At 70.4% G+C, this 56715-nt stretch carries 51 protein-coding genes, 2 tRNA genes and 1 pseudogene (1 of these 54 only partly in view); 34 read left to right on the top strand and 20 right to left on the bottom strand.

Annotation, left to right across the window (positions count from 1 at the left end; all coding sequences use genetic code 11):
• The 7 genes from Q392_RS17325 to Q392_RS17295 form a co-directional block, all read right to left on the bottom strand.
• Positions 1-192 carry the beginning of a PDR/VanB family oxidoreductase gene (locus Q392_RS17325; protein ID WP_038210437.1) on the bottom strand. 774 nt of this gene lie to the left of the window's left edge, so only the first 192 of its 966 coding nucleotides appear in the window; it begins with the start codon at positions 190-192; its stop codon lies off the left edge, out of view.
• Positions 193-219: 27 nt separating this feature from the next.
• A complete protein-coding gene (locus Q392_RS17320; protein WP_038210436.1) occupies positions 220-1233 on the bottom strand; it encodes an ABC transporter substrate-binding protein in 1014 nt (337 codons plus the stop codon).
• 36 nt (positions 1234-1269) lie between these two features.
• Positions 1270-2688 carry an FAD-binding oxidoreductase gene (locus Q392_RS17315; protein WP_084217151.1) on the bottom strand — a complete coding sequence of 473 codons (1419 nt, stop codon included), beginning with the start codon at positions 2686-2688 and terminating at the stop codon, positions 1270-1272.
• Positions 2689-2702: 14 nt separating this feature from the next.
• On the bottom strand, positions 2703-3473 hold the full coding sequence (locus Q392_RS17310; RefSeq protein ID WP_084217149.1) for an ABC transporter permease: 771 nt from the start codon (positions 3471-3473) through the stop codon (positions 2703-2705).
• A gap of 72 nt (positions 3474-3545) precedes the next feature.
• A complete protein-coding gene (locus Q392_RS17305; protein ID WP_038210432.1) occupies positions 3546-4358 on the bottom strand; it encodes an ABC transporter ATP-binding protein in 813 nt (270 codons plus the stop codon).
• A gap of 41 nt (positions 4359-4399) precedes the next feature.
• Complete coding sequence (locus Q392_RS17300) at positions 4400-5971, bottom strand: carboxylesterase family protein (RefSeq protein ID WP_211260249.1); 1572 nt, start codon at positions 5969-5971, stop codon at positions 4400-4402.
• 17 nt (positions 5972-5988) lie between these two features.
• Positions 5989-7002: an ABC transporter substrate-binding protein gene (locus Q392_RS17295; RefSeq protein WP_038210430.1), complete on the bottom strand. Its 1014-nt coding sequence runs from the start codon at positions 7000-7002 to the stop codon at positions 5989-5991.
• A 233-nt stretch (positions 7003-7235) separates the two neighbouring features.
• Between Q392_RS17295 and Q392_RS17290 the strand changes: the two genes are divergently transcribed.
• Positions 7236-8429 carry a Rieske 2Fe-2S domain-containing protein gene (locus Q392_RS17290; protein WP_245610740.1) on the top strand — a complete coding sequence of 398 codons (1194 nt, stop codon included), beginning with the start codon at positions 7236-7238 and terminating at the stop codon, positions 8427-8429.
• Positions 8430-8451: 22 nt separating this feature from the next.
• On the opposite strand, the gene serB is transcribed toward Q392_RS17290, so the two are convergent.
• Genes serB through mfd form a run of 3 tightly spaced genes read right to left on the bottom strand, consistent with a single transcriptional unit; the run spans position 8452 to position 13405 of the window.
• On the bottom strand, positions 8452-9183 hold the full coding sequence (gene serB / locus Q392_RS17285) for a phosphoserine phosphatase SerB (RefSeq protein WP_038210427.1): 732 nt from the start codon (positions 9181-9183) through the stop codon (positions 8452-8454).
• A gap of 35 nt (positions 9184-9218) precedes the next feature.
• A complete protein-coding gene (locus Q392_RS17280) occupies positions 9219-9836 on the bottom strand; it encodes a hypothetical protein (protein ID WP_038210419.1) in 618 nt (205 codons plus the stop codon).
• A 17-nt stretch (positions 9837-9853) separates the two neighbouring features.
• Positions 9854-13405, bottom strand: a complete 3552-nt coding sequence (gene mfd / locus Q392_RS17275; RefSeq protein ID WP_038210417.1) for a transcription-repair coupling factor — start codon at positions 13403-13405, stop codon at positions 9854-9856.
• 121 nt (positions 13406-13526) lie between these two features.
• Between mfd and ispD the strand changes: the two genes are divergently transcribed.
• Together ispD and ispF are read left to right on the top strand one after the other, a co-directional pair.
• Positions 13527-14255 carry a 2-C-methyl-D-erythritol 4-phosphate cytidylyltransferase gene (gene ispD, locus Q392_RS17270; protein ID WP_038210415.1) on the top strand — a complete coding sequence of 243 codons (729 nt, stop codon included), beginning with the start codon at positions 13527-13529 and terminating at the stop codon, positions 14253-14255.
• Positions 14252-14755 (top strand): 2-C-methyl-D-erythritol 2,4-cyclodiphosphate synthase, encoded by a 504-nt coding sequence (gene ispF / locus Q392_RS17265; protein WP_038210413.1) that lies wholly within the window; start codon positions 14252-14254, stop codon positions 14753-14755. The genes ispD and ispF overlap by 4 nt, the downstream gene beginning before the upstream one ends.
• Before the next feature lie 3 nt (positions 14756-14758).
• Here ispF and Q392_RS17260 read toward each other — a convergent pair whose 3' ends face one another.
• Positions 14759-16129: a sensor histidine kinase gene (locus tag Q392_RS17260; protein ID WP_051953624.1), complete on the bottom strand. Its 1371-nt coding sequence runs from the start codon at positions 16127-16129 to the stop codon at positions 14759-14761.
• Positions 16130-16204: 75 nt separating this feature from the next.
• Positions 16205-16936, bottom strand: coding sequence for an osmolarity response regulator transcription factor OmpR (ompR, locus tag Q392_RS17255; RefSeq protein ID WP_038210410.1), 732 nt, complete (start codon positions 16934-16936; stop codon positions 16205-16207).
• Between the two features lie 186 nt (positions 16937-17122).
• Here ompR and Q392_RS17250 point away from each other — a divergent pair, with 186 nt between their 5' ends.
• Entirely contained in the window at positions 17123-17482 is a 360-nt protein-coding gene (locus Q392_RS17250; RefSeq protein ID WP_051953610.1) for a hypothetical protein, read from the top strand.
• 89 nt (positions 17483-17571) lie between these two features.
• Positions 17572-18267 carry an SIMPL domain-containing protein gene (locus Q392_RS17245; RefSeq protein WP_038210408.1) on the top strand — a complete coding sequence of 232 codons (696 nt, stop codon included), beginning with the start codon at positions 17572-17574 and terminating at the stop codon, positions 18265-18267.
• A 21-nt stretch (positions 18268-18288) separates the two neighbouring features.
• Here Q392_RS17245 and Q392_RS17240 read toward each other — a convergent pair whose 3' ends face one another.
• Entirely contained in the window at positions 18289-19059 is a 771-nt protein-coding gene (locus tag Q392_RS17240; protein WP_038210407.1) for a 3-hydroxybutyrate dehydrogenase, read from the bottom strand.
• Positions 19060-19125: 66 nt separating this feature from the next.
• Between Q392_RS17240 and Q392_RS17235 the strand changes: the two genes are divergently transcribed.
• The 6 genes from Q392_RS17235 to rimO all read left to right on the top strand — a co-directional run bounded on the left by Q392_RS17235 (position 19126) and on the right by rimO (position 25087).
• Complete coding sequence (locus Q392_RS17235; RefSeq protein WP_038210402.1) at positions 19126-20094, top strand: alpha/beta fold hydrolase; 969 nt, start codon at positions 19126-19128, stop codon at positions 20092-20094.
• A 16-nt stretch (positions 20095-20110) separates the two neighbouring features.
• Positions 20111-22321 carry a RelA/SpoT family protein gene (locus tag Q392_RS17230; RefSeq protein ID WP_038210401.1) on the top strand — a complete coding sequence of 737 codons (2211 nt, stop codon included), beginning with the start codon at positions 20111-20113 and terminating at the stop codon, positions 22319-22321.
• A gap of 78 nt (positions 22322-22399) precedes the next feature.
• Positions 22400-22476, top strand: a tRNA-Val gene (locus Q392_RS17225).
• A 93-nt stretch (positions 22477-22569) separates the two neighbouring features.
• On the top strand, positions 22570-22989 hold the full coding sequence (locus tag Q392_RS17220) for a hypothetical protein (protein WP_245610739.1): 420 nt from the start codon (positions 22570-22572) through the stop codon (positions 22987-22989).
• A gap of 102 nt (positions 22990-23091) precedes the next feature.
• On the top strand, positions 23092-23625 hold the full coding sequence (phaR, locus tag Q392_RS17215) for a polyhydroxyalkanoate synthesis repressor PhaR (RefSeq protein WP_038210399.1): 534 nt from the start codon (positions 23092-23094) through the stop codon (positions 23623-23625).
• 61 nt (positions 23626-23686) lie between these two features.
• On the top strand, positions 23687-25087 hold the full coding sequence (gene rimO / locus Q392_RS17210) for a 30S ribosomal protein S12 methylthiotransferase RimO (protein ID WP_038210398.1): 1401 nt from the start codon (positions 23687-23689) through the stop codon (positions 25085-25087).
• Between the two features lie 82 nt (positions 25088-25169).
• On the opposite strand, the gene Q392_RS17205 is transcribed toward rimO, so the two are convergent.
• Positions 25170-25254 (bottom strand) — tRNA-Leu (locus tag Q392_RS17205).
• Between the two features lie 81 nt (positions 25255-25335).
• Here Q392_RS17205 and rnr point away from each other — a divergent pair.
• Positions 25336-27588, top strand: coding sequence for a ribonuclease R (gene rnr / locus Q392_RS17200; protein ID WP_245610742.1), 2253 nt, complete (start codon positions 25336-25338; stop codon positions 27586-27588).
• 33 nt (positions 27589-27621) lie between these two features.
• Positions 27622-28380: an SDR family oxidoreductase gene (locus Q392_RS17195; protein WP_038210396.1), complete on the top strand. Its 759-nt coding sequence runs from the start codon at positions 27622-27624 to the stop codon at positions 28378-28380.
• Positions 28381-28468: 88 nt separating this feature from the next.
• Here Q392_RS17195 and Q392_RS17190 read toward each other — a convergent pair whose 3' ends face one another.
• From Q392_RS17190 to Q392_RS17170, 5 genes are all read right to left on the bottom strand, one after another.
• Positions 28469-29926 (bottom strand): bifunctional ADP-dependent NAD(P)H-hydrate dehydratase/NAD(P)H-hydrate epimerase, encoded by a 1458-nt coding sequence (locus Q392_RS17190; protein ID WP_038210394.1) that lies wholly within the window; start codon positions 29924-29926, stop codon positions 28469-28471.
• Positions 29927-29954: 28 nt separating this feature from the next.
• Positions 29955-31217, bottom strand: coding sequence for a D-amino acid dehydrogenase (locus tag Q392_RS17185; protein ID WP_038210393.1), 1263 nt, complete (start codon positions 31215-31217; stop codon positions 29955-29957).
• Between the two features lie 91 nt (positions 31218-31308).
• The gene (locus Q392_RS17180) at positions 31309-32847 is read right to left on the bottom strand and encodes an MFS transporter (protein ID WP_038210392.1); all 1539 of its coding nucleotides are present in this window, start codon (positions 32845-32847) and stop codon (positions 31309-31311) included.
• Complete coding sequence (locus tag Q392_RS17175) at positions 32844-33332, bottom strand: MarR family winged helix-turn-helix transcriptional regulator (protein WP_038210391.1); 489 nt, start codon at positions 33330-33332, stop codon at positions 32844-32846. Before Q392_RS17175 ends, Q392_RS17180 begins: the two co-directional genes overlap by 4 nt.
• A gap of 93 nt (positions 33333-33425) precedes the next feature.
• A complete protein-coding gene (locus Q392_RS17170) occupies positions 33426-34760 on the bottom strand; it encodes an amidase (RefSeq protein ID WP_038210390.1) in 1335 nt (444 codons plus the stop codon).
• A gap of 237 nt (positions 34761-34997) precedes the next feature.
• Between Q392_RS17170 and rpsB the strand changes: the two genes are divergently transcribed.
• The 21 genes and pseudogenes from rpsB to Q392_RS17065 form a co-directional block, all read left to right on the top strand.
• On the top strand, positions 34998-35753 hold the full coding sequence (gene rpsB / locus Q392_RS17165) for a 30S ribosomal protein S2 (RefSeq protein ID WP_038210387.1): 756 nt from the start codon (positions 34998-35000) through the stop codon (positions 35751-35753).
• Between the two features lie 87 nt (positions 35754-35840).
• Positions 35841-36764: a translation elongation factor Ts gene (gene tsf, locus Q392_RS17160; protein WP_038210385.1), complete on the top strand. Its 924-nt coding sequence runs from the start codon at positions 35841-35843 to the stop codon at positions 36762-36764.
• 95 nt (positions 36765-36859) lie between these two features.
• Positions 36860-37597, top strand: coding sequence for a UMP kinase (gene pyrH, locus Q392_RS17155; protein ID WP_038210383.1), 738 nt, complete (start codon positions 36860-36862; stop codon positions 37595-37597).
• A gap of 1 nt (position 37598) precedes the next feature.
• A complete protein-coding gene (frr, locus tag Q392_RS17150; RefSeq protein WP_038210381.1) occupies positions 37599-38159 on the top strand; it encodes a ribosome recycling factor in 561 nt (186 codons plus the stop codon).
• 58 nt (positions 38160-38217) lie between these two features.
• Positions 38218-38955, top strand: coding sequence for a polyprenyl diphosphate synthase (gene uppS / locus Q392_RS17145; protein WP_038210379.1), 738 nt, complete (start codon positions 38218-38220; stop codon positions 38953-38955).
• Between the two features lie 6 nt (positions 38956-38961).
• A complete protein-coding gene (locus Q392_RS17140; protein WP_038210378.1) occupies positions 38962-39807 on the top strand; it encodes a phosphatidate cytidylyltransferase in 846 nt (281 codons plus the stop codon).
• Complete coding sequence (gene ispC, locus Q392_RS17135) at positions 39807-41003, top strand: 1-deoxy-D-xylulose-5-phosphate reductoisomerase (RefSeq protein WP_038210377.1); 1197 nt, start codon at positions 39807-39809, stop codon at positions 41001-41003. Before Q392_RS17140 ends, ispC begins: the two co-directional genes overlap by 1 nt.
• 24 nt (positions 41004-41027) lie before the next feature.
• Positions 41028-42398, top strand: coding sequence for an RIP metalloprotease RseP (gene rseP / locus Q392_RS17130; RefSeq protein WP_038210376.1), 1371 nt, complete (start codon positions 41028-41030; stop codon positions 42396-42398).
• 40 nt (positions 42399-42438) lie between these two features.
• Positions 42439-44937, top strand: a complete 2499-nt coding sequence (gene bamA, locus Q392_RS17125; RefSeq protein ID WP_038210375.1) for an outer membrane protein assembly factor BamA — start codon at positions 42439-42441, stop codon at positions 44935-44937.
• Positions 44937-45476: an OmpH/Skp family outer membrane protein gene (locus Q392_RS17120; RefSeq protein ID WP_038210374.1), complete on the top strand. Its 540-nt coding sequence runs from the start codon at positions 44937-44939 to the stop codon at positions 45474-45476. The genes bamA and Q392_RS17120 overlap by 1 nt, the downstream gene beginning before the upstream one ends.
• Positions 45477-45488: 12 nt before the next feature.
• Positions 45489-46478, top strand: coding sequence for a UDP-3-O-(3-hydroxymyristoyl)glucosamine N-acyltransferase (gene lpxD, locus Q392_RS17115; protein ID WP_038210373.1), 990 nt, complete (start codon positions 45489-45491; stop codon positions 46476-46478).
• Positions 46475-46933 (top strand): 3-hydroxyacyl-ACP dehydratase FabZ, encoded by a 459-nt coding sequence (gene fabZ / locus Q392_RS17110; RefSeq protein WP_038210372.1) that lies wholly within the window; start codon positions 46475-46477, stop codon positions 46931-46933. Before lpxD ends, fabZ begins: the two co-directional genes overlap by 4 nt.
• 10 nt (positions 46934-46943) lie before the next feature.
• The gene (lpxA, locus tag Q392_RS17105) at positions 46944-47732 is read left to right on the top strand and encodes an acyl-ACP--UDP-N-acetylglucosamine O-acyltransferase (protein ID WP_038210371.1); all 789 of its coding nucleotides are present in this window, start codon (positions 46944-46946) and stop codon (positions 47730-47732) included.
• Entirely contained in the window at positions 47732-48880 is a 1149-nt protein-coding gene (gene lpxB / locus Q392_RS17100; RefSeq protein WP_084217137.1) for a lipid-A-disaccharide synthase, read from the top strand. Before lpxA ends, lpxB begins: the two co-directional genes overlap by 1 nt.
• Positions 48852-49550 (top strand): ribonuclease HII, encoded by a 699-nt coding sequence (gene rnhB, locus Q392_RS17095; RefSeq protein ID WP_038210370.1) that lies wholly within the window; start codon positions 48852-48854, stop codon positions 49548-49550. Before lpxB ends, rnhB begins: the two co-directional genes overlap by 29 nt.
• Positions 49547-50335 (top strand): TrmH family RNA methyltransferase, encoded by a 789-nt coding sequence (locus tag Q392_RS17090; protein ID WP_038210369.1) that lies wholly within the window; start codon positions 49547-49549, stop codon positions 50333-50335. The genes rnhB and Q392_RS17090 overlap by 4 nt, the downstream gene beginning before the upstream one ends.
• Positions 50336-50496: 161 nt before the next feature.
• Positions 50497-51699: a glutamine-hydrolyzing carbamoyl-phosphate synthase small subunit gene (gene carA, locus Q392_RS17085; protein ID WP_038210368.1), complete on the top strand. Its 1203-nt coding sequence runs from the start codon at positions 50497-50499 to the stop codon at positions 51697-51699.
• Positions 51692-54916 (top strand): carbamoyl-phosphate synthase large subunit, encoded by a 3225-nt coding sequence (gene carB, locus Q392_RS17080; RefSeq protein WP_038210367.1) that lies wholly within the window; start codon positions 51692-51694, stop codon positions 54914-54916. The genes carA and carB overlap by 8 nt, the downstream gene beginning before the upstream one ends.
• Positions 54917-55075: 159 nt before the next feature.
• Positions 55076-55555 carry a transcription elongation factor GreA gene (gene greA / locus Q392_RS17075; protein ID WP_038210366.1) on the top strand — a complete coding sequence of 160 codons (480 nt, stop codon included), beginning with the start codon at positions 55076-55078 and terminating at the stop codon, positions 55553-55555.
• A complete protein-coding gene (locus Q392_RS17070; protein ID WP_038210365.1) occupies positions 55552-55962 on the top strand; it encodes a DUF4149 domain-containing protein in 411 nt (136 codons plus the stop codon). The genes greA and Q392_RS17070 overlap by 4 nt, the downstream gene beginning before the upstream one ends.
• A 2-nt stretch (positions 55963-55964) precedes the next feature.
• A pseudogene (locus Q392_RS17065) lies at positions 55965-56402 on the top strand (Kdo hydroxylase family protein); the annotation flags it as partial.
• A gap of 54 nt (positions 56403-56456) precedes the next feature.
• On the opposite strand, the gene Q392_RS17060 reads toward Q392_RS17065, so the two are convergent.
• On the bottom strand, positions 56457-56715 hold a 259-nt coding region (locus Q392_RS17060; protein WP_038210364.1), incomplete at its 5' end, for a transposase domain-containing protein.

Below are 56715 nucleotides of genomic sequence, written 5' to 3'. Positions count from 1 at the left end.
CGCCACGTGCGGCGCCTGCGCCAGCGAGTACTGGCGCGAGAAGCCGCCGGGCATGTGCACGTCGATGTGGGCGCCGGCCTCGTAGGCGGGGAGTTCCCGGCCCCACGGATGCGCCAGCTCGAAGCCGAGGATCTCGGGCGTCTGGCGCGTGATGCGCGCCACCCGCAGGGTGAGGATGCGCGTCTGGCTCATGCTTGGCTCACTTCTCGTTCTTCTTCATCACTTGCCGCCGGTCAGCTGCCTGCGCACGTCCAGGCCGGTGCCCTTGTTCACGAACTGGGTGGTGTAGGAGGCCTCGGGGTCGATCTGGCCCGCGGTGAACAGGCCGGCCTCCACGGTCTTGGCGTGGAAGTCCTTGATGCGCTGCGGGTCGATCGCGCCGATGCCCTTGGCGAGCGCGTCGCCGCTGTCGATGTGCTCGCGCAGGATCGGGATGGACTTGGCCGTGTACTCGGGCGTGATGTCGGGGTTGGATTCGCGGATCAGCTTGTCGGCTGCCGTGCGGTCGCCGTAGAGGTAGTTGTACCAGCCGATGTTGCTGGCCTCGACGAAGCGCCTGACCAGGTCGGGCTCCTTCCCGACCAGATCCCTGCGCGTCTCGATGACCATGCCGTAGGTGGACCAGCCCGCGTCGGCCAGCGAGAAGGCCAGCGGCTTGAAGCCGGCCTGCGCCTCCACCGAGATGGGCTCGGAGGTGGCGTAGCCCTGCTGCACCGCCTTCTTGTCGGCCAGGAACTGCGACAGGCTGAAGTTGTACGGTCGCACCTGCTCGTCGCGGAAGCCGTAGGCCTTCTTCATCCACTGGAAGTAGCTGATCTGGCCGTCCTTGGCCATGAGGATGGTGGGTGCGCGGGTCAGGTCGGTGAACTTCTCGTAGCCCTGGCCCGGGTGCGCGATGAGGATCTGCGGATCCTTCTGGAAGTAGGCCGCCACCACCACGGTGGGCACGCCGGCCTTGAGGTTGTCGAAGGGCAGCAGCATGTTGCCGGACATGAGGAAGTCCACGCGGCCCGCCGGCAGCATGGGCCGGTTGTTCACCTGCGGCCCGCCCTGCTGGATGGTCACGTCCAGGCCGAACTTCCTGTAGGTGCCGTCGGCCAGCGCCTGGTAGAAGCCGCCGTGCCCGGGCTGGGCCCGCCAGTTGGTGGCGAGGGTCACTTTGTCCTGCGCCGCGGCGAGGTGGGCGAGCAGGGACATCCCAAGGCCGAGGCCGAGAAAGAGCTTCTTGCGCATGCTGTGCTACTCCGGTTGACGAATGAGGTGTTGGGTTCAGGCCGGGCGGGCCATCTCCGGCCGCCAGCCGCGCGTCTTGCCGGGATTCATCAGGCCCATCGGGTCGCCGTGTCTCTTGAAATCGATCTGCTGGTCGTCGATCGCCTTCATGCCGCCTTCCTCGATGGTGACCACGTGAGGATTGAAGATCTGGCAGCCGCCCTGCGATTCGATTTCGCGGATCACTTCGTACTGGTGCTCGATGCCCTTCCAGCGGACCAGGATGATGCCAAAGGTCCCGAACTCGCCGCCGGCGCGCGCGAAGTCCTGGTGCTGCAGCACGTCGTCGCCGAAGACGTCGAGATGCCGCTGCACCACGGCCGGGTCGAAGGGCTGGGCGTAGGCCACCTGCAGGTAGGTCCAGCTGCGGTCCACCTTCAGCGCCTGCAGCGTGGTGTGGTTGTAGGCGCACTCGTAGGCCGGCGGCAGGCCGGCGTCCAGCAGCTCCTGCTCGGTGCCGCAGACCGAGATCTCGCCGCCCATGCGCCGCGCCAGCGCGCGCACCTCGCCGATGGAGTCGGGCGAGACCATGGTGAAGACCGCATGCCGGTCGGCCGGGAACCTGTCGCCCATGCTGGTGTAGTAGGGCGAGAAGCGCGCTTCCACGGTGGAGAGCAGGAACAGGTCCAGCGCGGGCGTGCTGGCGGCGCAGGCGAAGTCCAGCGCGCCGCGGTAGGTCGGGAACAGCACCGTCGTGTGCAGCCATTCCACGTGCGGGTCCAGCGCCACCTCCACGTCGAGGATCACGCCGTTGGTGCCGAAGGCATGCTGCACCTTCTGGATATCGTCGCCCGCCAGCTCGATGATGCGCGGCTCCTGCTCGACCGTCATCACGCGCGCGCGCAGCATGTTGCCGGGATCGCGCAGGATGCCGTTGCGCATCGAGCCGATGCCGCCGAAGCCGCCCGAGATGAAGCCGCCGATGGAGGCCACGTGCCAGGTCGAGGGCCACATGCGCAGGCCCTGGCCGGTCTCGCGCGCGGCCATCTCGATGTCGTACATGCGCGCGCCGGCCTGGGCGCGGACGCGGCCGGGCTGGATGTCGAGCACGCGCGCCAGGCCGCTCACGTCCATCACGATGCCGCCGTTGAGCGGCACGCACTGGCCGTAGTTGCCGGTGCCGCCGGCGCGCACCGTCAGCGGCACCCGATGCCGCGCGGCCACCTGCGCCACCTGGCGCACGTCCTCCTCGGTGCCCACGCGCACCACGACGTCGGCCACGCAGTCGGCGAGCAGGTCGACCAGCACGGGGCTGTACCAGAAGAAGTCCTTGGACAGCTGCCGCCGCTGCGGCAGCCGCGTGATCACGTCCAGGCCCTGCAAGTCGGCCTGCACCTGTTGCCAGTCCACGCGGGACAGGTCGTAGGCGAAGCCCGCGTGGCCGGTGGGCGGCGCGGCGGGAATGGAGATCGGCATGTCGGTCATCTTTGCTATTGCTCCCGGCGCATCTCGCTCTCGTGCCAGTGCCCCAGCACCATCTTCGAGAGGACGGCGAAGACCAGGAAGATCACCACGCCCAGCGCGGAGACCAGGAACAGCGCGGCGAACATCATCGGGATCTCGGTGCGGAAGCTCGACTCCAGGATGCGCGAGGCCAGGCCCGTCTCGCGGCCCGCCGTGCCGGCAGTGAACTCGGCCACCACCGCGCCGATCAGCGCCAGGCCGCCGGCGATCTTCAGGCCCGCCATGAAGTAGGGCAGGGCGCTGGGCACCAGCAGGTAGCGGAAGCGCTGCCAGGGCGTGGCCTTGTAGAGCTGGAACAGGTCGCGCAGGTTGCTGTCGGCGCTCTTGAGCCCGATCACCGTGTTCGACAGGATGGGGAAGAAGGCGACGATCCAGGCGCACAGCAGCAGCGCCGCCGTGGTGTTGGACACGTAGATCAGGATCAGCGGCGCGATGGCGATGATCGGCGTGACCTGCAGCACCACGGCGATGGGGAAGAAGCCGATCTCCACCCAGCGGAACAGGGCGAAGGCGATGGCCAGCAGCACGCCGCCGACCACGGCCGCCAGCAGGGCCAACAGGGTCAGCTTGACGGTGAACCACAGGGCCGGCCACAGCGTGGCCCAGTTGTCGAGCAGCGTGCGCCAGATCAGCGACGGCGCGGGAATGATGTAGTGCGGGATCTCGTTGACGCGCACCATCATTTCCCAGCCGACGAGGATGGCAAGGATGATGACGGCCGGGACCGCGACGCGCATGACGGCCTCGCGGCGCTGCGCCTTGCGCTGGTGTGCGTCCAGGTGGGGCTTGCTCACGTTCGCCTCGCTCTCTCAGTGGTCGATGTCCTGGCCGCCCAGCGCGCCGTGCAGCGAGCGCTGCACCGCCATGCAATGCTGGTTGTAGCGGCTGGAGGTGCGGAACTCCTCGCCGCGCGGGTAGGGCTCCTCGATGCCGAAGGTCTCGACCACGCGGCCCGGCCGGGCGGCCATCACGACGATGCGGCTGGACAGGTACACCGACTCGTAGACGCTGTGCGTGACGAAGACGACCGAGAAGCGGTGCTCGCGCCAGATGGCCAGCAGGTCGTTGTTGAGCTTGATGCGCGTCATCTCGTCGAGCGCGGCGAAGGGCTCGTCCATCAGCAGCAGGCGCGGCTGCGTGACCAGCGCGCGGGCGATGGACACGCGCATCTTCATGCCGCCCGACAGCTCGCGCGGGTACACGTCGGCGAAGCGCGACAGGCCCACCATCTCCAGCACCTGCCGGATCACGGGCGCCGCCGCGTCGCGCTTCACGCCGGCCAGCTTGAGCGGCAGCCAGACGTTGTCGAAGACCTTGGCCCAGGGCATGAGCGTGGGCTCCTGGAACACGAAGCCCAGTTCGCGCTGGCCGTCCGCCGGCGCCGGGCGCTCGGGCCATTCCAGGGCGCCTTCGCTGATGCGCGTGAGGCCCGCGATCAGGCGCAGCGCGGTGCTCTTGCCGCAGCCCGAGGGGCCGAGGAAGCTGATGAACTCGTGGTCGCCGCATTCCAGCGACATGCCCTGCAGGGCGAGGGTGCCGTTCGGGAAGCGCTTGCCGACGTCGCGCATGCTGAACAGCGGCGGCGGCGAGGCGGCGGCGGAGGGCGGCTGGAGGCTTGGCATGGGGATGGGCTGGGCCGTGTGGGTTCGGGGGGGCGGGAATCTCAGCGCAGGAGGGCGTGCCATCTCGCGCACTGCCCCGATGCGTCCTCGAAGCGGTGCGGCGCCGCCGCGGCGGGCTCGGACCAGACGGGCGCGATGCGGGACGAGGCGGTGAGCGGCGGCCATGGGCCGTGGCCTTCGCCCTGGACGGGGACGCCGCTGCGGGCGAAGGCGCCCCAGGCCTGCATCATGCGATGCGAGAGCGCGCGGTCGTCCGGGTCCAGCGGATAGCCGGGCGGATAGACCGGCGCGGCGAAGAGCAGGTCCAGTTCGTCGCCGTGCGTCGCGCCCAGGTAGGCCTTGGGATGGTTCCGGCTCACGTGCGCGAACCAGTAGGCGTAGGCCGGGCGCCGGCCGTGCCGGGCCAGTGCGGCGGCGGCCGTGTAGCTGCCGCAGTTCAGGTAGAAGTCGCCCAGCAGCCGGCTCAGCGCGTGCCAGTTGCCCTGCGTGGCGCGCTGCGGGGCGTACCACGAGAGGATGTCCTCCACCTGGCCGGCCGGGTAGAAGGGCGAGAGCGCATCGCGTGCGGCCTTCAGGTAGGCGGCGTCGTGCACCGGCTGGTCGGGCCGCTTCCAGCCCGTGCGGGACATGGCCATGAAGTTCCCTTCCTCGGCATTCAGGCCGACGAGGACGGGCACCTGCCGCTGGAAGCGGCCTTGCTCCAGCAGGGCCAGCGGCTGCGCCTTCAGCCGTACGCCATCGACGGTGGGCTGGAAGGCATGGCTGTCGGCCAGGGGCGGGAGCAGCTTCTCCGCCGGTACGCGTTTCAGGCACGCGACCATCGCGGCGGCGTCGTCCGTCGTGCAGCCCAGGCGCCGCGCCAGCGCGTGGGTGCCGGCCGTGGCCTGCGCCAGCGTGGGCAGCCGCCACTGCCAGGTGGATTGCAGCATCGCGCGCTGGAACAGGCCCGCGGCGGCAGGGTCCAGCAACTGCGCCAACACGCTGCCGGCGCCGGCGCTTTCGCCGAAGAGCATCACGCGCCGCGGGTCGCCGCCGAACGCGTGCACATGGCGCGCCAGCCAGCGCAGCGCGAGCTGCTGGTCCTGCAGGCCGAGGTTGGCGTCGCCGGCGCGGGCGCGGGCCGGGTCCGCCAGGAAGCCGAAGGCGTTGAGGCGGTAGGCCACGGTCACGACGACGGCGCCGCTGCGCGCCGCCAGCTTCTCGACCTTGTTCTCGGAGGCGCGGCCCGTCCAGTAGCGCCCGCCGTGCAGGAAGACCATCACCGGCCGGGGGCCCGCATCGGATGCGGCCTGCGGCGCATAGACGTTCAGGTACAGGCAGTCCTCGGACATGCCGACGTCCGCCGGCACCTGGCCCTGCTGCATGCAGGCGGGCTTGAAGCGCGTGGCCTGCAGGGGCTGCGGCCCCCAGGGGCTGGCCGGTCGCGCCTTCTCGAAGCGCAGGTCTGCGACGGGCGGCTGGGCGAAAGGAATGCCCAGGTAGGCCGCCACGCGGCCTTCTTCCATCCAGTTGCCCTGCACCGGGCCCAGCGCCGTGCGGACGATGGGCGCCTGGGGTGCCGGCGAAGCGGCCGCAGCGCCGATCGGCAGGAGCCCCCAGGCAAGGGCGAGCACGGCCGCGGCGCCGCGCATCACTTGGCGGCCTTGACGCCCACGCCCTTGTTGACGAAGCGGTCGGTCACCGCCAGGTCGGCGTCGACCTCGCCGGGCTTGTAGATGCCGGCCTTGACCATGCGGGCCGCGAAGTCGCGCACGCGGGGCATGTCGATCGCGCCGATGCCCTTGGTCTTGGCGTCGCCCGAGTCGACGAGGTCCAGCCGGATCATCTGCTCGCGCTCGGCGGCCAGCTTGGCGTCGTTGACGTCGGGGTTGAACTTCTTGATGAGATCGAGGCCGGGCTTCGGGTCGCCGTAGAGGAAGTTGTTCCAGCCGATGGTCGAGGCGTCCACGAAGCGCTGCACCAGGTCGGGCTTGTTCTTCACCAGCTCGGTACGCGTCTCGATCAGGTTGCCGTAGGTGTTGTAGCCCTGGTCGGCCAGGAGGAACACGTCCACCTCGGCGCCCTGGTCGCGCGCATAGAGCACCTCGGAGGTGGCGAAGGCCTGCTGCACGGACTTCTTGTCGACCATGAAGGGGCCGATGTTGAAGGTGTAGGGCTTGAACTGCTCGTCGCTGAAGCCGTGCTCGGCCTTGAGCCACTGCCAGAAGCCGAACTGGTTGCTCTTGGCGATGAAGACGCTCTTGGCGTTCTTCAACTCGGCGAAGTTCTTGTACTCGCCCTTGTGGGCGATCAGCGCGGTGGGGTCCTTCTGGAAGTAGGCCGCCACGATCACCGTGGGCACCTTGTTGCGCGTGTTCTCCAGCGCCGTCAGCAGGCCGCCGGTCATCAGGAAGTCGATGCGCCCGGCCGGCAGCATGGCGCGGTTGTTCACCTGCGGGCCGCCCTGCTGGATCTCCACCTCCAGGCCGTACTTCCTGTAGGTGCCGTCGGCCACGGCCTGGAAGAAGCCGCCGTGGGTGGCCTGCGCGCGCCAGTTGGTGGCGAAGGTCACCTTGTCCTGTGCCAGCACCGCGGTCGCGCTGCCGAGGATCAGCGCGCAGGTGGCGAACGACCGGACGCAGCGGGAGAGGCGCGGCAGATTCATCGTGGGCATTCCTTGTCGGGCGTCATGGACGAACGCCCAGAAGAGTTGTGGGGAGGCGGGTCGCGATTCTGGGGAGGTTTGACCATTCGGTCAAATTATCGCTTTCCCCGAGATCCGGGCTTGCCCAGGGCATTGCGCTGTGGCATGGCGTGTTCGTATGATCTTATTTGACCGTTTGGACAAATTCAGATGCGGACCCACGACGCCGATCGGCGGGCACCTGGAGAAAGAACTTGAGCGCCTACGAGAAACCCGACCTGACCGGCGTGGCCTACGGCCGCCCGGCCGGCCAGCACGACGCCCTGCTCACCGAGGTGGGGCCGGGCACGCCCTGCGGCGAATTCATGCGCCGCTACTGGCACCCCGTCACCCTGTCGGAGCGCGTGACCACCACGCCGGCGCGCATCCGCATCCTGGGCGAGGACCTGATCGTCTTCCGCGACCGCAGCGGCCGCGCCGGCCTGCTGCACAACCGCTGCGCGCACCGCGGCACCGACCTGTTCTACGGCCGCGTGGAGCCCGAGGGCATCCGCTGCTGCTACCACGGCTGGCTGTTCAGCGTCGAAGGCCGCTGCCTGGACCAGCCCTGCGAGAAGGGCGGCGGCGCGAACCGCGAGCGCATCCGCCAGCCCTGGTACCCGGTGCAGGAGCGCTACGGCATCCTCTGGGCCTACATGGGCCCGCCCGATCGCATGCCGCTGCTGCCGCGCTGGGACATCCTCGAGACCATCGAGCCCGGCATGAAGCTGCACGTCTCGCACTCCAGCCTCTACGCCGGCGGCGACGACGACGTGGAGATCGTGCCCTGCAACTGGCTGCAGGAGTGGGAGAACGTGATGGACCCCTTCCACATCCCGGTGCTGCACACCACCTTCAGCGGCGTGCAGTTCGTGCTGGAGATGGGCGTGATGCCCGAGGTGGAATGGGAGTACACCGACGACGGCATCCGCTACACCGCCTACCGCAAGCTCGACGACGGGCGAGAAATGGACCGCATCACGGCGGCGAGCTTCCCCTACGTGCGCATGGTGCCCAACGTGCAGTTGCGCCACGGCGCCGCCGGCGGCATCGGCTTCGTGGTGCCGGTGGACGACACCCACTTCCGCCTGTGCTTCGCGATGAAGATCCCCGAGGACCAGAACGCGCTGCCGCGCAGCCCCAACCTGCGCCCGTGGTCGAAGATGACCGAGGAGGAGCGGCAGCGCTACCCCGGCGACTGGGAGGCGCAGGTGGGCCAGGGGCCGATCACCTTCCACAACGAGGAGCACCTGGCCACCAGCGACAAGGGCGTGGGCATGCTGCGCCGCGCGCTGCGCCAGCAGATCAAGGCGGTGCAGGAGGGCAGGAACCCGGCCGGCGTGAATTTCGACCCCGACAAGGTGCTGATCCGCGTCGAGGCCGGCAACTGGTTCCGCGACCCGCGCTGAAGCAGGCCGGCGGCGAGGGCGCTCAGCCCTCGAACAGCGCCAGCAGGCGGTCCAGCCCGCCCTCGTCGATGGCGACCATCGCCTGCTCGCGCACCCGGGGCTTGGCGCGGTAGGCCACCGACAGGCCCGCCTCGCCCATCATCGGCAGGTCGTTCGCGCCGTCGCCCACCGCGATCGCCTGCGCCGGGTCGATGCGCAGCAGCGAGGCCACTTCCAGCAGCGTGCGGCGCTTCTCGGCGCCGTCGCAGATGTCGCCCCAGCTCTGCGGCACCACGCGGCCGGTGAGCATGCCGCCGTCCTGCTCCAGCAGGTTGGAGCGGACGAAGTCGATGCCCAGCCGTTCGCGCACGCGGTCGGCGAAGAAGGTGAAGCCGCCGGAGACCAGCAGCACCTTCAGCCCCGCCGCCCGGCAGGCGGCCACCAGCTCGGGCGCGCCGGGCGTGAGGCGCAGCCGCTGGTCGTACACCTCCTGCAGGGCGCCGGCCGGCACGCCGCGCAGCAGGGCCACGCGCCGCCGCAGGCTTTCCTTGAAGTCCTTGATCTCGCCGCGCATCGTGGCCTCGGTGATGGCGGCGACCTCCGCCTTCTTGCCCACCGCGTCGGCGATCTCGTCGATGCACTCGATGGTGATCAGCGTCGAATCCATGTCGAAGGCGATCAGGCGGAAGTCCGACAGCGCCAGCGGCGGCTGGACGCCGCGCAGCACGAGGCCGGGCGCGAATTCGACGGGAGCGGGAAGCGGGGCGGAAGACATCGGTGGAGGCGGAAAGTCGGGAAGGAGCGCGGCCCTCAGGGCCGGCGCAGGTAGAGCGTATCGGACCAGGTGGCCAGCCACTGCGGCGCGAAGGCCACGAAGATGCTGGCCAGCATGCCGGTGACGATGCCGTCGCCCCAGGCCATCAGCCAGTGGGCGACCAGCGCGAGGCCGGGTTCGGTGCCGGGCAGGCGCTCGCCCGCCCACACCTGCAGCGCGCTGGCCAGGAAAACGCAGGCCACGGTGCCCAGGAAGGCGCGGCCCAGCAGGTAGACGAAGGGATGCTCTCCCAGCCAGCGCCGCAGCAGCGCGCCCAGGCCCAGCGCCAACGTGGCCGGCAGCACGCCCTGCCAGAAGGCGATGCCGACCACGTCGTCGAGGCCAAGCGGGGCGATCAGCCAGGCCAGCGCGGCGCAGGCCAGCAGCGCGGGCACCGCCACCGGCCAGCCCAGCAGCAGGACGGCCAGGCAGGCGCCCGACCAGCGCAACTGAGAAGCTACCGGATGCAGTGCCGGCAGCGCCCACACCCACGGCAGCAGCACCAGCACGGCCAGCAGCGGGCCGAGGCGCTCCCCGTGCGGCATCAGTCGCCACGGCCGCAGCGCGAGCGCCGCCGCCAGGGCGACGAGAAGGAGGGCGGCTTCGGCGAGCATGGCGCGGGCGCGGCGGCTCAGGCGGGCACCGCCTGCGCTTCCACCTTCGGCTGCCCCAGCGAGCGCAGCACGTCGCGCACCATCTGCGCGCGGTCCTTCGGCTCCTTCAACTCGCGCTCGATGCGCAGCTTCTCGTTGCCGGCGAGCTTGATGTGCCGGTTCTTCTGGATCAGGCCGATGATCGCCATCGGGTCGACCGGCGGGTTGGGCTTGAAGGTGATGTGGATGACGCCCGGCGCCGCGTCGACCTTGACCACGCCGTAGGGCCGCGCCAGCACGCGCAGGCGGTGCACGTCGATCAGCGTCTGCGCCTGGGCGGGGAGCTTGCCGAAGCGGTCGACGATCTCCTCCAGCAGCGCATCGATCTGGTCGGAGGTCCTCGCGGTGGCCAGCTTCTTGTAGAAGGACAGGCGAAGGTGCACGTCGCCGCAGTAGTCGTCGGGCAGCAGGGCGGGGGCGTGCAGGTTGATCTCGGTGGTCACGTTCAGCGGCGAGAGCAGGTCCGGCTCCTTGCCTTCCTTGAGCGACTTCACCGCCTCGGCCAGCATCTCGTTGTAGAGCTGGAAGCCGATCTCCATCATGTTGCCGCTCTGGTTCTCGCCCAGCACCTCGCCGGCGCCGCGGATCTCCAGGTCGTGCATCGCCAGGTAAAAGCCGCTGCCCAGCTCCTCCATCTGCTGGATCGCGTCCAGCCGCTGCGCGGCCTGCTTGGTCAGGCCCTCGATGTCGGGGACCATCAGGTAGGCGTACGCCTGGTGGTGGCTGCGGCCGACGCGCCCGCGCAGCTGGTGCAGCTGCGCCAGGCCGAACTTGTCGGCGCGGCTGATGACGATGGTGTTGGCGGTGGGCACGTCGATGCCCGTCTCGATGATGGTCGAGCACAGCAGGATGTTGTAGCGCTGCGCCACGAAGTCGCGCATCACGCGTTCCAGCTCGCGCTCGGGCATCTGGCCGTGGGCCACGGCGATGCGCGCCTCGGGCAGGATCTGCTCCAGCTTCTGGCGGCGGTTCTCGATGGTCTCGACCTCGTTGTGCAGGAAGTAGCACTGCCCGCCGCGCTTGAGTTCGCGCAGCACCGCCTCGCGGATGACGCCGGTGCCCTCGTTGCGCACGAAGGTCTTGATGGCCAGGCGGCGCTGCGGCGCGGTGGCGATCACGGAGAGGTCGCGCAGCCCCTCCAGCGCCATGCCCAGCGTGCGCGGGATCGGCGTGGCGGTGAGGGTGAGCACGTCCACCTCGGCGCGCAGCGCCTTCATCGCCTCCTTGTGGCGCACGCCGAAGCGGTGCTCCTCGTCGATGATGAGCAGGCCCAGGTTCTTGAACTTGACCGATCCGGAGAGCAGCTTGTGCGTGCCGACCACGATGTCCACGCTGCCGTCGGCCAGCCCCTTGGCAGCGGCTGCGATCTCCTTGCCGGAGCGGAAGCGGCTCATCTCGGCGACCTTCACCGGCCACTTGGAGAAGCGGTCCACCAGCGTCTGGTGGTGCTGCTCGGCCAGCAGCGTGGTCGGCGCGAGGAAGGCCACCTGCTTGCCGCCCGTCACCGCCACGAAGGCCGCGCGCAGCGCCACCTCGGTCTTGCCGAAGCCGACGTCGCCGCAGACCAGGCGGTCCATCGGGCGAGGCGACACCATGTCCTGGATGACGGCGTGGATCGCGGCCTTCTGGTCGGCCGTCTCCTCGAAGCCGAAGTCGTTGGCGAAGACCTCGTAGTCGGCCGCCGAGAAGCGGAAGGCGAAGCCCTCGCGCGCGGCGCGGCGGGCGTAGATGTTCAGCAACTCGGCGGCGGCGTCGCGCACCTGCTCCGCAGCCTTGCGCTTGGCCTTTTCCCACTGGCCGCTGCCCAGCTTGTGCAGTGGCGCCTCGTCGGCGCTCACGCCGGTGTAGCGGCTGACCAGGTGCAGCTGCGACACCGGCACGTACAGCGTGGCCTTGTCGGCGTACTCCAGGTGCAGCATCTCCTGCAGGGCCGGCGTGCCGTCGGCGTTCTTCGAGCCCAGGTCCATGTTGACCAGCCCGCGGTAGCGGCCGATGCCGTGCGCGCTGTGCACGACCGGGTCGCCCACCTTCAGCTCCGACAGGTCCTTGATCAGCGCATCGACGTCGCTGGTCGCCTCCTGCCGCTTGCCGCGCCGGCGCGTGGTGGGGCCGGTGGCGAACAGCTCGGTCTCGGTGACGAAGTCGATGCCGGCCTCGTTCCAGGCGAAGCCGGCCGCGACGGCGGCGGTGGCGATGCCGGTCTTCTCGCCTTCCGCTTCCTCGAACTCCGCCAGCGAGTCGAAGGCCGGCGGGCTGACGCCGCTGGCGCGCAGGAAGTCCAGCAGGCTCTCGCGCCGGCCGTCGCTCTCGGCCAGCACCAGCACGCGGTGCGGCGTGCGGGCGATGTGCTCCTTCAGGCGGGTGAGCGGGTCGTCGGCGCCGCGTGAGACGGCCAGGGGCGGCAGCGATTCGAACTCGGCGTAGGCGGATGTGGATTCCTCTCCCACCGTTCGGGCTGAGCTTGTCGAAGCCGGGCCCGGCGCTTCGACAGGCTCAGCGCGAACGGGGGAGGGGGTGCGGACAGCGAGTTGCGGATGCGCCTTGGTCTTGCCGTAGAACTGCTCCGCCGACAGAAACAGCGCCTCCGGCGGCAGCGCAGGCCGCTCCGGATCGCCCTGCACCAGCCGGTAGCGCTCGCGCGTGTCCTGCCAGAAGTGCTGGAAGGCGGCCTCCAGGTCGCCGTGCAGCACCAGTGTGCTGGCCTCACCCAGGTAGTCGAACACGGTGGCCGTCTCGTCGAAGAACAGCGGCAGGTAGTACTCGATGCCGGCGGTGGCGACGCCGTTGCCCATGTCCTTGTAGATGCGGCTCTTGGTCGGGTCGCCCTCCAGCAACTCGCGCCAGCGGGCGCGGAAGCGCGCGCGCGCCTCGTCGTCCATCGGGAACTCGCGGCCGGGCAGCAGGCGCACCTCGGGCACCGGGTAGAGGCTGCGCTGCGAGTCGGGGTCGAAGGTGCGGATCGAGTCGATCTCGTCGTCGAACAGGTCGACGCGGAAGGGCTGCGGCGAGCCCATCGGGAACAGGTCGATCAGCCCGCCGCGCACCGCGTATTCGCCGGGGCTGACCACCTGCGTGACGTGGCTGTAGCCGGCCAGCGTGAGCTGGGCCTTGAATTTCGCTTCGTCGAGCTTCTGCCCGGTCTTGAACTGGAAGGTGTAGCCGGCAAGGAAGGCCGGCGGCGCCAGGCGGTACAGCGCTGTGGTGGCCGGCACCAGCACCACGTCCACCTCGCGCTGCGAGATGCGCCACAGCGTCGCCAGCCGCTCGCTGATCAGGTCCTGGTGCGGCGAGAAGCTGTCGTAGGGCAGCGTCTCCCAGTCGGGGAAGACGGCGCAGCGCAGGCCGGGCGCGAAGAAGGCGATCTCGTCGAGCAGGCGCTGGGTGTCGGTGGCCTCGGCCGTGAAGAGGGCGACGAGGCGGCCGTGCTGCTGCTCGCGCTCGGCCAGCCGCGCCAGCAGCAGCGCGTCGCCGGAGGCCGGCGGGCGCGGCAGCGTGAAGCGCTTGCCGGGAAGGAGGGTGGGGAGTTGCATCGGTGCGGGAAATGACAAACACCCCGCGCCGTGGGGGCGAGGGGTGTGAGAGGCCCGATTCTAGAATGGCGCCCCTCTTTCCGCAGGGCCTGCCGCCCCGCGCCAACCCTCGCATCCATCCATGTCCGCACCCCGTCTGCATGTGCTCGTTCCGTGTGCCGGCGTGGGTGCGCGCGCCGGCGCGGCCGGGCCCAAGCAGTACGCGCCGCTGGCCGGGCGGCCGATCGTGGCGCACACCGTCGAGGCGTTCCGCGCGCTGGGCCGCCGGCTGGCGACGCTGGCGCTGGTGGTGGCGCCGGACGACGCGTTCGTCGAGCAGGTGCTGCCGGACTTTCCCCGCGCCGGCGAGCGGCTGCTGCGCGTGGGCGGCGCCACCCGCGCCGCCACGGTGGCGAACGGCCTGCGCGCGCTGGCTGCGGCGGGCGCGGGCGCGCAGGACTGGGTGCTGGTCCACGACGCCGCGCGCTGCCTGGTCACGCCGGCGCTGGTCGAGCGGCTGGTGGCCGACTGCGCCGACGACCCGGTGGGCGGCCTGCTGGCGCTGCCGCTGCCCGACACGCTCAAGGCGGCCACACCCGAGGGCCGCGTGGCAGGCACGCTGCCGCGGGCCGGCAAGTGGCTGGCGCAGACGCCCCAGATGTTCCGCCTGGGCACGCTGGCCGAGGCGCTGGCGCAAGCCGGCGACGCCATCACCGACGAGGCCGGCGCCATCGAAGCCGCCGGCCTGGCGCCGCGCCTGGTGCCGGGCAGCGCGCAGAACTTCAAGATCACCTATCCCGAGGACTTCGCCCTGGCCGAGGCCGTGCTTGCCGCGCGCGCCACCACCGCCGGGGCGCGCCGCATCCCATGACCGAATCCGCGCCTGCCGCCCCCTTCTCCATCCGCATCGGCGAGGGCTGGGACGTCCACCAGCTCGCCGAAGGCCGCCGCCTGGTGCTGGGCGGCGTCGAGATCGCGCACGACAAGGGCCTCGTCGGCCATTCCGATGCCGACGTGCTGGCCCATGCGATCACCGACGCGCTGCTCGGCGCCGCGGCGCTCGGCGACATCGGCCGCCATTTCCCCGACACCGACCCGCAGTTCCGCGGCGCCGACTCGATGGTGCTGCTGGCCGAGGCGGCGCGGCGCGTGCGCGCCGCCGGCTGGCGGATCGGCAACGTCGACAGCACCGTCATCGCGCAGGCGCCGAAGCTGGCGCCGCACATCCCGGCCATGTGCGAGCGGCTGGCACGCGTGCTCGGCCTCGATGCGGGCCAGGTCAACGTGAAGGCCAAGACGGCCGAGAAGCTCGGCCCGGTGGGCGAGGGCCGCGCGATGGAAGCGCGCGCCGCGGTGCTGCTGCACCGCTGAGGCTCAGACCATCCGGGCCGTCTTGCCTTCGGCCTTCTGCTTCTTCGCAGCCACCGCCTGGCTGGTGGCTGCCCGCTGCAGCCGCATGTGGGCCGCGAAGCCGCGTCCCGGCGTGCTCGTCAGCGCGAAGCTGCCGCCCATGCGCTCGATGTTCTTGGCCACGATCGACAGCCCCAGCCCGGCGCCGGCCGCCGAGGTGCGCGCCGCGTCGCCACGGAAGAAGGGCTTGGTCAGTTGCACCAGCAGCGCTTGCGGCACCCCCGGCCCGTGGTCGCGCACCTTCAGCAGCACCGCGTCGTTGTGCGCCTGGGCCTGGATGTTGATCTGCGCGACCTCGGTGCCGGGCGTCCTGCCGTAGCGGCGGGCGTTCTCCACCAGGTTGGAGATCACGCGAATCAGCTCCACCTCGTCGGCCATCACGGCCAGCTCCGGGTCCACCTCGACCTTGATCTCCACGTCGTCGTAGTCCTGCACGCTGAAGATGCTGGCGTCGATCACGTCGCGCAACAGCACGGGCAGGAACTGCACGTGGTCAGGCCGCGCGTAGTCGAGGAACTTGTCGATGATGGCGTCCAGCTGCGCGATGTCGGCGGCCATGTGGGCGCGCGCGTCCTCGTCGGCCACGCTCATCTCGGTTTCCAGCCGCAGGCGCGCCAGCGGCGTGCGCAGGTCGTGCGAGATGCCGGCCAGCATCACGGCCCGCTCCTGCTCGATCTTGGCGAGCTGGTCGGCCATGCGGTTGAAGCCGACGTTGACGTCGCGGATCTCCTTGGTGCGCGACAACTGCTTGAGCGGCCGGTTGATGAAGCGCGTGATCAGCGCCGAGCCCGCCAGCGACAGCGCGACGGCCGTGATCAGCCAGGTCAGCCAGGTGCGCCCCCCCACGCGCGAGAAGCGCGCCGGGTCCAGCAGCAGCCAGTAGTTGTCCGAATCGATCGCGAAGCCGATCCACAGGCCCGGCTCGTCGTTGACGCGGCTGGCGATTACCGTGCCTTCCCCCAGGCGGTCCACCAGTTCCTCCGTCGCGCGGCGGTCCAGCGTGCCCTGGGTGTAGGCCTCGAAGCGGTCGTGCGGCTCGCGCGGCAGGATGCGCACGCCCTCCTGGTCGGCCAGCGTCTTGATCAGCGACACGCGGGTGATGGCGTCCGAATAGACCAGCGCCGCGCGCGTGAGGTTGACCAGCGAGGCGATCTGGTGCGCCGTCTGCACGGAGCGCGGCTCGTCCTCCAGCGAACGGAAGGTCTGCAGCCACACGAAGATGCAGCCCATCAGCAGCAGCGCCAGCAGGAAGAAGGTGCGCCAGAACAGGCTGAAGCCCAGCCGCAGGCGACGCCGGCGGCCGCGGTGCGGCCGCATCTCCAGCGGCGTGGGCAGGGTGACCGACGCCGTATCCTCAGCCAGCGGGCTGGGCTGCGTCGTATCAGGGCCGGCGACGGCCGCCACGATGCGTCACGCCGTGCCGTCCGGCACGAACACGTAGCCGACGCCCCATACCGTCTGGATGTAGCGCGGCGCGGCGGCGTCGGACTCGATCAGCTTGCGCAGGCGCGAGATCTGCACGTCCAGGCTGCGGTCGAAGGGTTCGAACTCGCGGCCGCGCGCCAGTTGCGCCAGCTTCTCGCGCGACAGCGGCTGGCGCGGATGGCGCACCAGCGCCTTGAGCATGGCGAACTCGCCGGTGGTCAGCGAAAGCTCCTCGCCGTCCTTCTTGAGCGTGCGCGAACCCAGGTCGAACTCGAAGGGCCCGAAGCTGACCATCTCGTTCTCGGTCGAGGGGGCGCCGGGCGCCTCCTGCGGCGGGCGGCGGCGCAGCACCGCATGCACGCGCGCCAGCAGCTCGCGCGGGTTGAAGGGCTTGCCCAGGTAGTCGTCGGCGCCGACTTCCAGGCCGACGATGCGGTCCACGTCCTCGCCCTTGGCGGTGAGCATGATGATCGGGGTGCGGTCGTTGGCGGCGCGCAGCCGTCGGCACACCGACAGACCGTCCTCGCCGGGCATCATCAGGTCGAGCACGATCAGGTCGACCGTGTCGCGCAGCAGGATGCGGTTGAGCGCCTTGCCGTCCTCCGCCACGATGACCTCGAAGCCTTCCTGGGTCAGGTAGCGGCGCAGCAGGTCGCGGATGCGGGCATCGTCATCGACGATGACGATCTTGTCGGTTCGGGCGGGTGCTTGAGTCATTGGAGCAACAGTTCCGAGAGATGAATTTGTAACAGCGGCGATTCTGAAGGCGTTCTTCTGACGTCTGCCGCGAAATCGGTGTCGTCTGACACTAAGCTACAAAACTTGCGCACGCTCGCGCCCGCCTTGCCGAAGCGACACGTTGGGGTGGCACAGTGTCAGGCTTTTCAATGGATGCCTGAGCCGATGCCCCGTTCCGTCATTCTGCGTCTGCTGTGCCTTGCCGCCGTCGCCGTGCCCCTGGCAGCGGGCGCGCAATGGCTGCGTGCGGGCGAGCCCGACCGCCTGGACGTGCGGCGCGCCGTGGCCGACCACCGCGCCGAGCAGCGCGAGCAGATCCGCGCCGACGAGGCCATGGCCGGGCGCCGGCTGACGGCGGCCGAGAGGGCGCAGCTGCGCGAGCAGCTGCGCAGCGAATGGGCGGCCCGCAGCGAGGCGACGCAGACGGCCGAGTCCGGCCCGGCGGTATCGTCCGGCGGTAGCGGACAGCCGGCCGGCAGCGGCTGGCGCGTCTTCTGGCCCTGGGCGTCCAACTCACGGCAGTGAGCCGGCACGGCGCCGGGCCGCGCCGTTCCCTTCCCGTATCCAGCCATCCACACCCACTACAGGGAGAGCCTGTCTTGAATTTGAATGCCATGAAGCTGATCGCGGTCTGCGCCGCGCTGGCTGCCGCCGGTGCGGCGGCAGCCCAGAACGTCCCGTGGACCCCGCCGCAGAACGTGCTGCAGCTGTCCGCCAGCGGAACGGTCGAGGTCCAGCAGGACCTGCTGAACATGACGCTCGGCACCACGCGCGACGGCGCGGACGCGGCGACCGTGCAGTCCCAGGTGCGCAGCGCGCTCGACGCGGCGCTGGCGCAGGCCAAGAAGGAAGCCCAGCCGGGCCAGCTCGACGTGCGCACCGGCAACTTCAGCCTCAGTCCCCGCTACAGCCGGGAGGGCAAGATCAGCGGCTGGCAGGGCAGCGCCCAGCTGATCCTCGAAGGGCGCGACTTCGCCCGCATCACGCGCACCGCTTCGCGCATCGACACCCTGACCGTGAGCCACGTGGGCTTTGCCCTCAGCCGCGAGCAGCGCCAGAAGTCGGAGGCCGAGGCGCAGCAGCTGGCCATCGAGAACTTCCGGCGCAAGGCCGACGAGCTGGCCCGCGGCTTCGGCTTCTCGGGCTATTCGCTGCGCGAGGTATCGGTCAATTCCAGCCACGGCGGGCCGGTGCAGCCGCGCGTGATGGCTGCGGCCGCCAAGTCCTTCTCGTCCGATGCGCCGGTGCCGGTGGAAGCCGGCACGACGGCGGTGACCATCGACGTCTCAGGCTCGGTGCAGCTCAAGTAGAGGAAGCTGCCGGCCCGGCCTTCACTGGGCCGTCCAGCCGCCGTCCACCTGCCAGGCCACGCCGCGCACCTGGTCGGCGGCAGGCGAGCACAGGAACACCGCCAGGCCGCCGAGCTGATCGACCGTGGTGAACTGCAGCGAAGGCTGCTTCTCGCCCAGCAGTTCGTTGCGCGCCTGCTCGACCGGGATGCCTTCGCGCGCCGCGCGGTCGTCGATCTGCTTCTGCACCAGCGGCGTCAGTACCCAGCCGGGACAGATGGCATTGCAGGTCACGCCGGTGGTGGCCGTCTCCAGCGCCACCGCCTTGGTCAGCCCCACGATGCCGTGCTTGGCCGCCACGTAGGCCGACTTCTGCGCCGAGGCGACCAGGCCGTGGGCCGAGGCGATGTTGATCACGCGGCCCCAGTTGGCTTCGCGCATGGCGGGAACGGCCAGGCGCGTGGTGTGGAAGGCGCTGGACAGGTTGATGGCGATGATGGCGTCCCACTTCTCGGGCGGGAAGTCCTCGACCTTCGCCACGTGCTGGATGCCGGCGTTGTTGACCAGCACGTCCACGCGGCCGAACTTGGCGGCCGCGAACTTCATCATGTCCTCGATCTCCGAAGGCTTGCTCATGTCGGCGCCGTGGTACTCGGCGCGCACGCCCAACTTCTCGATCTCCGCCTTCGGCGCGGCCGAGTCGCCGAAACCGTTGAGGACGATGTGGGCGCCCTGCTGCGCCAGGGCCTTGGCGATGCCGAGTCCGATGCCGCTGGTGGAGCCGGTGACGAGGGCGGTTTTGCCTTTGAGCATGATGCGAGAACTCCGGATCAATTACGATGAACCGGCCCATTATCCGCAGCAAGACGGACCCTTCGAATGACTGAACCCAGGCTCGATTTCGTGAACTGCCCCGACGGGCAGGGCGGTCATCGCATGGCGTACTGGCAATGGAACAGCAGCCCGGGCGATCCCGCCGCGGCGCGCGTCGTCGTGTGCATGCACGGCCTGACGCGCCAGGGCCGCGACTTCGACACGCTGGCGCGCGTGCTGCTGGCGCAGGCGCACGGGCCGCTGCGCATCGTCTGCCCTGACATCGTCGGCCGTGGCCGCAGCGACTGGCTGCGCGATCCGCAGGGCTACCAGGTGCCGCAGTACGCCGGCGACGTGCTGGCGCTGCTCGCGGCGTTGCAGGCCGAGGCCCCGATCGGTGCGCTCGACGTCGTGGGCACCAGCATGGGCGGGCTGATCGGCATGGTGCTGGCAGGCGCCAAGGACCTGCCGTTGCCCGCACCGGTGCGCCGGCTCGTGCTCAACGACGTGGGGCCGGCGATCGAGGCCGCCGCCATCGCGCGCATCGCCTCGTATGTCGGCCGCGGCGGACGCTACCCGGACGTGCAGGCCGCGGCCGATGCGCTGTGGTCGATTTCCACCGGCTTCGGTCCCCACACGCCCGAGCAGTGGCTGGCGCTGACGCGGCCGATGGTCGTGCCGGCGGGCGAGCGCAGCGCCGACGGCCGGCGCAAGCAGGCGCCTGGCACAGGCGAGGGCGGCGACGGCGTGGTGCTGCACTACGACCCGGCTCTCGCCGAGCCGATCCGCGCGCTCACGCCCGAGATTGCCGCGCAGGCCGAGCAGGCCGCGTGGGCCCTGTACGACGCCATCCGCGTGCCCACGCTGCTGCTGCGCGGCGCGCAGTCCGATCTGCTCTCGCCAGCCACCGCGCAGGCCATGACGCAGCGCGGCCCGCGCGCACGGCTGGTCGAGTTCGCCGGGGTCGGCCATGCGCCGACGCTGATCGATCCGGCGCAGAGCGGGGCCGTCGCGTCCTTCCTGCTGGACCGGTGAGGGCGACGTGCGCTCGATGACCGAGACGACCACCCGGCCGGCGCCGGCCGAGCACGCGCTGTCCGCCGCCACCGCGCAGGGGCAGCCGGCGATCGCGAACATGCTGGAGCGGGCGCGCGCCTTCGCCGCGCCGCTGATCGAGGGCGAGTTCCTCGACACCGGCGAGAACACGCTGGCGCATGCCGACGCGGTGGCCGCCATCGTCGCGTCCATGGGCGGCTCCGAAGCCATGCAGGCGGCGACCTACCTGGTCTATTCCTGTCAGCATCTGAACCGGCCGCAGGAAGTCATCGCGAAAGTCTTCGGCGACAACTTCGCCGCGCTGGCGGTGGAGACCACCAAGCTGGTGCAGGTGCAGAAGCAGACCCGCTCGGTCGTCACCGCCCACCAGGACGCCGGCGCGCAGACCGAGAACGTGCGCAAGATGCTGCTCGCCTTCTCGCGCGACCTGCGGGTGGTGATGCTGCGCCTGGCCTCGCGCCTGCAGACGCTGCGGCACGCGGCGGCCTCCAGGACGCCGGTGCCCGAGAGCCTGGCGCGCGAGTCGCTGCAGGTTTTCGCACCGCTGGCCAACCGGCTGGGCATCTGGCAGGTGAAGTGGGAGATCGAGGACCTGTCCTTCCGCTTCCTGGAGCCCGAGACCTACAAGCTCATCGCGCGCCTCCTGGACGAGAAGCGCGTGGAGCGCGAGGGCTACGTGGCGCAGCTGCGCGAGCGCCTGGAGCGCGAGCTGGCGGCGCAGGGTATCACCGCCACCGTGCAGGGGCGGCCGAAGAACATCTACAGCATCGTCAAGAAGATGCGCGGCAAGTCGCTGGACTTCGGCCAGGTGTTCGACATCCTGGCGCTGCGCGTCATCGTGACCGACGTGAAGGACTGCTACGCGGTGCTGGCCTGGGTGCATTCGCACTTCCAGCCCATCGTCGAGGAGTTCGACGACTACATCGCCCGGCCCAAGGCCAACGGCTACCAGTCGCTGCACACGGTGGTGCGCGAGGTGGCGAACGGGCAGGCCGGCAAGCCCATCGAGATCCAGATCCGCACGGAGCAGATGCACGAGCACGCCGAGCACGGCGTGGCCGCGCACTGGGCCTACAAGGAGGCCGGCCCGCGCGGCTACGCCGGGGTGTGGGCCGGCGGCGAGTACGACGCCAAGATCGCCGTGCTGCGCCAGTTGCTGGCCTGGGAGCGCGACCTCGCCGGCGGCGACCAGGGCAAGGGGCTGTTCGATGACCGCATCTACGTGCTCACGCCCGATGCCGCCATCGTCGAGCTGCCGCAGGGCGCCACGCCGGTGGACTTCGCCTACACCGTCCACACGCAACTGGGCCACCGCTGCCGCGGCGCGCGGGTCGACGGCGCGATGGTGCCGCTGAACACGCCGCTGCAGAACGGGCAGACGGTGGAGGTCATCGCGGCCAAGGAGGGCGGCCCCTCGCGCGACTGGCTCAACCCGGACCTGGCCTACCTGGCCAGCCAGCGCGCACGCGCCAAGGTGCGGGCCTGGTTCAACGCCCAGGCGACGCAGGAGACCGTCGCCCGCGGCCGCGAGGCGGTGGAGCGGCTGCTGCAGCGGGAAGGCAGGACGGCGCTCAAGCTGGACGACCTGGCCTCGCAACTGGGCTTCCGCTCGGCCGACCAGTTGTTCGAGGTGGTGGGCAAGGACGAGTTCTCCCTGCGCAACATCGAGAACCTGCTGCGCCCGCAGGAGGCCGCGCCGCCGGCCGACGACGTGCCCCTGGTGCGCAAGCCGCGCGGCAGCGAGCAGGGCAGCAAGGGCGGCGTGCTGGTGGTCGGCGTCTCGTCGCTGATGACGCAACTGGCCAAGTGCTGCCGGCCCGCGCCGCCGGACGCGATCAGCGGCTTCGTCACGCGCGGCCATGGCGTGAGCGTGCACCGTGCCGACTGCAGCACCTTCCGGCACATGGCCAACCGCAACCGCGAGCGCGTGATCGAGGTGGAGTGGGGCAAGCCCAAGGCCGGCGCCGGCGACTCGGTCTATGCCGTCGACGTGGCGGTCGAGGCCGCCGACCGGCAGGGATTGCTGCGCGACATCTCGGACGTCTTCGCCCGCGAGAAGATGAACGTCATCGGCGTGCAGACGCAGTCGGTGCGCGGCACGGCATGGATGACCTTCACCATCGAGATCACCGACACGAGCCGCCTGGCGCAGGTGCTCGGCGTCGTGGCGAACGTGCCGGGCGTGCGCTGGGCGCGCCGGCGCTGAGCAGAAACGGAAAGAGAGGGGCGCGGCCCGAAGAAGGCCGCGTTCTTCCTGCTACAATCTCGCTTCTCGAACACCCTTAGGCGCGTAGCTCAGCTGGTTAGAGCACCACCTTGACATGGTGGGGGTCGTTGGTTCGAGTCCAATCGCGCCTACCAATTTCCTTTCTCTCCTTGCCTCCAGAGGCCTCCCTTGCGGGAGGCAGGCTCCGGGCCCTCGTGCGCGGCGCATGTCTGGAGGCGGCCCCTGGCTTGTGGTACCTTGACGCCGGCATGCGCATGCCGCCTGATCCGTACTTTTTCCAGCCCATGACCTCCATCGACGCCCCGCAGCTCCAGGCCGTGGAATCGCGCCTGGCAGCGCTCATGCGCCAGGCGCCGCTGGAGTTCGCGCGGGCGGTCTACGGCATGAACGACCGCGCCGCAGGCCGCGTCGACACCATGGCGGCCGAAGACGTGCTGCGCGCGGAAAGCCACGGTGCCGCCGTGACGCGCGAGCGCGTCGAGCAGCGGGCGCGCGCCTACCTGCCGGTGGCCGGCCACGAACACTGCCCGCGCTGCTGGGTGCTCGGAGGCTTCAAGCACGTGCTGAGCTTCCACCGCGCCGGCGACGGCATCACCGAAACGGGCCGGTGCCGCAGTTGCGGCGCGGAGTACGCCACCACCCCCTGAGGCGGGCAGCGCCGGTCAGGGTAAACCTTGGCGCGGTGCAGCAATGCCGCTTCCTAGAATGATCCGGACCGCCCCGCCAGCGGGCGCCGCAAGGAGTGAGCAGTGCAGAGCAAGAAGGGCGCTTCCAAGTCGCCGCAGCGCGTCATCAAGAAGTACCCCAACCGCAGGCTCTACGACACCGACACCTCGGCGTACATCACGCTGGCCGAGGTCAAGCAACTGGTGATGGAGAACGCGCCCTTCGTGGTGCGCGACGCGAAGACCGGCGACGACCTCACGCGCAGCATCCTGCTGCAGATCATCCTGGAGGAAGAGGCGGGCGGCGCACCGATGTTCACCGAGCAGGTGCTGGCCAGCATCATCCGCTTCTACGGCCACGCGATGCAGGGCTTCATGGCGCCGTACCTGGAGAAGAACATCCAGGCCATGACCGAGGTTCAGGCCCAGCTGGCCGAAAAGGCGCAGAGCCTCACGCCCGAGATGTGGGCCCGCTTCATGTCGATGCAGTCGCCCATGCTGCAGGGGCTGATGGGCAGCTACGTCGAGCAGTCCAAGAACGTGTTCCTGCAGATGCAGGAGCAGATGCAGAAGAACACCGAGCAGGTCCTCGGCGCCTTCGGCATCAAGCGGCCCTGAACACCCCGCGCGGGCGGGGCGCCATCGGGCCGGGGCGCCCCGGAACTGGGACAATAGCGCGATGAGCGAAGTTGCCTCCCCCGAACGAACCAGCCCGCCGGCCGCCGCAGCGCCCAAGGTGGGCTTCGTCAGCCTGGGCTGTCCCAAGGCGCTGACCGATTCGGAACTCATCCTCACCCAGCTCAGCGCCGAGGGCTACAGCACGTCCAAGACCTTCGAGGGCGCGGACATCGTCATCGTGAACACCTGCGGCTTCATCGACGACGCCGTGAAGGAGAGCCTGGACACCATCGGCGAGGCGCTGGCGGAGAACGGGCGGGTGATCGTCACCGGCTGCCTGGGCGCCAAGACGGGCGACGCAGGCGGCAACCTGGTGCGGCAGATGCACCCCAGCGTGCTGGCGGTGACCGGCCCGCACGCGACGCAGGAGGTGATGGACGCCGTCCACGCCAACCTGCCCAAGCCGCACGACCCCTTCGTGGATCTGGTGCCGCCGGCCGGCATCAAGCTCACGCCGAAGCACTACGCCTACCTGAAGATCAGCGAGGGCTGCAACCACCGCTGCACCTTCTGCATCATCCCCTCGATGCGCGGCGACCTGGTGTCGCGGCCGGTGGGCGACGTGCTGAAGGAGGCGCGCGCGCTGTTCGAGGGCGGCGTGAAGGAGCTGCTGGTGATCAGCCAGGACACCTCGGCCTACGGCGTCGACCTGAAGTACCGCACCGGCTTCTGGGACGGCAAGCCGGTCAAGACGCGCATGCTGGAGCTGGTGCGCACGTTGGGCGAGATCGCCGAGCCCTACGGCGCCTGGGTGCGGCTGCACTACGTATACCCGTACCCGAGCGTGGACGAGGTCATCCCGCTGATGGCCGAAGGCCGCGTGCTGCCGTACCTGGACGTGCCTTTCCAGCACAGCCACCCCGATGTGCTGCGGCGCATGAAGCGCCCGGCCAGCGGCGAGAAGAACCTGGAGCGCATCGCGCGCTGGCGCGAGATGTGCCCCGAGCTGGTGATCCGCAGCACCTTCATCGCCGGCTTCCCGGGCGAGACGCAAGCGGAGTTCGAGCACCTGCTCGACTTCGTGCGAGAGGCGGGCATCGATCGCGCCGGCTGCTTCGCCTACAGCCCTGTGGAGGGTGCTACCGCCAACGAGCTGCCCGGCATGCTGCCGGAGGCCGAGCGTGAGGCGCGCCGCGCCCGGTTCATGGAGGTGGCCGAGGTCGTGTCGGCCGAGCGCCTGAAGCGCCGCATCGGCGCGAACATGCAGGTGCTGGTGGATTCGGCGCCGGCGATGGGGCGGCGGGGCGGGGTGGGCCGCAGCTATGCGGATGCGCCCGAGATCGACGGCATCGTGCGCCTGCTGCCGCCCGAGAAGATCAGCAAGCAGCTGAAGGTGGGCGAGTTCACCCGGGCGCGGATCGTGGCGGCCGAGGGCCACGACCTCGTCGCGCTGCCCGTCTGAGAATCCCTTCGAGTGACCGCCCGTCTTCCCGCTCGAAGGAATAAAGAAAAAGCCACCGGGGTTGCCGGTGGCTTTGTGTGTTTGGTGCCCAGGAGAGGACTCGAACCTCCACGATGTTACTCGCTAGTACCTGAAACTAGTGCGTCTACCAATTCCGCCACCTGGGCTGATGTTCTCGCTTAAGGCAAGAACGTCTGCGTTTCAGAACAGAAGGAGATCATATCAAAAATTCAGGCCACTCCGGCAGTCTGCTGGAAGAAATTGAAGGAACGGTGTTGGGGCATCGAGACGGGCACGGCTTCGTGCAGCGCGACGACGGCGAGGCCGACATCTACCTGCCCCCCAACGAGATGCGCGCGGTGTTGCACAAGGATCGCGTCAAGGCGCGCATCGTGCGCACCGACCGCCGCGGCCGCCCCGAGGGCCGCGTGGTAGAGATCATCGAGCGGCCCGAGCAGCCGATCATCGGCCGGCTGCTGCACGAAGGCGGCATCTGGCTGGTCGCGCCGGAGGACAAGCGCTACGGGCAGGACGTGCTGATCCCCAAGGGCGCCACCGGCGCCGCGAAGACGGGCCAGGTGGTGGTGGTGCAGCTCACCGAGCCGCCGGCCCTGTTCGGCCAGCCCGTCGGGCGTGTGACCGAGGTGCTGGGCGAGATCGACGACCCGGGCATGGAGATCGAGATCGCGGTGCGCAAGTACGGCGTGCCGCACGAGTTCTCCGAGGCCTGCCTCGCGGAAGCCAAGGCGCTGCCGGACAAGGTACGCCCCGCCGACAAGCGCAACCGCGTGGACCTGACCGACGTTCCGCTGGTCACCATCGACGGCGAGGATGCGCGCGACTTCGACGACGCCGTGTACTGCGAGCCGACGAAGATCGGCCGCGGCCGGTCGGCCAAGAACGGCTGGCGCCTGCTGGTGGCGATCGCCGACGTCAGCGCCTACGTGAAGACCGGTTCGCCGATCGACATCGACGCCTACGACCGCGCCACCAGCGTGTACTTCCCGCGCCGGGTGATCCCGATGCTGCCGGAGAAGCTGTCCAACGGGCTGTGTTCGCTCAATCCCGAGGTCGAGCGCCTGTGCATGGTGTGCGACATGGTGGTGACGGGCGCCGGCGAGATCGAGGCCTACCAGTTCTACCCGGCCGTGATGTTCAGCCACGCCCGCTTCACCTACACCGAGGTGGCGGCGATCCTGGCGAACACGCGCGGGCCGGAGGCGATGCGGCGGCAGGAGAGGGTGCAGGACCTGCTGAACCTGCACGACGTGTACCGCGCGCTGCTGTCGCAGCGCGAGAAGCGCGGCGCGGTGGACTTCGAGACCACCGAGACGCAGATCGTCTGCGACGACGCCGGCCGCATCGAGAAGATCGTGCCGCGCATCCGCAACGACGCGCACCGCCTGATCGAAGAGGCCATGCTCGCGGCCAACGTGTGCAGCGCCGACTTCATCGCGCAGGGCAAGCATCCGGGCCTGTACCGCGTGCACGAAGGCCCCACGCCCGAGAAGAAGGAGATCCTGCGCAACTACCTCAAGGCGATGGCGGTGGGCATGTCGATCAGCGACGAGCCGCACCCGTCGGAGTTCCAGGCCATCGCGCAGGCGACCAAGGAGCGCCCCGACGCGCAGCAGATCCACACAATGCTGCTGCGCTCGATGCAGCAGGCGATCTACACGCCGATCAACAGCGGCCACTTCGGCCTGGCCTACGAGGCCTACACGCACTTCACCAGCCCGATCCGCCGCTATCCGGACTTGCTGGTGCACCGCGTGATCAAGGCGATCCTGGGCAACACCAAGTACCAGCTCCCCGTGCTGCCCACGCCGGGCGAGGCGCACGCCAAGCTGGCCAAGCGCCTGGCCTCGCGGGTGAAGGCGCCGGTCGCCCGGCAGGCCAAGCCGGCGGCGCCGCACAGCAAGGAAGTGCAGGCCTGGGAGGCCGCCGGCCTGCACTGCAGCGCCAACGAGCGCCGCGCCGACGAGGCCAGCCGCGACGTCGAGGCCTGGCTCAAGTGCAAGTACATGCGCGAGCACCTGGGCGAGGAGTACGGCGGCGTGGTCACGGCCGTGACCACCTTCGGCATCTTCGTCACGCTGGACGCGATGTACGTCGAGGGCCTGGTGCACATCACCGAGCTGGGCGGCGAGTACTTCAAGTTCGACGAGGCGCGCCAGGAGCTGCGCGGCGAGCGCACCGGCATCCGCTATGCCATCGGCAGCCGGGTGCGGGTGCAGGTCAGCCGGGTCGACCTGGACGGCCGCAAGATCGACTTCCGCCTGGTGCGCGAGGGCGAGGAACTGGCGGCGCGCGCGATGAAGGACAAGGGCGTCGCGCCTCCTTCGGGCGTGCCCGCCAAGGCCTCCGACAAGAAGCGCCAGTCGCGCAGCAAGGCGCGCGACGCGCGCCCGACCTCGCCCATCCAGGCCCTGACGTCGGCGGTCAAGAAGGCCGCCGGCAAGATGAAGAACAAGCGCAGCAACAAGGGGCCGCGCGGCTGAGCGCGGCCGGTCCGCACCCAAGGAGAAGACCGCATGAACGACAAGACCTCCCGCATCGCCATCGTCACCGGGGCGGGCTCCGGCATCGGCCGCGCCGCCGCCCTGGCGCTGCTGGCCGACGGCTGGAGCGTGGCCCTGGCCGGGCGCCGGCTGGAGCCGCTGGAAGCGGTGGCCGACGAATCCGGCGCCGGCGCGCGCGCCTTCGCCGTGCCCACCGACGTGGCCCGGCAGGAATCGGTGGCCGCGCTGTTCGCCGCGGTGGTCGAGCGCTTCGGCCGCGTCGACCTGCTGTTCAACAACGCCGGCGTCGGCAACCCGCAGGGTCCCTTCGAGGACTGGACGGCCGAGCAGTGGAAGGGCGTGGTCGACATCAACCTGAACGGCATGTTCTATTGCATTCAGCAGGCCTTCCGCGTGATGCGCGACCAGTCGCCGCGCGGCGGGCGGATCATCAACAACGGCTCGATCTCCGCCACCACGCCGCGGCCCAACTCCATCGCCTACACCGCCACCAAGCACGCGGTGGCCGGGCTGACCAAGACGGCCTCGCTGGACGGGCGCAAGTACGACATCGCCGTCGGCCAGGTCGACGTGGGCAATGCGCTCACCGAGTTGGCGGCGCGCTTCCAGAAGGGCGTGCCGCAGGCCAGCGGCGAGATCGCGGTGGAGCCGGTGATGGACGTGAACATCGTCGGCCAGTCGGTGCTCTACATGGCCAACCTGCCGCTGGAGGCCAACGTGCTCTTCCACACGGTGATGGCGACCAAGATGCCCTTCGTCGGGCGCGGCTGAGGCGGTTTCCCAAGAAAACGCCGGGCCGCCCCAAGTTTTCTTGTCCCCCTCGGGGGGCGGGTCGGGCGCAGCCCGGCCCTGGGGGCATTCAGACTGGTTGCGCGGCGCGGGCCAGTGCCGATGCGGTGAGCGCGCGTGCGGGCGGCCAGCCGTCGGCCAGCGCGCCGTGGTGCCAGCAGGCCGCGGCCGCCGCCTCGTGTGGCGGCAGGCCTGCGGCGAGCGCGGCGCCCACCATGCCCGCCAGCACGTCGCCGGTGCCTGCGGTCGCCAGCCGGGCGTTGCCGGTCGGGTTGATCCGTGGCGTCTCGCCCGGCGAAGCGATCACCGTGCCGGAGCCCTTGAGCAGCACCGTGCAGGCCAGCGCGGTCGCCAGGTCGCGGGCGTGGCGCAGGCGATCGGCCTGCACTTCGGCGGCGGAACAGCCCGCCAGCCGCGCCGCCTCCAGCGGATGCGGCGTCAGCACCGTCGGCAGGCCGCGGCCGGCACGGCGCGCCACGGCATCACGCAGCGGCGCGTCGGCGGCCAGCGCGTTGAGTGCGTCGGCATCCAGCACCAGAGAGCCGGCTTCGTCGATCACGCGCGGCAGCAGGGCGCGCACTGCTTCGCCTCCGCCGCAGCCGCACACGACGGCCTGGTGCGCCAGCGCGCCGGGCGATCGGAACATCAATTCGGGCTGCGTGCCGTCCCATGCCGGCGCAGCGGCCGGCGGCGCCAGCGGCGCGACGAACACGCGCCCGGCGCCGGCATGCAGCGCGGCCGTGCCGGCCAGCACGGCCGCGCCGACCATGCCCTCGGCGCCGCCGATCACCGCCACGTCGCCGAAGCTGCCCTTGTGCGAGGCGTGGGGCCGTGCCGCGGGGGCCGGCGCGGCGGCCAGCAGGGCATCCGGCGCCACGTCGCCGGGCGCGCAGCCCAGGTCGTCGAACCACACTTCGCCCGCCGCGTCGCGGCCGTGGGCCGTGAACAGGCCGGGCTTGAGCGTCAGCAGGCTCAGGCAGAAGCGGGGGGCTGCGCCGCCATCGGGCCCTAACCGGCCGCTGTCGGCGTCCAGGCCGGAGGGCAGGTCCACGCTCAGCAGCGGCGCCGGCCCCGAACGCATCCGGCGCAGCCAGTCGGCCATCGTGCCTTCCGGCGCCCGCCGCGCGCCCAGGCCGAGGAGGGCGTCGATGGCGAGGCCGAACTGCGCGGGGGGCGCATCGGCCAGCGCCACGCCGGCCGCGCGCATGCGGCGCAGCGAGGCGGCGGCGTCCTGCGGCAGCCGCGCTTCGTCGCCGGCGAAGGTGACGACCGGCGCGAAGCCGCGCGCCGCCAGGTGCATCGCGGCCTCGAAGCCGTCGCCGCCGTTGTTGCCCGGCCCGCAGGCGATCCACACGGTGCGGGCGCGCGGCGCCAGCGCCATCGCCAGCCGCGCCACGGCCAGGCCGGCGCGTTGCATCAGCGTGTGCGGGGGCAGCGGCGCGGCGGCCAGGCTTTCGATGCGGCGCGAGGCCTCGACGCCGAAGAGGGGCAGCGGTGCGGCGAGGTCGGACGGGCGGATCGGGCGCATCGGCCGATTCTGCCGCCGCGCGGGGGATTCAGGCGCCGGGCAGCAGCCGCTCCAGCCCCAGGCCCTCCAGGTCGATCTCCGCCTCGCGGCCGGCCACCATGTCGGCCAGCACGCGCGCGCTGCCGCACGAGAGCGCCCATCCGCTGGAGCCGTGGCCCAGGTTCAGCCACACGCCGGGCACGCCGCTCGGGCCGATGACGGGGGGGCCGTCGGGCAGCATGGGCCGTGCGCCCTTCCACTGCTGCACGCCGCCCGATTCGATCTGCGCCGCGGCCGGGAACCAGTCGTGCAGCACCTTGTACAGCGTCTGCACGGCCCCCGGATGCAACTCGCCGGGCCGCCCGCCCAGCTCCGCGCTGCCGGCCACGCGCACGCGCAGGCCCATGCGCGAGATGGCGACCTTGAAGCGTTCGTCCATCACCGCGCTTCGCGGCGCGTTGAGCGGCTCGCGGATGGACGCGCTGATCGAGTAGCCGTACACCGGCGCCAGCGGCACCCGCACGCCCAGCGGCGCCAGCAGCGCGGCGCTGGCGACGCCGGCGCAGACGATGACGGCGTCGAATTCCAGCGCCGGCGAGCCGGCCGCCAGCGAGAGCGAGCGGGGCGCCGCGCGCGCGAGCGGCGCGATGTCGCAGTCGAAGAAGAACTGCGCGCCCAGCGCCTCGGCCTCGCGCTTGAGCAGCATCGCGAACTGGCGGCAGTTGCCCACCTCGTCGTCGGGCAGGTGGATGGCGCCGGCCAGGTCGGTGTCGGGCGACAGGGCGGGCTCGATGCGCCGCGCCTCGTCGGCGTCGATCTCGCGGAACACCGCGCCGGCCTGGCGCAGCACCTCCAGGCCGGGCCGCACGAGCTTCTTCTCGCGCTTGCCGCGCAGCAGCACCAGGTAGCCGTCGCTGCGCTCGTAGACGAACTCGCGCGCCGCCACGATGCCGTGCAGCCGCTGGCGGCTGTAGAAGGCCAGGCGCTGCATGCGGGCGCGGTTGGCCAGGTAGGTCTCCAGCCGGCAGGCGCGCTGCCAGGCGCGCATGAAGCCGACGTCGCGCCCGCTGAGCGGCCAGCGCAGCTTGATCGCGCCGTGCGAGGACAGCAGCGAGCGCAGCACCTTCATGCGCATGCCGGGCGCGGCCCAGGGCGTGACGTAGCCGGGCGCGACCACGCCGGCGTTGGCGAAACTGGATTCCTCGGCCGCGGCGCTGCGGCGGTCGAAGACGTGGACCTCATGGCCATCGCAGGCCAGCTCCCAGGCGGTGGTGACGCCGATGATGCCGGCGCCCACGATGGCGATTTTCATGAAGACAGGGGCAGGAACAGGGCGCGCCGCGGCTGCGCCGGAGGTAGCGAGGATAGTAGACGCGCGGCGGCGCGCCGGTCGCCGGCGGGCGCTATTTGAGCCGCCGTTGCACCAGCACCACCACCGCTGTCGCCAGGGCCAGCAGGCCCAGGCCGCGGTACAGGTCCTCGCAGGCCATCAGCAGCGACTGCTGGTCGACCGCGCGCGAGAGTTCCGCCAGGGGGGCGCCGTGCGCCTGCGCGGGCGCCATGCCGTGGGCGGCGAAGCCGGCCTGCAGCGTGTCCAGCCACTGGGTGGCGGCGGGGTTGGCGGCGTTCAGGCGTGCGGCCAGGTCGCTCGCGGTGGCGAACTGCCGGTCCTGCAGCGCGATGGCCGCCACCGCGGTGGAGAAGGAGCCGGCCAGTTGCCGCATCAGGTTCTTGCTCTGGTAGCCGTGCGCGAACTGGGCCTCGCCCAGGCTGCGGAAGGTCAGGCCCGCCACCGGCAGGATCATCAGCACGCCGAACAGGCCCTTGACGGCCACGCCCAGCCACAGCGCGGCGGCCGGCGCCTCGGGCGGCAGCACGGCGAACAGCCAGGAGGCCAGCGCCAGCCCCAGGGCGCCGCCGGCGACCAGTGGCTTCTTCTTCGCCATGCGCGGCCCGAAGCGGATGTACAGCCAGGCCATGCCCACGCTCGCCACGCCGGCGAAGCCGTTGAGCCAGCCGGTGGTCGCCAGGGGCAGGCCCAGGCTGCGCTCGGCGAAGATGGGGAACAGGTAGGCGCTGAAGTTGGTGAGGCAGTAGTAGAGGAAGTACAGCCCCAGGCCCATGACGTAGGCCGGGTGGCGCAACTCGCGCAGGCGCAGCAGCGGCTCGTGGTGGTGCCACTGGTGCCGCAGGAAGGCGCCCGCCAGCACCGCGCCGCCCAGCACGGCGAGCACGAGGCGTGCCGGGTGCGAGAACACCTCGTAGCGCGCCTCCGACAGCGCCCACTGCACGCAGCCGATGGCCGCGGCGAAGAAGAGCAGCGGCCCGGCCGCCCAGCGCACCGGCTCGCCGCCGCGGCCGATGCCGCCGGGCAGCAGCGCGAGCACGCCGGCCAGTGCGATGCCGGCCGGCGGCAGCGCGGCCAGGAAGACCCACTGCCAGCCCCATGCCTCGACCATCGTCGCGGCCAGGATCGGCGAGAGGGCGCCGGTGCCGAAGGCGCCGATCATGAAGCACTTGGTCGCTGCCGGCCGGTCGGCCGCCGCGAACAGCATCTGCACCAGAACGCGGCTGCTGGTGAACAGCGCGCCGCTGCCCAGGCCCTGCACCGTGCGCGCCAGCGTCAGTCCCGCGGTGCTGCCGGCCTGCGCGGCCGCCAGGGCGCCGGCGATGAACAGCACCAGCGCGCCGGCCAGGTAGCGCCGGTAGCCGAAGTGGCGCGACAGCCATTGCTGCGCCGCGATGGACAGCATGCTGGCCACCGCATAGGCAGCCTGCACCTCGGCGAACTCGCGCGGGCCCGCCCCCACGCCGCCGGCGATGTGGCTGGCGGCGAAGATGAACATCCCGTTCTCCAGGAAGTCGAGCCCGACCAGCAGGCCCAGCAGCAGCATCAGCAGGCGCTTGCGGTCGGCGTGGTGCAGCAGCGGCGTGATGCTCACGGCGCTTCTTTCGTCAAGTGCTCGTGCAGCCGGCGCAGGGCGCCGCCGGTGCGGCGCGTGCCGTCCTCGCCCAGCGGAGCCCAGGCGGCCAGGTAGGCGGCGTGCGCCAGCGGGGTGGCGGCGGCCACCAGCGCGGCGCCGGCCTCGGTCTGCGCCAGGTGCAGGCTGCGCCGGTCGGCCTGATCGGGCACCCGGCGCATCAGGCCGCGGGCCTCCAGCCCATCGAGCAGCCGCGTGATGCGGGTGCGATTGGCATTCAGCGAGGTGCCGAGGTCGGAGGGGCGCAGCGGCTCGACGGCGTCGTCGGCGATCAGCACCAGCGCGAGGTATTCGCGCATCGTCAGGCCGTGCGGCGCCAGCGCGGCGTCGATGCGCTGCTCCAGCAGCGAGGCGGTGCGCAGCAGCATGCGCGAGGCGATCACGGCGTCCCGCAGCGGTGCAGGACGGTCGGCCAGCAGGCGGTGAAGGCGTGATCCGGTGTCCATGGTTTCTTTTGAGATAATTTCATATGAAATTATATCGACGAAACCAATCCGAAGCAGATCGCCCGGAAGCGACCGCCCGGTGGGCGATGATCGCTATTCTTTTTGAAGCAACTCTTCGGCCTGCGCCGCGACGGCGAGCACCGTGTCGTCGTGCAGGGCGGCCTGCCACAGCATCAGGCCGGCGGGCAGTTCGCCCGGCGCCTGGCAGGGGATGGAGATGGCGCAGCCGTCCAGCATGTTCACCACCGAGGGGTTGCGCAGCAGCAGCGCGTTGACGCGGAAGAAGGCGTCGTCGCGCTCGGCGCCCGGCGCCACGTCGGCGATGGGCGGCGCGACGATCGGCACGGTGGGCGAGAGCAGGGCGTCGTAGGGCGCCATCAGGACCTGCATGCGCTCGATCCAGGCGGCGCGCTCGCGCACCAGGTCCAGGTACTGCCAGGCCGTCATGCCGGCGCCCTTGAGGATGCGCTGCGCCACGCGCGGGTCGTAGCCGGCGCCGCTGCGCTCCAGCAGCAGGCGGTGCCAGGCGTAGCTCTCGGCGGCCGAGAAGCCGCCGGTGGCGTTGATGGCCGGCAGGTCGGCCAGCGGCGGCAGCACGATCTCGTCGATGCGGGCGCCGGCGTCCCGCAGGCGCCGCAGGGCGCGTTCGAAGGCGGCGCCCACGCCGGCGTCCATGCCGTCGAGGAAGAGGTCCTTCACCACGGCCAGCCGGCGCTGCGCGAGCGGGGTCGGGTCGGGCCGCACGCGCCGTGCCGCCAGGATCTCGTGCGCCAGCACCGCGTCGCGCACCGAGCGCGTCATGGCGCAGGCCGTGTCCAGCGTGGTCGACAGGGGCACGGCGCCCTCGGTGGGCACCAGCCGCGCGGTGTTCTTGAAGCCGACGATGCCGCACAGGGCGGCGGGGATGCGGATCGAGCCGCCGGTGTCCGAGCCCAGGCCGATGAAGGCGGCGCCGGCGGCCACCGACACCGCGGCCCCCGACGAGGAGCCGCCCGGGATGCGTGCGATCGCCGTGTCCGCCGGGTTGGCCGGCGTGCCGTGGTGCGGGTTGACGCCGACGCCGGAGAAGGCGAACTCGGTCATGTTGGTGCGCCCGACCAGCGCCCCGCCGGCGTCCAGCAGGCGCTGCACGGCCGGCGCGCTGCGCGCGGCGGCCGGCGCGTGGGCCAGCACCACGGAGCCGGCGGGGGTGGGTGCTCCGGCGACGTCGAACAGGTCCTTCACGGAGAAGGCCAGCCCGGCCAGCGGCTGGCCGGGCGCCGCGGCGGCGGCCTGCCGGCGCGCACCCTCGGCGTGCGGGGCGACGAAGGCGTGCGCGCAGGCCGGCGAGCCGGCGGCCTCGAGGGCGAGCTCGATCTGCGCCGGCGCATCGGTGCGGCCGGCGCGCAGGGCGGCGAGGGTGGCGTTCAGGTCGGCGGAAACGGGCATGTCGGGGCGGCGGTGGCAGGGGCGGAAGGCGGGGCGCGGCCCCGTCGGAAAGGAGCCGCCATGCTATACTTTTCGGGTTTCGCCCAGGCTGACTTTCCTCCTTGTGAGGGGCGGCTGGAAGGCGGAACGCATCCGCGAACCAGCCCCCTCAAGGTGTTCGCAGCGTCGCCAGAAGCCCGCCGGGCATGCGATGCGCGAAAACGGGCTGGCTTCAAGACCTAACCTTTGGAGCAAACAATGTCGACCAACATGCGCGAAATGCTGGAAGCCGGTGTCCATTTCGGCCACCAGACCCGCTTCTGGAACCCGAAGATGGCCCCCTACATCTTCGGCAGCCGCAACAAGATTCACATCATCAACCTGGAAAAGTCGCTTCCGATGTTCCAGGAAGCGCAGAAGTACGCCCGCCAGCTGGCGTCCAACCGCGGCACCATCCTCTTCGTGGGCACCAAGCGCCAGGCGCGCGAGATCGTCGCCGAGGAAGCTCGCCGCGCCGGCATGCCCTACGTCGAGACCCGCTGGCTCGGCGGCATGCTGACCAACTTCAAGACGGTCAAGACCTCCATCAAGCGCCTGAAGGACATGAAGGCCCAGCAGGAGGCCGGCCTGGACGGGCTGTCCAAGAAGGAGCAGCTCACCTTCACCCGCGAGATCGAGAAGCTGGAGAAGGACATCGGCGGCATCCAGGACATGAACGCGCTGCCCGACGCCATCTTCGTGATCGACGTGGGCTTCCACAAGATCGCCGTGGCCGAGGCCAAGAAGCTGGGCATCCCGCTGATCGGCGTGGTGGACTCCAACCACTCGCCCGAGGGCATCGACTACGTGATCCCGGGCAATGACGACTCCTCCAAGGCCGTCACCCTGTACGCCCGCGGCATCGCCGACGCCGTCGTCGAGGGCCGCAACAACGCCGTGGCCGACGTGGCCAAGGCCGCCGGCGAAGGCGAGGGCGACGAGTTCATCGAGGTCGAGGAAGGCGCCTCGGCCTGAGCGCCGGCACCAGCCTGAAGTGAAGGGGCTCGCTGCCCCTTTTTTTCATCCGTATCACGCAAGACAAGCATCCTGGAGAACATCCCAATGGCAGCAATCACCGCAAGCATGGTCGCCGAACTGCGCGCCAAGACCGACGCCCCCATGATGGAGTGCAAGAAGGCCCTGACCGAGGCCGACGGCAACATGGAGAAGGCCGAGGAACTGCTGCGCGTCAAGCTGGGCAGCAAGGCCGGCAAGGCCGCCTCGCGCATCACCGCCGAAGGCGTGGTCGCCGCCTACATCGACGGCAAGACCGGCGCCATCGTCGAGGTCAACAGCGAGACCGACTTCGTCAGCAAGAACGACTCCTTCATCGCCATGGCGCAGGCCGCGGCCGAGCTGGTGGCCAAGAACAACCCGGCCGACCTGGCCGCCCTGGGCGCGCTCGCCTACAGCCAGGACGGCTTCGGCCCCACCCTGGAAGACGTGCGCAAGGGCCTGATCGGCAAGATCGGCGAGAACATGAGCTTCCGCCGCTTCAAGCGCTTCGATTCCGACGCCAAGCTGGCCTCGTACCTGCACGGCACGCGCATCGGCGTGGTGGTCGAGTACGAAGGCGACGACACGGCCGCCAAGGACGTGGCGATGCACGTGGCCGCCATGAAGCCGGTGGCGCTGACGGCCGCCGACGTGCCGGCCGAGCTGATCGAGCGCGAGCGCGCGGTGGCCGCCGGCAAGGCCGACGAGGACCGCAAGGCCGCCGAGGCCGCCGGCAAGAAGCCGCAGCCGGACGACATCGTCGCCAAGCGCATCGAGGGCGGCGTGCAGAAGTTCCTCAAGGAGGTCTCGCTGCACAACCAGGCCTTCGTGAAGAACGACAAGCAGACCGTCGAGCAGATGCTCAAGGAAAAGAGCACCGCGGTGAAGGGCTTCACGCTGTTCGTGGTGGGCGAAGGCATCGAGAAGAAGGTCGACGACTTCGCCGCCGAGGTGGCCGCCCAGGTGGCTGCCGCCAAGGGCACTGCCTGACCGTTCCCAGCCCCGCGGCGCGGCCTGCCGGCCCGCCGCGCTTTCCACTGCCCCGCCTTACACTCGCTCCCGCCAACTCCAGAGGACCTTCCCCCATGCCCGACACCCGACCGGCCCACAAGCGCATCCTGCTCAAGCTGTCGGGTGAGGCGCTGATGGGAGACGATGCCTTCGGCATCAACCGGGCGACCATCGTGCGCATGGTGGAGGAGGTGGCCGAGGTGGTGAACCTGGGCGTGGAGGTGGCCGTCGTCATCGGCGGCGGCAACATCTTCCGCGGGGTGGCCGGCGGCTCGGTCGGCATGGACCGCGCCACCGCCGACTACATGGGCATGCTGGCCACGGTGATGAACTCGCTGGCGCTGGCCGACACCATGAACAAGCAGGGCCTCACCGCCCGCGTGATGTCGGCCATCGCCATCGACCAGGTGGTCGAGCCCTACGTGCGGCCGAAGGCGCTGCAGTACCTCGAGGAAGGCAAGGTGGTGATCTTCGCCGCCGGCACCGGCAACCCCTTCTTCACCACCGACACCGCCGCCGCGCTGCGCGGCGCGGAGATCGGCGCCGAGCTGGTGCTCAAGGCCACCAAGGTGGACGGCGTGTACAGCGCCGATCCGAAGAAGGACCCCTCCGCCCAGCGCTACGCCCGCCTGAGCTTCGACGAGGCGATCGCGAAGAACCTCGGCATCATGGACGCGACGGCCTTCGCGCTGTGCCGCGACCAGAACCTGCCGATCAAGGTGTTCTCGATCTTCAAGCACGGGGCGCTCAAGCGCGTCGTGATGGGCGAGGACGAGGGCACGCTGGTCCACGCCAGCGCCATGGAAGACTGACATGACCATTGCCGACATCCACGCATCCACCGAAGGCAAGATGAAGCAATCCATCTCCGCCTTGCAGAACAACCTTTCCCGCATCCGCACCGGCCGGGCCAACCCGGCGCTGCTGGACAGCATCCACGTCGAGTACTACGGCTCGCAGGTGCCGCTGTCGCAGGTGGCGAACGTGGCGCTGCTGGACGCGCGCACCATCAGCGTCCAGCCCTGGGAAAAGAACATGGCCGCCAAGATCGAGAAGGCCATCCGCGAGAGCGACCTGGGCCTGAACCCCGCCAGCATGGGCGACCTGATCCGCGTGCCGATGCCGCCGATGAGCGAGGAGCGCCGCAAGGAGATGACCAAGCTGGCGCGCCACGAGGGCGAGAACGCCAAGGTCGCTACGCGCAACCTGCGCCGCGACGCCAACGAGGCGGTCAAGAAGCTGGTCAAGGACAAGCAGGCCTCCGAGGACGAGCAGAAGCGCGCCGAGGCAGAGATCCAGAAGATGACCGACCGCTACATCGCGGAAATCGACAAGCTGGTGGCCGCCAAGGAAGCGGACATCCTGGCCGTCTGAGGACACGGGCTCTGCTTCGTCCCGGCCTTCTGCGCGCCGTCTTCTCCGCCACGGCCCCATGAGCGCCCCCGCCATCCCGCATCACATCGCGATCGTGATGGACGGCAACGGCCGCTGGGCGACGCGCCGCTTTCTGCCGCGGGTGGCGGGCCACAAGCAGGGCGTGGAATCGCTGCGCCGCTGCGTGCGGGCCTGCGCCGTGCGGGGCGTGCGCGTCCTCACCGTCTTCGCCTTCTCCTCGGAGAACTGGAACCGCCCGCGCGACGAGGTGTCCGGCCTGATGGACCTGCTGGCCGGTGCGCTGGCGCGCGAGGTGCCGCGCCTGTCGGCCGACGGGGTGCGGCTGCACTTCGTGGGCGAGCGCTCGGGCCTGTCGGAGCGCATCGCTGCCGGCCTGGCCAAGGCCGAGCAGGAAACGGCGGTCAACGAGCGCCTCGTGCTCAACGTGTGCTTCAACTACGGCGGGCGTTGGGACATCGCCCAGGCCGCGGCCAGCCTGGCGGCCCGCGGCGAGCCGCTGACCGAGGCGAACCTGCACGGTGCCATGGCGCTGGCGCACGTGCCGGACCCGGACCTGGTGGTCCGCACCGGCGGCGAGCAGCGCCTGTCCAACTTCCTGCTCTGGCAGAGCGCGTATTCCGAGCTGTTCTTCAGCGAGCGCCTCTGGCCCGACTTCGACGAGGCGGCGCTGGACGAGGCCATCGCCGCCTTCGCGCGGCGCGAGCGGCGCTTCGGCCAGACCTCGGCGCAGGTGGCCGATGCCGCCGGGCAACCCGACCGGCGGCAGCCGGCCTGAGAGCGCATGCTCAAGCAACGCATCATCACCGCGCTCGTCCTGCTGGCCGTCCTGCTGCCGGCGCTGTTCCATCCGTCGCCCGTGCCCTTCACCTGCGTCATGCTGGCGCTGATCGGCGCGGCCGGCTGGGAGTGGGGGCGCCTGAACGGCTACGGCGGCGGCGTGGCGCTGTTCCTCGGGGCAGAGGCGCTGGCGCTGTGCGCGCTGTCGTGGTGGCTCGGCCTGCCGCAGCGCCCGCTGCCGGTGCTGTGGGCCATCGCCGGCGCCGGCTGGGTGCTGGCCGGCGGGGCCCTGCTGCGTGCCGGCCCCACGGGCTGGCCGCGCATCCCGAAGGCGGTGCGGGTCACGGGCGGCCTGCTGGCCCTGTGGGCGGCCTGGCTGGCGGCGGTGCAGGCGCGGCACATCGGCATCAACTTCCTGCTGTCGGTGCTGGTGCTGGTGTGGGTGGCCGACGTGTTCGCCTATTTCGCCGGGCGCGCCTTCGGCCTGCGCTTCACGAAGGCGAAGCTGGCGCCGTCCATCAGCCCCGGCAAGAGCTGGGAAGGCGTGTGGGGCGGCATGATCGGCGTGCTGGTGCTGGCCTTCGCATGGGCGGCGGTGGACCGCGCCGTCGGCGCGGGCGTGCCCAGCCTCTATTCGCACCTGGCTTCGCGCGGCGTGTGGCTGCTGGTGCTGGGCGCGCTGTTCATGGCGGTGATGAGCGTGGTGGGCGACCTGGTCGAGTCGCTGGTCAAGCGCAGCGTCGGCGCCAAGGACAGCAGCCAGTTGCTGCCGGGCCATGGCGGCGTGCTGGACCGGGTGGATGCCCTGTTGCCGACGCTGCCGCTGGCGATGATGCTGGCTTCGCTGTGATGTCGGCCCCGTCCCTTCCTCCCCGGCGCATCACCGTGCTCGGCTCGACCGGCTCGGTGGGCACGAGCACGCTCGACGTGATCGCGCGCCACCCGGAACACTTCGAGGTGTTCGCGCTGTCGGCCGCCACGCGCGTGGACGAGCTGCTGGCCCAGTGCGCCCGCTTCAGGCCCCGCTTCGCCGCGATGGCCAGTCCGGAACACGCCGCGCTCCTGGCGGACAGGCTCGCCGCGAACGGCCTGCCGACGCAGGTGCTGCGCTCGGACGACGCACTGGAGGCCATCGCTTCCGACGAGGACGTCGACATCGTGATGGCCGCCATCGTCGGTGCCGCCGGCCTGGCGCCCTGCCTGGCGGCGGCCCGTGCCGGCAAGCGGCTGCTGCTGGCCAACAAGGAAGCGCTGGTGGTCGGCGGCGAGCTGTTCATGGAGACGGTGCGCCGCGGCGGCGCCACGCTGCTGCCCATCGACAGCGAGCATTCGGCGATCTTCCAGTGCCTGCCAGAAGACCCGGCCGCCTGGCCCCGGCGCATCGAGAAGATCATCCTCACCGCCTCGGGCGGGCCTTTCCGCGGGCGGGCGCCGGACAGCCTGCGCGACGTGACGCCGGAGGAGGCGTGCGCGCACCCGAACTGGGTGATGGGCCGCAAGATCTCGGTGGACTCGGCCACCATGATGAACAAGGCGCTGGAGGTGATCGAGGCGCGCCACCTCTTCGGCGTGGGCCCGGAGCGGATCGACGTGGTGATCCACCCGCAGAGCGTGGTGCACTCGATGGTGCAGTTCGTCGACGGCTCGGTGCTGGCGCAGATGGGCACGCCCGACATGCGCGTGCCGATCGCCTGCGGGCTGGCCTGGCCGGAGCGCGTGGAAAGCGGCACCGGACGGCTCGACTTCCGCCAGCTCGCCGACCTGAGCTTCGAGGTGCCGGACGGCGACCTCTTCCCCGGGCTGCGCCTGGCCTGGGACACGCTGCGCGCGGCGCCCGGCACCACCGCCGTGCTCAACGCCGCCAACGAGGTCGCCGTCGAGGCGTTCCTGGCGCGGCAACTGCGCTTCGACCGCATCCACGCGGTCAACCTGGAAACTCTGGAGGCCGTTGCTCCGTCCAAGCCTTCGTCGCTGGCGGACCTGCTGGCGCTGGATGCCAGCGCGCGTGCCGCGGCCCGCAAGGCCGTGCTGAGGCTGGCTGCCTGAAGCCCCACCCCCGGGAGTCGCCGCATGCTCACCATCGTTGCCTTCGTCGTTGCGCTCGGCCTGCTGATCGCGGTCCACGAATACGGCCACTACCGCGTGGCGGTGGCCTGCAACGTCAAGGTCATCCGCTTTTCCATCGGCTTCGGCCGGGCGCTCGTGCGCTGGAAGCCGCGGCGCCCGCGGCCGGGGCAGGACACGGAATTCGTCATCGGCGCCATCCCGCTGGGCGGCTACGTCAGGATGCTCGACGAACGCGAAGGCCCGGTCGATCCGCAGGAGCGCCACCGCGCCTTCAACACCCAGCCGCTGGGCTCGCGCGCCGCCATCGTGGCGGCCGGGCCGCTGGCCAACCTGCTGCTGGCCGTGCTGCTCTACAGCGTCGTCAACTGGATCGGCGTGCAGGAGCCCACGGCCGTCCTGGGGCAGCCGCCGGCATCGTCGCTGGCGGCGGAGGCCGGGCTGAGGGGCGGCGAGCGGATCAGCCGCGCCGGCTTCGAGGGCGACCTCGATGCGGTCGAGTCCTTCGAGGACCTGCGCTGGCGCATCACCCGCGGGGCGCTCGACGGCCGCGACCTGACGCTCGAGGTCGCCGGCGCCAACGGGCGCCCGCCGCACGAGGTCGTGCTGCCGCTCAGCCGCATGGGCGCCAAGGAGGCCGACCCCGGCATGTTCCGCCGCATCGGCGTGCTGGCGCCCTTCACCCGGCCGGCGATCGGTGAGCTGCTGTCGGGCGGCGCGGCCGAGCGCGACGGGCTGCGCCAGGGCGACCTGGTGCTGGCGATGGGCGCCGACGAGATCGTGGACGCGCAGCAGCTGCGCGAGCGCATCCGCACCGCCATCGGCGCGGACGGGGGGCGCACGGAGGCTTGGCGCATCGAGCGCGACGGGCGCGTGCTGACCCTGGATGTGACGCCCGACGTGCGGGAGGAGGGCGGCCAGCGCATCGGCCGCATCGGCGCCTACGTCGGCGCGCCGCCGGAAATGGTCACCGTGCGGCAGGGCCCGGTGGACGGCCTCTGGCGCGGAGCGGTCAAGACCTGGGAGGTCTCGGCGCTGACGGTGCGCATGATGGGCAAGATGCTGATCGGCGAAGCCTCGATCCGCAACATCAGCGGCCCGCTGACCATCGCCGACTATGCCGGCAAGTCCGCCAGCCTGGGACTGACCCAGTACCTGGTGTTCCTCGCCCTCATCAGTGTGAGCCTGGGTGTGCTCAACCTGATGCCTTTGCCGGTCCTCGATGGGGGGCACCTGATGTATTATCTTTGGGAGGCCCTGACCGGCAAGGGCGTCTCCGACGCCTGGATGGAGCGGCTGCAGCGCGGAGGCGTTGCTCTGCTGCTGGTCATGATGTCGATCGCGCTGTTCAACGACGTGAATCGGCTCTTTGGTTAACTCTTCTGCCGGCCCTGTCGCGCGCCGGATCACTTCACAGATGAACAAACACATCAGTCGCTTTCGCCTGCGCAGCATGGCAGCGGTGGTTGCCAGCGCGCTGGCGGCGACCGCAGCCTGGGCCGTCGAGCCCTTCACCGTGCGCGACATCCGCGTCGAAGGCCTGCAGCGCGTCGAGCCAGGCACGGTCTTCGCGTCGATCCCGCTGCGGGTGGGCGACACCTACACGGACGACCGCGGTTCGGCAGCCATCCGTGCGCTGTTCGACCTGGGCCTGTTCAAGGACGTGCGCATCGACGTGAACGGCAACGTGCTGGTGGTCATCGTGGAGGAGCGCCCCACCATCGCCGACGTCGACTTCGCGGGCACCAAGGAGTTCGACAAGGACAATCTGAAGAAGGCGCTGCGCGACGTCGGCCTGGCCGACGGGCGGCCCTACGACAAGGCGCTGGCCGACCGCGCCGAGCAGGAGCTCAAGCGCCAGTACATCACGCGCAGCCTGTACAACGTCGAGGTCACGACGACCGTCACGCCCATCGAGCGCAACCGCGTCAACCTGACCTTCACCGTCACCGAGGGCGAGCCGGCGCGCATCAAGGACATCCGCATCGTCGGCAACCAGGCCTTCAGCGAATCGACCCTGCTGGACCTGTTCGACCAGGACACCGGCGGCTGGCTGGCCTGGTACACCAAGTCCAACCAGTATTCGCGCGCCAAGCTCAACGCCGACCTGGAGGCGCTGCGCTCGCACTACATCACGCGCGGCTACATGGACTTCCGCATCGACTCCACGCAGGTCGCTATCTCGCCCGACCGGCAGGACCTGTCGATCACCGTCAACGTCACCGAGGGGCCGAAGTACGTGGTCTCCGGCGTGCGGCTGGAAGGCAACTATCTGGGCCGCGAGGACGAGTTCAAGACGCTGGTGAAGATCCAGCCCGGCGAGCCCTACAACGGCGACCAGGTGACGGAGACCACCAAGGCCTTCAGCGACTACTTCGCCAGCTTCGGTTACGCCTTCGCGCGCGTGCAGACGCGCCCCGAGATCGATCGCCAGAACAGCCGCGTGGCGCTGGTGCTGCAGGCCGAGCCCTCCCGCCGCGTGTACGTGCGCCGCGTGAACGTCGCCGGCAACAACAAGACGCGCGACGAGGTCATCCGCCGCGAGTTCCGCCAGTTCGAGGCCTCGTGGTACGACGGCGACCGCATCAAGCTCTCGCGCGAGCGCGTCGACCGCCTGGGCTACTTCACCGAGGTCAACGTCGAGACCACCGAGGTGCCCGGCACGCCCGACCAGGTGGACCTGACGGTGGCCGTGGTCGAGAAGCCCACCGGCACCCTGCAACTGGGCGCGGGCTTCTCCAGTGCCGACAAGGTGTCGTTCAACTTCGGCATCACGCAGGAGAACGTGTTCGGCTCGGGCAACTACCTGGGCTTCAACGTCAACACCAGCAAGTACAACCGCACGATCTCGCTGACCACGACCGATCCGTACTTCACCAAGGACGGCATCTCGCGCACGCTGAGCATCTTCCACCAGCGCACCACGCCGTACTACTCTGCCGACGGCGACTACACGCTGACCAGCGAAGGCGGGGCGATCCGCTTCGGCGTGCCGTTCAGCGAAGTCGACACGGTGTTCTTCGGCGTGGGCATCGAGCGGTTCAAGTTCCAGCCGCGCTCGTCGACCTTCCTGACGATGTCGCAGTGGTACGACCTGCTGGGCATGTCCAACTACGCCGAATATTTCCGCCTGCTCTACCTGAACAGCGTGCCCAACGCGTACCTGCGCTACTTCGGCTGCGAATACGGCGGCGTGAACCTGGCGCTCAACTGCTCGCGCGATTCGGTGTGGGGCATCCCGCTGACGGTGGGCTGGTCGCGCGACGACCGCGACAGCGCCCTGGTGCCCACCCGCGGCCGCCTGCAGCGCGCCAACCTGGAAGTCGGCGTGGGCGGTGACTACAAGTACGCCAAGGCGAGCTACCAATACCAGCAGTACATCCCGCTGTCGAAGCAGTACACGCTGGCGCTGAACGGCGAGATCGGCGCGGCCAAGGCCTTCGGCGGCAAGGACTACCCGATCTTCAAGAACTTCTACGCCGGCGGCCTGGGTTCGATCCGGGGCTTCGAGCAGAACTCGCTGGGTCCGCGCGACTCCATCACGCAGGCGTCGCTGGGCGGCACCAAGAAGGCCGTGTTCAACATCGAGCTGTCCTCGCCCTTCCCGGGCGCGGGCAACGACCGCACGCTGCGCATGTACACCTTCCTGGACGTGGGCAACGTGTTCGGCGACAAGGAGTGCCGCATCGCCGATACCCAGGCCCAGTGCGACCAGCGCTACAAGGCCGAGCGCAAGTGGCGCGCCTCGGCCGGCGTGGGCATCAGCTGGATCTCCCCGCTGGGGCCGCTGCGCCTGGCCTACGCCGTGCCGCTGCGCAAGCAGGACGAGGTGGTGGACCCCAACAACCCCTTCCTGCCGCTGATCCCGGGCGACCGGGTGCAACGTATCCAATTCCAGATCGGAACCTCTTTCTGATGAAGACCATTTCCCGTTGGGCCGGCGCGCTGGTGGTGGCGTGCGCGAGCCTTGCCCCCCTTGCCGCGGCCCACGCCCAGGAGGCGTTCCGTTTCGGCGTGGTCAACCCGGATCGCGTGATGCGCGAGGCGCCGGCCGCCAAGGCGGCGCAGGCGCGGCTCGAGCAGGAGTTCCTCAAGCGCGAGAAGGACCTCAAGGACCAGGAAGAGGCGCTGAAAACCGCCTCCGACAAGTTCGAGCGCGACGCGCCCACGCTGCCCGAATCCCAGCGCGGGGCGCGCCAGCGGCAGCTGATCGACCAGGACCGCGACTTCCAGCGCAAGCGCCGCGAGTTCCAGGAGGACCTGAACCTGCGCCGCAGCGAGGAACTGCAGAAGGTCTACGAAAGCGCCCAGCGCGCCATCAAGCAGGTGGCCGAGGCCGAGAAGTACGACGTGATCCTGCAGGACGCGGTGTACGTCAATCCCAAGCACGACATCACCGACAAGGTGATCCGGGCGCTCAACGCGCCGCAGGCCGGCAACGGCGGCGGCAAGTGATGCGCGGGCGGCGTGGCGCTGCGGCTGGATGAGATCGTCGCCGCCCTGGGCGGCGAACTGAACGGCGACGGTGCGCGCCTCGTCGAGCGTCTGGCGCCGCTGGCCGCGGCCGGGCCCGACGCGCTGAGCTTCCTCAGCCACCCGAAGTACCGCAAGGAGCTGGCCGCTTCCCGGGCCGGCTGCGTCATCGTCGCGCCGGCCATGCGCGATGCGGCGGCGCAGCGCGGCGACTGCATCGTCGCGGACGACCCCTACCTGTACTTCGCCCGTCTGACGCAGTTGTGGAAGGCCCGGCACGGCCGGCCGCCGCGGCCGGGCGTCCATCCGAGCGCCGTCGTGGAGGAGGGCGCTCAGGTCGATCCCAGCGCCTCCATCGGCGCGCTGTGCGTGGTCGAGCGCGGCGCGCGCATCGGCGCCGGCACCGTGCTCAAGTCGCGCGTGACGGTGGGCGAGGACTGCGTCGTCGGCGAGCGCTGCCTGCTGCATCCCGGCGTGGTGATCGGCGCCGACGGCTTCGGCCTGGCGCCGCACCAGGGCGCCTGGGTGAAGATGGAGCAGCTCGGCGCGGTGCGCATCGGCGACGACGTGGAGATCGGCGCCAACACCTGCATCGACCGCGGCGCGCTGGAAGACACTGTGATCGAGGACGGCGTCAAGCTCGACAACCTGATCCAGATCGGCCACAACGTGCGCGTCGGCCGCCACACGGCGATGGCCGGCTGCGTGGGCGTGGCCGGCAGCGCCGACATCGGCGCCGGCTGCACCATCGGCGGCGGCGCGATCGTGCTGGGCCACCTGAAGCTGGCCGACGGCGTGCACATCTCGGCCGCCTCGGTGGTCACGCGCTCGATCCTCAAGCCGGGCCAGTACACCGGCATGTTCCCCATCGACGACAATGCGGCGTGGGAGAGGAACGCAGCCACGCTCCGGCAACTGCACACCCTCAGAGACCGAATCAAGGCCCTCGAGAAATCGGCGGGCGCGAACGACGCTGCACCATGACGACCACCACGCTGGACATCCACCAGATCCTCAAGCTCCTGCCGCACCGCTACCCGTTCCTGCTGGTGGACCGCGTGCTGGACATGGAGAAGGGCAAGCGCATCACGGCCTTGAAGAACGTGACGATGAACGAGCCCTTCTTCAACGGCCACTTCCCGCACCGGCCGGTGATGCCGGGCGTGCTGATGCTGGAGGCGATGGCGCAGGCGGCGGCGCTGCTGTCCTTCAAGTCGCTGGACATCGTGCCCGACGAGAACACCGTCTACTACTTCGCCGCCATCGACGGCGCCCGCTTCAAGCGGCCGGTGGAGCCGGGCGACCAGCTCACGCTGGAGGTGGAGATCGACCGCATGAAGGCCGGCATCTCCAAGTTCCGCGGGCGCGCCCGGGTGGGGGACGAACTGGCCTGCGAGGCGGAGCTGATGTGCGCGATGCGGCGCATCGACAGCCGGTGACCGCAGGCGCATGACGCGGATCCATCCCACGGCCCTGGTCGATCCGGGCGCCGAGCTCGATGCCTCGGTGCAGGTCGGGCCCTATGCCGTCATCGGCCCCAGGGTGCGCATCGGCGCGGGTTCGAGCGTGGGCGCACATTGCGTGATCGAAGGGCGCACCACCATCGGGCGCGACAACCGCATCTTCCAGTTCGCGTCGCTGGGCGCGGTGCCGCAGGACAAAAAGCATGCCGGCGAGGACACCGAACTGGTGATCGGCGACCGCAACGTCGTGCGCGAGTTCTGCACCTTCAACCTCGGCACCGTGCAGGACGCCGGCGCCACCCGCATCGGTGACGACAACTGGATCATGGCCTACGTGCACATCGCGCACGACTGCCAGGTGGGCAACCAGACGACGATGGCCAACAACACCACCCTGGCCGGCCACGTGCAGGTGGGCGACTGGGCCACCATCGGCGGCCTGACGGGCGTGCTGCAGCGCATGCGCATCGGCGCGCACGCGATGGTCGGTTTCGCCAGCCACGTCAACAAGGACGTGCCGCCCTTCATGACGGTGGACGGCCATCCGCTGGCGGTGCGCGGGGTCAACCTGGTGGGCCTGCGCCGGCGCGACTTCTCCGCCGCCCGGCTGGCGGCGATCCGCGAGATGCACAAGCTGCTGTACCGCCAGGGCCTCACGCTCGACGAGGCGCGCGCCGGCATCCGCGGGCTGGCGCAGGCCACACCGGAGGCCGCAGACGACGTGGCGCTGATGGACGGCTTCCTCGGCAGCAGCGTCGGCGGCATCGCGCGCTGATGGCCGGCCAGGAGGCGCGTCGTTTCGCCCTGGTCGCCGGCGAGGCCTCCGGCGACCTGCTCGCAGGGCTGCTGCTCGACGGCCTCAAGGCGCGCTGGCCCGGCATGCAGGCCGCGGGCATCGGCGGGCCGCAGATGCTGGCCCGCGGCTTCGAGAGCTGGTGGCCGCAGGAAAAGCTGGCCGTGCGCGGCTACATCGAGGTGCTGCGCCACTATGCCGAGATCGCCGGCATCCGCCGCAAGCTCAAGGCGCGCCTGCTGCAGGCGTGGCCGCCGCTGTTCATCGGCGTGGATGCGCCCGACTTCAACCTCGAACTCGAGGCCGCGCTGCGCAGCCGCGGCATGAAGACGGTGCACTTCGTCTGCCCGTCGATCTGGGCCTGGCGTCCGGAGCGCATCGAGAAGATCCGCGCCGCGGCCGACCACGTGCTGTGCATCTTCCCCTTCGAGCCGGCACTGCTGGAGGGGCAGGGCGTGCAGGCCAGCTACGTCGGTCACCCGCTGGCCAACGTGATCCCGATGCAGCCCGACCGCCCTGCCGCGCGCCGGGCGCTGGGTCTGCCGGAGGAGGGCACGGTGGTCGCGCTGCTGCCGGGCAGCCGGCGTTCCGAGCTGCGCTACCTGGCGTCCCGCTTCTTCGAAGCCGCCGCGCTGATGCACCGGGCGCGTCCGGACATCCAGTTCGTCATGCCCGCGATCCCCAGCCTGCGCGACGAGGCGCAGCAGATGCTGGCCGCCAGCGGCATGGCCGGCCGGGTGCGGCTGGTGGGCGGCCAGTCGCATGCGGTGCTCGCCGCCTGCGACGCGACGCTCATCGCCAGCGGCACGGCGACGCTGGAGGCGGCCCTCTTCAAGCGGCCGATGGTCATCGCCTACAACATGAACCGCATGTCGTGGCGGCTGATGCGCCGCCAGCAGCTGCAGCCCTGGGTCGGCCTGCCGAACATCCTGTGCAACGAGTTCGTGGTGCCCGAGCTGCTGCAGGACGCCGCCACGCCCGAGGCGCTGGCGGAAGCCACGCTGGCATGGCTCCAGTCGCCCGGCGAGGTGCGGGCGCTGGAGAGACAATTCACCGCCATGCACGAGCAATTGCGCCGCGACACGCCCACCCTGTGCGCCGATGCGATCCAGAAGGTTCTTGAAGGCTGAACAGACCCGGCTCCCCTGGGACGCGCCCGGCCTGGTCGCCGGCGTGGACGAGGCCGGCCGCGGCCCGCTGGCCGGCCCGGTGGTGGCGGCGGCGGTGATCCTCGACGACCAGCGCCCGATCAAGGGCCTGGCCGATTCCAAGGTGCTGACGGCGCTGCAGCGCGAGCGGCTGCACGAGGAAATCCTGGCCAAGGCCCTGTGCTGCTCCGTCGCGCAGGCCAGCGTGCAGGAGATCGACACCCACAACATCCTGCAGGCCACGATGCTGGCCATGCGCCGGGCGGTCGACGGCCTGCGCCTGAGGCCGGTGAAGGTGCTGGTGGACGGCAACCGGCTGCCGCCGCTGGACGTGCTGGCCGAGGCGGTGGTCAAGGGCGACGCGCTGGTCAAGGCCATCTCCGCCGCCTCCATCCTGGCCAAGGTGCATCGCGACCGGCTGTGCCGGCAACTGGACGAGGAATTTCCGCACTACGGCTTCGCGGCCCACAAGGGCTACGGCACGCCCGAGCACCTGGAGGCGCTGCGGCGCCACGGCGCCTGCGCGCACCACCGGCGCTCCTTCTCGCCGGTGGCCGAGGCACTGGCCCGCGGGCCGGCGGCGGAGGCGGGCGTCACGGTCGTCGTGCAGGCCGAGGTGGCGGCGGTCACGCTGGTGCGGGCCGCGCCATGACCGCCCCGGATCCGGTCCACATCGAATCGGCGGCCAATCCGCTGCTCAAGGAACTGCGGCGCCTGCTGCGCGACCCCGGCGCCTACCGCCGCACCGGCCGGGTCTGGGTCGAGGGCGATCACTTGTGCCGGGCCGCCCTGCAGCGCGGCGTCCGGCCGGCGGCGGCGTTGTTCGCTGCGTCGTGCTGGGCGGCGCAGCAGGGGAAGTGGGCGGGGGCCGCTGCCCGGACGATGGTGGTCGACGACGCGCTCTGGCCGGCGCTGAGCACGCTGGAGTCGCCGGCCCCGATGGGCTTCGTGATCGACCTGCCGCCCGCGCCCTTGCCGCAGGCCGGCATCGCCACGGTGGTGCTTGACCGCGTGCAGGACGCCGGCAACGTCGGCTCCATCCTGCGCAGCGCGGCGGCCTTCGGCTTCGGCCAGGTGCTGGCCCTGAAGGGCACGGCGGCGCTGTGGAGCCCGAAGGTGCTGCGCGCCGGCATGGGCGCGCATTTCGGGCTGCGGCTGGTCGAGGGCGCCTCGGCGACCGACGTGGCGGCGCTGGGCGTGCCGGCCGTGGCCACCAGTTCGCACCAGGGACAGTGGCTGCACGCCGCGCGGCTGCCCCATCCCTGCGCCTGGCTGATGGGCCACGAGGGGCAGGGCGTGGGCGATGAACTCCAGGCGCTGGCGGCGGCGCACGTCCGCATCGCCCAGCCGGGCGGGGAGGAGTCGCTGAACGTGGCGGCGGCGGCGGCGATCTGCCTGCACGCGAGCGCGGCGCAAGCCCTGAATTCGCCCGGGTGAAGGAGCCCGCGGGCTATAATCAAGGGCTTTCCCGCACACACCCTGCCCACAGCGCGCTCATTGCGTTAGTAGCCTACTCATTCGACGAAAGCCGCAACCCCTCGCCTGACCGCCAGGCACCTTGGGTTCGCTTTGGGCGTCATCCAGTTTCGGAGAACCCAGTGCTTTTGTCCCTCCAGGGCACCTTCCCCCGCGCCATCCTGGCGCTTGCCGACGGCACGGTCTTCCTCGGTACCTCCATCGGCGCGGCCGGCACCACCGTCGGCGAAGTGGTGTTCAACACCGCCATCACCGGCTACCAGGAAATCCTGACCGACCCGAGCTACCTCCAGCAGATCGTCACGCTGACCTATCCGCACATCGGCAACTACGGCGTCAACCTCGAGGACGTCGAGGCGGACAAGGTCCAGGCGGCCGGGCTGATCGTCAAGGACCTGCCGCTCATCGCCTCCAACTTCCGCAAGACGGCCACGCTCAGCGAGTACCTGGCCGCCAACGGCACGGTCGCCATCGCCGGCGTCGACACGCGCAAGCTGACGCGCCACCTGCGCACGAACGGCGCGCAGAACGGCGCCATCGTCGGCCTGGCCGCGGGCGAGCAGCCTACCCGGGCGCGCATCGACCAAGCCATCGCCGCTGCCAAGGCCGCGCCTTCCATGGCGGGCCTGGACCTGGCCAAGGTGGTGTCCACCCGGCAGGCCTACGAGTGGACCGAGACGGAGTGGAAGCTGGGCGCCGGCTACGGCGTGCAGATCACGCCGCGCTTCCATGTCGTGGCCTACGACTTCGGCGTGAAGCGCAACATCCTGCGCATGCTGGCCCAGCGCGGCGCCCGCATCACCGTGGTGCCGGCCCAGACGCCGGCGGCCGACGTGCTCCGGCTCAAGCCGGACGGCGTGTTCCTGTCCAACGGCCCCGGCGACCCGGAGCCCTGCGACTACGCCATCGCGGCCACCCGCACGCTGGTGGACACCGGCATCCCGGTGTTCGGCATCTGCCTGGGCCACCAGATCATGGCGCTGGCGGCGGGCGCGCAGACCTTCAAGATGGTCCACACCCACCACGGCGCCAACCATCCGGTCAAGGACCTGGACACCGGCCGCGTCAGCATCACCAGCCAGAACCACGGCTTCGCGGTGCACATGGAATCGCTGCCGGCGACGCTGCGCGCCACGCACGTGAGCCTGTTCGACGGCACGCTGCAGGGCCTGGAGTTCAAGGACAAGCCGGCCTTCTGCTTCCAGGGCCACCCGGAGGCCTCGCCCGGCCCGCACGACATCGGCTACCTGTTCGACCGCTTCGTCGCGCTCATCGAGAAACACAAGGCAGAACAACAACACAAGGCGGAGGCGGTGAATGCCTAAGCGCACAGACATCCAGAGCATCCTCATCATCGGTGCCGGCCCCATCGTCATCGGCCAGGCCTGCGAGTTCGACTACTCCGGCGTGCAGGCCTGCAAGGCGCTGCGCGAGGAGGGCTACAAGGTCATCCTGATCAACAGCAACCCCGCGACGATCATGACCGACCCGGCCACGGCCGACGTCACCTACATCGAGCCGATCACCTGGCCCACGGTCGAGAAGATCATCGCCAAGGAGCGGCCCGACGCGATCCTGCCCACCATGGGCGGCCAGACGGCACTGAACTGCGCGCTCGACCTGTGGCGCAATGGCGTGCTCGACAAGTACAAGGTCGAGCTGATCGGCGCCACGCCCGAGGCCATCGACAAGGCCGAGGACCGCCTGAAGTTCAAGGACGCGATGACCAAGATCGGCCTGGGCTCTGCGCGCTCGGGCATCGCGCACTCGATGGACGAGGCCTGGGCCGTGCAGAAGAACGTCGGTTTCCCGACGGTCATCCGCCCCAGCTTCACGCTGGGCGGCACCGGCGGCGGCATCGCCTACAACCCGGAGGAGTTCGAGGTCATCTGCAAGCGCGGCCTGGAGGCCTCGCCCACCAACGAACTGCTGATCGAGGAATCGCTGCTCGGCTGGAAGGAGTACGAGATGGAAGTGGTCCGCGACAAGGCGGACAACTGCATCATCGTCTGCTCGATCGAGAACCTGGACCCGATGGGCGTGCACACCGGCGACTCGATCACGGTGGCGCCGGCGCAGACGCTCACCGACAAGGAATACCAGATCATGCGCAACGCCTCGCTGGCGGTGCTGCGCGAGATCGGCGTCGACACCGGCGGCTCCAACGTGCAGTTCTCGGTCAACCCGAAGGACGGCCGGATGATCGTTATCGAGATGAACCCGCGCGTGTCGCGCTCGTCGGCGCTGGCTTCCAAGGCCACCGGCTTCCCGATCGCCAAGGTGGCGGCCAAGCTGGCGGTGGGCTACACGCTCGACGAGCTGCGCAACGAGATCACCGGCGGCGCCACACCGGCGAGCTTCGAGCCCAGCATCGACTACGTCGTCACCAAGATCCCGCGCTTCGCCTTCGAGAAGTTCCCGGCCGCGGATTCGCGCCTGACCACGCAGATGAAGTCGGTGGGCGAGGTGATGGCCATGGGCCGCACCTTCCAGGAAAGCTTCCAGAAGGCCCTGCGCGGCCTGGAAGTCGGCGTGGACGGCATGAACGAGAAGACCCAGGACCGCGAGGTGCTGGAGAAGGAACTGGGCGAGCCCGGCCCCGAGCGCATCTGGTACGTGGGCGACGCCTTCGCCCAGGGCCTGACGGTGGACGAGGTGTTCGACCTGACCAAGATCGACCGCTGGTTCCTGGTGCAGATCGAGGAGATCGTGAAGATCGAGCTCGAGCTGGAAACGAAGACGCTCGACGACATCGACGCCGACACGCTGCGCCTGCTCAAGCAGAAGGGGTTTTCCGACCGCCGCCTGGCCAGGCAGCTCAAGACCACCGACACGGCGGTGCGCGAGAAGCGCCGCGCCCTGGGCGTGCGTCCGGTCTACAAGCGCGTCGACACCTGCGCGGCCGAGTTCGCCACCAACACCGCCTACATGTACTCCACCTACGACGAGGAGTGCGAGGCCGAACCGACCGCGAAGAAGAAGATCATGGTGCTCGGCGGCGGCCCCAACCGCATCGGCCAGGGCATCGAGTTCGACTACTGCTGCGTGCACGCCGCGCTGGCGATGCGCGAGGACGGCTACGAGACCATCATGGTCAACTGCAACCCGGAGACCGTCTCGACCGACTACGACACCTCCGACCGCCTGTACTTCGAGCCGCTGACGCTGGAGGACGTGCTGGAGATCGTCGACAAGGAGAAGCCGACCGGCGTGATCGTGCAGTACGGCGGCCAGACGCCGCTGAAGCTGGCGCTCGACCTGGAGGCCAACGGCGTGCCGATCATCGGCACCAGCCCCGACATGATCGACGCGGCGGAGGACCGCGAGCGCTTCCAGAAGCTGCTCAACGATCTGGGCCTGCGCCAGCCGCCCAACGCCACCGCCCGCACCGAGGCCGAGGCGCTGGAGAAGGCCGCCGCCCTGGGCTACCCGCTGGTGGTGCGTCCGAGCTACGTGCTGGGCGGCCGCGCCATGGAGATCGTGCACGAGCAGCGCGACCTGGAGCGCTACATGCGCGAGGCCGTCAAGGTGAGCAACGATTCGCCGGTGCTGCTCGACCGCTTCCTCAACGACGCGGTGGAATGCGACGTGGACTGCATCCGCGACGCCGAGGGCCAGGTGCTGATCGGCGGCGTGATGGAGCACATCGAGCAGGCCGGCGTGCACTCGGGCGACTCCGCCTGCTCGCTGCCGCCCTACAGCCTGAAGGCCGAGACGGTGGCCGAACTGAAGCGCCAGAGCGCCGCGATGGCCAAGGCGCTGAACGTGGTCGGCCTGATGAACGTGCAGTTCGCCATCCAGGAAAAGGATGGGCAGGACGTGATCTACGTGCTGGAGGTCAACCCGCGCGCCTCGCGCACCGTGCCCTACGTCAGCAAGGCCACCGGCGTGCAGCTGGCCAAGGTGGCTGCGCGCTGCATGGCCGGCCAGTCGCTGGCCGCGCAGGGCGTCACCAAGGAAGTGACGCCGCCGTACTTCAGCGTCAAGGAGGCGGTGTTCCCCTTCGTCAAGTTCCCCGGCGTGGACACCATCCTCGGCCCCGAGATGAAGTCCACAGGCGAGGTGATGGGCGTGGGCAAGACCTTCGGCGAGGCCTTCGTCAAGAGCCAGCTCGGCGCCGGCACCATCCTGCCGAAGTCGGGCAAGGTCTTCATCTCGGTGAAGAACAACGACAAGGCCCGCGCCGTCGAGTGCGCGCGCGGCCTGGTCAAGCTGGGCTTCGAACTGATCGCCACCAAGGGCACGGCCGCGGCCATCCAGGCGGCGGGCCTGCCGTGCGCGGTGGTCAACAAGGTGACCGAAGGCCGTCCGCACATCGTGGACATGCTCAAGAACAACGAGATCGCCCTGGTCATCAACACCGTGGAAGAGCGCCGCAACGCGATCGCCGACTCGCGCGCCATCCGCACCTCGGCGCTGCTGGCGCGGGTGACGACCATCACCACCATCTTCGGCGCCGAGGCGGCGGTGGAGGGCATGCAGGACATGAACGACCTGGGCGTGATCTCCGTCCAGGAGATGCACGCCGAACTCGCGGCCTGAGGCCGCTGCCGCCGGCCGCTTGATGCGGCCGGCCGGCGCGGCATAATGGACCCAACTCGACACCGCCAGGCGGCAACGCCCGGCGGTTTTGCTTTTGATGACGGCCTGCCGCCCTGCCTGTCAGGCGGCGCGGGCCTGCCAACGACGGAGATTGCCGACATGGCCACGACCCTTCCCATCACCAAGCGCGGCGCCGAGAAGCTGCGTGAGGAACTGCACCGCCTCAAGACGGTGGAGCGTCCGGCGGTGATCAACGCCATCGCCGAGGCGCGCGCCCAGGGCGACCTGAGCGAGAACGCCGACTACGACGCGGCCAAGGACCGCCAGGGCTTCATCGAGGGCCGCATCCAGGAGATCGAAGGCAAGCTGTCGGTGGCGCAGGTCATCGACCCGAGCGAACTCGACGCCGGCGGCAAGGTGGTCTTCGGCGCCACCGTGGAATTGGAAGAGGAAAGCTCCGGCGAGGCGGTGAAATACCAGATCGTCGGCGAGGACGAGGCCGACCTGAAGCAGGGCCTGATCAACGTCTCCAGCCCGATCGCCCGCGCGCTGATCGGCAAGGAGGAGGGCGACACCGCCGTGGTGCAGGCGCCCGGCGGCGAGAAGCGCTACGAGATCGTCGCCGTCAGCTACCAGTGAAGCAGCGCGCCGCCCTGCTCGCCGCGGCCCTGTGGTGGGGCAGCCTGACGGCCATCGGCTTCCTGGTGGTGCCGATGCTGTTCGCCCACCTGGCCACGCCGGCCATGGCCGGCCAGATGGCGGCGAGGCTGTTCACGGCGCAGAGCTGGGTCTCGGTGGGCTGCGTGCTGGTGCTGCTGCTCGTCACCACGCGGCGCGATGCGGGGCCCGGCGCTTCGGCGCCGCCGGGGCTGATGCTCCTGCTGGCCGGGCTGCTGCTGGCGCTGCTGCTCGAATACGGCGTCGCCCCGCGCATCGTGGCCCGCGAGAACCTGCGGCTGTGGCACGGCGTGGGCAGCGGGATGTATCTTCTGCAATGGCTGTGCGCCGGCGCCTTCCTCTGGCGCCTCGGCCGGCCGCGAGGATGAGCATGGAATCGCAGATCATCGAGATCGACGCCGACCAGTGGCAGGGTGTGGCCGGCCGGCCGGAGTGGACGGCGGGGCTGGAAGCGGGCAAGGTGCTGTTCTTCCCGCGCCTGCGCTTCGAGTTCCTGCCCGAGGAAAAGGCCTTCCTGCGGCCGGACATCCGCGACCCCAAGTCGCGCAACATCAGCCTGAACGTCGATGGCGCCCTGAAGGGCGCCGCCGGCGACGCGGCCACCCAGGCGGCGCTGGCGCGGATGATCGGGCGTTTCCGCGAGCAGGCGAACGCGCTCATCGCGGGCCTGCTGCCGCACTACGTGCCCGCGCTGCGGCCGGCGCCCACCAGCTACCGGCCCTCGCAGGTGGAGACGCGCAGCCAGTCCTGGCGCGCCGACGACCGGCGGCTGCACGTCGATTCCTTTCCCTCGCGGCCGAACTACGGCGGTATGCGTCCGGCGAAGTCACCTTGACCGCCAGTGCGTCGCCGGTGACAGCCCTCAAGCGGAAGGCGACCAGCGGTGCGGCAGCAGTTCGTCGATGCGGCTGGCCGGGTGGGCCGGCAGTCGTTCCAGCACGTCCTTGAGGTACGCATAGGGCTCGTGCCCGTTGATGCGCGCCGAGTGCAGCAGGCTCATGATCGCTGCTGCGCGCTTGCCCGCGCGCAGGCTGCCGGCGAACAACCAGTTCGACCTTCCGAGGGCGATGGGCCTGATGTGGTTCTCCACCCAGTTGTTCGAGATCGGCACGTCGCCGTCG

The sequence above is a fragment of the Xenophilus azovorans DSM 13620 genome (assembly GCF_000745855.1).
GTDB classification, from domain to species: Bacteria; Pseudomonadota; Gammaproteobacteria; order Burkholderiales; family Burkholderiaceae_C; genus Xenophilus; species Xenophilus azovorans.
The sequence above is the reverse complement of the archived record's forward strand: the minus strand, read 5'-3'. Positions and strand labels throughout refer to the sequence as shown.

Bases quoted from the DNA above. Each gene is read 5' to 3' on its own strand.
- ispD (WP_038210415.1), top strand. From the start codon at position 13,527: ATGTCCGCACCCCGTCTGCATGTGCTCGTTCCGTGTGCCGGCGTGGGT.
- Q392_RS17170 (WP_038210390.1), bottom strand. From the start codon at position 34,760: ATGCCCGTTTCCGCCGACCTGAACGCCACCCTCGCCGCCCTGCGCGCC.
- Q392_RS17315 (WP_084217151.1), bottom strand. From the start codon at position 2,688: ATGCCGATCTCCATTCCCGCCGCGCCGCCCACCGGCCACGCGGGCTTC.
- ispF (WP_038210413.1), top strand. From the start codon at position 14,252: ATGACCGAATCCGCGCCTGCCGCCCCCTTCTCCATCCGCATCGGCGAG.
- mfd (WP_038210417.1), bottom strand. From the start codon at position 13,405: ATGCAACTCCCCACCCTCCTTCCCGGCAAGCGCTTCACGCTGCCGCGC.
- Q392_RS17120 (WP_038210374.1), top strand. From the start codon at position 44,937: ATGAAGACCATTTCCCGTTGGGCCGGCGCGCTGGTGGTGGCGTGCGCG.
- Q392_RS17320 (WP_038210436.1), bottom strand. From the start codon at position 1,233: ATGCGCAAGAAGCTCTTTCTCGGCCTCGGCCTTGGGATGTCCCTGCTC.
- frr (WP_038210381.1), top strand. From the start codon at position 37,599: ATGACCATTGCCGACATCCACGCATCCACCGAAGGCAAGATGAAGCAA.
- ispC (WP_038210377.1), top strand. From the start codon at position 39,807: ATGTCGGCCCCGTCCCTTCCTCCCCGGCGCATCACCGTGCTCGGCTCG.
- Q392_RS17090 (WP_038210369.1), top strand. From the start codon at position 49,547: ATGACCGCCCCGGATCCGGTCCACATCGAATCGGCGGCCAATCCGCTG.
- bamA (WP_038210375.1), top strand. From the start codon at position 42,439: ATGAACAAACACATCAGTCGCTTTCGCCTGCGCAGCATGGCAGCGGTG.
- tsf (WP_038210385.1), top strand. From the start codon at position 35,841: ATGGCAGCAATCACCGCAAGCATGGTCGCCGAACTGCGCGCCAAGACC.
- rimO (WP_038210398.1), top strand. From the start codon at position 23,687: ATGAGCGAAGTTGCCTCCCCCGAACGAACCAGCCCGCCGGCCGCCGCA.
- lpxB (WP_084217137.1), top strand. From the start codon at position 47,732: ATGGCCGGCCAGGAGGCGCGTCGTTTCGCCCTGGTCGCCGGCGAGGCC.
- Q392_RS17185 (WP_038210393.1), bottom strand. From the start codon at position 31,217: ATGAAAATCGCCATCGTGGGCGCCGGCATCATCGGCGTCACCACCGCC.
- rnhB (WP_038210370.1), top strand. From the start codon at position 48,852: ATGCGATCCAGAAGGTTCTTGAAGGCTGAACAGACCCGGCTCCCCTGG.
- Q392_RS17295 (WP_038210430.1), bottom strand. From the start codon at position 7,002: ATGAATCTGCCGCGCCTCTCCCGCTGCGTCCGGTCGTTCGCCACCTGC.
- Q392_RS17310 (WP_084217149.1), bottom strand. From the start codon at position 3,473: ATGCGCGTCGCGGTCCCGGCCGTCATCATCCTTGCCATCCTCGTCGGC.
- Q392_RS17245 (WP_038210408.1), top strand. From the start codon at position 17,572: ATGAAGCTGATCGCGGTCTGCGCCGCGCTGGCTGCCGCCGGTGCGGCG.
- Q392_RS17175 (WP_038210391.1), bottom strand. From the start codon at position 33,332: ATGGACACCGGATCACGCCTTCACCGCCTGCTGGCCGACCGTCCTGCA.
- greA (WP_038210366.1), top strand. From the start codon at position 55,076: ATGGCCACGACCCTTCCCATCACCAAGCGCGGCGCCGAGAAGCTGCGT.
- Q392_RS17280 (WP_038210419.1), bottom strand. From the start codon at position 9,836: ATGCTCGCCGAAGCCGCCCTCCTTCTCGTCGCCCTGGCGGCGGCGCTC.
- ompR (WP_038210410.1), bottom strand. From the start codon at position 16,936: ATGACTCAAGCACCCGCCCGAACCGACAAGATCGTCATCGTCGATGAC.
- carB (WP_038210367.1), top strand. From the start codon at position 51,692: ATGCCTAAGCGCACAGACATCCAGAGCATCCTCATCATCGGTGCCGGC.
- lpxA (WP_038210371.1), top strand. From the start codon at position 46,944: ATGACGCGGATCCATCCCACGGCCCTGGTCGATCCGGGCGCCGAGCTC.
- Q392_RS17240 (WP_038210407.1), bottom strand. From the start codon at position 19,059: ATGCTCAAAGGCAAAACCGCCCTCGTCACCGGCTCCACCAGCGGCATC.
- rpsB (WP_038210387.1), top strand. From the start codon at position 34,998: ATGTCGACCAACATGCGCGAAATGCTGGAAGCCGGTGTCCATTTCGGC.
- Q392_RS17195 (WP_038210396.1), top strand. From the start codon at position 27,622: ATGAACGACAAGACCTCCCGCATCGCCATCGTCACCGGGGCGGGCTCC.
- Q392_RS17235 (WP_038210402.1), top strand. From the start codon at position 19,126: ATGACTGAACCCAGGCTCGATTTCGTGAACTGCCCCGACGGGCAGGGC.
- uppS (WP_038210379.1), top strand. From the start codon at position 38,218: ATGAGCGCCCCCGCCATCCCGCATCACATCGCGATCGTGATGGACGGC.
- Q392_RS17250 (WP_051953610.1), top strand. From the start codon at position 17,123: ATGCCCCGTTCCGTCATTCTGCGTCTGCTGTGCCTTGCCGCCGTCGCC.
- Q392_RS17190 (WP_038210394.1), bottom strand. From the start codon at position 29,926: ATGCGCCCGATCCGCCCGTCCGACCTCGCCGCACCGCTGCCCCTCTTC.
- rseP (WP_038210376.1), top strand. From the start codon at position 41,028: ATGCTCACCATCGTTGCCTTCGTCGTTGCGCTCGGCCTGCTGATCGCG.
- pyrH (WP_038210383.1), top strand. From the start codon at position 36,860: ATGCCCGACACCCGACCGGCCCACAAGCGCATCCTGCTCAAGCTGTCG.
- serB (WP_038210427.1), bottom strand. From the start codon at position 9,183: ATGTCTTCCGCCCCGCTTCCCGCTCCCGTCGAATTCGCGCCCGGCCTC.
- Q392_RS17140 (WP_038210378.1), top strand. From the start codon at position 38,962: ATGCTCAAGCAACGCATCATCACCGCGCTCGTCCTGCTGGCCGTCCTG.
- Q392_RS17230 (WP_038210401.1), top strand. From the start codon at position 20,111: ATGACCGAGACGACCACCCGGCCGGCGCCGGCCGAGCACGCGCTGTCC.
- Q392_RS17305 (WP_038210432.1), bottom strand. From the start codon at position 4,358: ATGCCAAGCCTCCAGCCGCCCTCCGCCGCCGCCTCGCCGCCGCCGCTG.
- fabZ (WP_038210372.1), top strand. From the start codon at position 46,475: ATGACGACCACCACGCTGGACATCCACCAGATCCTCAAGCTCCTGCCG.